This window comes from Cognaticolwellia aestuarii (assembly GCF_002000025.1).
Lineage (GTDB): Bacteria > Pseudomonadota > Gammaproteobacteria > Enterobacterales > Alteromonadaceae > Cognaticolwellia > Cognaticolwellia aestuarii.
This window is the reverse complement of record NZ_MUZV01000001.1, coordinates 605,879-663,549: the sequence shown is the minus strand read 5'-3', so window position 1 is coordinate 663,549 and position 57,671 is coordinate 605,879. Positions and strand designations below refer to the sequence as shown.

The following is a 57,671-nucleotide window of genomic DNA, read 5'->3' as shown; positions in this document are numbered from 1 at the left end:
TTTTAAATCGAAACTTTTTAAGAGTAAAACGAAAGCAATGTCAAAACGAAATACCCAGCAACGCCGCCATACTATTATTGCAGAATTAAGTAATTTAGGTGAAGTGAGTGTTGATAGACTCGCAAAAATGTTTGATACCTCAGAAGTTACCATTCGAAAGGACTTAGCCGTATTAGAGAATAGTGGTTTACTACTACGACGATATGGTGGTGCGGTACCTTTACCTAATGAAATAATCGAACCTAAAACAGAGAAAGTTTCGAAACGAAAGATAATTATAGCAAAAACTGCAGCATCACTTATCCGAGATCATAATCGTATTATTCTAGATAGTGGTAGTACAACATCAGCTTTAGTTCGTGAGCTCAGTGTTAAGCAAGGCTTGGTTGTGATGACCAATTCGCTTGCCATCGCTTCTGATTTACATGCATTAGAAAATGAACCGACATTATTGATGACCGGTGGTACTTGGGATCCTCATTCAGAATCATTCCAAGGGCAAGTGGCAGAAAGTGTTTTACGCTCATATGATTTTGATCAGCTATTTATTGGTGCCGATGGCATTGATTTAGCTCGTGGTACAACAACATTTAATGAATTATTGGGCTTAAGTCGGGTTATGGCTGAAGTGTCGCGTGAAGTTATTGTCATGCTAGATTCAGAAAAACTTAATAGAAAAATCCCCAATTTAGAGTTGCCTTGGGGTAAAATTCACACGTTGATTACAGATGCTGATATGCCTGAAAACGTGCGAAATGAAATAATTAAACAGGGCGTTAACCTCGTTATTGCCAGTTAAAAAAGGATAGATAAATATGTGTGGAATTGTTGGTGCTGTCGCACAACGTGATGTAGCAGACATTTTAGTAGAAGGCTTAAAACGATTAGAATATCGTGGTTATGACTCTGCAGGTGTCGCGATTGTTGATAATAACAATCAACTTAATCGTGCTCGTCGTTTAGGTAAAGTACAAGAACTTGCTGATGCCTTACAAGCTAACCCAATATCTGGTGGTACAGGCATTGCCCATACTCGTTGGGCAACACATGGCGCGCCAAGCGAAATTAATGCTCACCCACATATTTCATCAGAAACTATTGCTGTAGTACACAATGGTATTATCGAAAATCATGATGAATTACGTACACGTTTGCAAGCCTTAGGCTATGTATTCACTTCAGAAACAGATACAGAAGTTATCGCACATTTAGTTCATCATGAGCTTAAAACGGCTGATAGTTTATTAAATGCTGTACAAATTACAGCTAAGCAATTAGAAGGTGCTTACGGTACTGTTGTTGTTGATACACGCGATAAAGACCGAGTGATTGTAGCCCGTTCAGGTAGCCCATTAGTTATTGGTTATGGCGTAGGTGAAAACTTTATCGCCTCTGATATGTTGGCACTATTACCGGTAACGCGTAAGTTTTCATTTTTAGAAGAAGGTGACGTAGCAGAGGTTACCCGCTTTGAAGTGAATATTTTTGATGCAGACGGCCATTCGGTTGAGCGTGAGGCGAAAGAGTCAGAAGTTAGTCATGATAGCGGTGACAAAGGTGAATACCGTCATTACATGTTAAAAGAAACTTACGAACAGCCAACCGCTATTCGTAATGCCTTAGAAGGTCGTTTAGTGGGTAATGTACTCGATATTCAAACCTTTGGTGATGGTGCTGACGCTATCTTTCAAGAAATTGAACATGTACAAATTATTGCCTGTGGTACCAGTTACCATTCAGGTATGGTGGCACGTTACTGGTTAGAAGCCCTAGCAGGTGTTTCATGTAATATTGAAATTGCCAGCGAGTTTAGATATCGCCAATCACATGTACCTAAAAATGCATTGTTAGTCACTATTTCACAATCGGGTGAAACTGCTGATACCCTCGCAGCTTTGCGTTTAGCTAAAGAGATAGGCTACCGCGCTAGCTTAACTATTTGTAATGTGGCGGGCTCTTCATTGGTGCGCGAATCGGATCTTGCTTTTATGACTAAAGCAGGTGCCGAAATTGGTGTAGCGTCAACCAAAGCCTTTACAACTCAACTTGTTGGTTTATTGATGATGACCTTAGCTATTGGTCAGCATCACGGTATGGCACAAGAAAAACAAGATGAAATTGCAAAATCTTTAATGGCTTTACCAAATAAGCTTGAAGAAGTATTAGCACTTGCGGGCTCTATTGAAGACCTAGCTGAAGATTTTGCTGATAAGCATCACGCATTGTTTTTAGGTCGCGGTGATCAATACCCTATCGCAATGGAAGGTGCATTGAAGTTGAAAGAAATTTCATATATTCATGCAGAAGCCTATGCTGCAGGCGAGCTTAAGCACGGTCCATTAGCGCTAATTGATGCTGAAATGCCGGTTATTGTAGTAGCGCCAAAAAATGATTTAATTGAAAAATTAAAATCCAATGTCGAAGAAGTACGTGCCCGTGGTGGATTGATGTATGTATTTGCTGATGCCAGTGCCAACTTTAGCAGCGATGACACCATGAAGGTTATCAATGTGCCGCATTGTGACGATATTATTGCACCCATCGTATATACCTTACCGTTACAACTATTGTCGTACTATGTAGCAATAATCAAAGGGACTGATGTTGACCAGCCTCGTAACTTAGCTAAATCAGTGACTGTCGAATAAGTTGATGATAAAACTGAATTTTTTGTGATTTTACAAAAATCTTCATACTCTTCAGGTTTGAGTTATTCTGAATTCATCAGAGTAACTCAAACCTATTAATGAAAATTTTCTTGTTCCTGCCCTCCAAAACAATCGTCGAGCTTATTAAACCGGTCATCATTTAGTTGAAATTAAACAGTAATGAATTTTAGTCCGACCTTTTGTCAATCATTGTTCATACTTTTTTGCCAATGATAAAAGTCTGTTTCAAAATTACTATACTCTTCCTGAAATATTTTATAAGACTCACCAGCAGAGAATGCTGAACAGGGATTTATTTGTTCATTTTTCATAAAAGAGACTAATGATTCTAATCTTTTATTATCACCATACATAAAAGCAATCCATGCCCAGCTACTGTAGTAAAGGTGCTGCACATTTAAACTAGACCATTGTTGAGAGTCGAAAAATTGCATTATAGGGTACGGCTCTTTTTTTAATTGTTTTTTATAAAAAACAATTTCAACTTTTCCTTCTTTTACGATCATATCCTCATAAAACTCTGCCATTCCCTCACTAAACATACGTGGTGTTCTACCTATTATATGAGCACTAAGGGCATGTGATGTTTCGTGAATAGCCGTTTTTAATGCCTTATCATCTGATTGTTGATAATCAACAAAAGCCAAGTTCAATCCGCCGAAATACACACCAATTGTTGTATCTAAATTGCTAGAAAAAAAGGCGGTGTCATTCAAGTAATCAGATCTCTCTAGCGATATTATTAAGTTTACGTTTATTTCGCGTTTAGCCGATTTTCCTAATAGTCCGATATATTCTTGATGTAAAAATTTAATTCTTTCGATTAATTCTTTTTCAAAATATGTTGTCATCTGAACCGCGTAGACATTCAATTCAAGGTAATCACTAACCTTGTAGTAGAAGTGCTGATATTGCTGATTTAAGCTATTGATTGTTTCTTTAAGTAGAGGCTTATAACTAGCGCGTTTCTCATCAGTGTTACATGTATTATCATCAAAATAATCTTGCCCAGGATAAACATGTTCAACCGCGTATGTTTCATATTTTACGTTATTTATTTGGCTTTTAGCTTTTTTTGATGGCTTGGGTATGATGTTTTTTGGGGTGGGTGGTTTAACCTTAGTTGGCTCTTTTACAGCTTTTTGTAATGATTGTATTTCGTTATCGGGAACCGACTTCATTATTAAGAATGTCACAACAGCAAGGAGGAAGTAATTTATCCAGTTTTTATTTTTTTTATTTGCCATAACTTATTACAATTTAATTCCTGAATTCAAGAGTTAGTGATTAACCAAAAAATTACAATCATACTGTCCCTGACAGCTTTATAACTTATCATTATTCAGCTGAAATTAAGTAAATATATTTATACTTTCAGCTATACCTAAAGCGGTTTTTTTATCACTTCAGTGAAGCAAAATAATTAATGTTAATTAGAGCAATAACAAACTGTCCGTTACTTAGTTGAACTACTAAGGTTTTCGTATTATAGTGCGCAGCAAATGGACTTCTATATTCATAGTTGAATATTTTTAAACGACTTTTCTCGATTATTGCCGTGTCTATTTATTTCTTCTTATTGATTACAATTTTAAATATATAAAGGATATATATAATGAAAAAAAGTACATTACTGCTTGGTTTATCTTTACTTTCTTCTTCTGTTCTAGCTAACACTTATAATAACCAAGTAGACTTTAACTACCTAAATGTAGATGATTTTAATGTCATCAATCTGGAAGGTACGCACTATTTTGATAGCGTTACTACCAATAATACAGCATGGGCTGAAGCGGCCTTTATGGGTAGAAATAACAGTGTAACTGCTGGTTATACTAATTTTGATAGCGATGCTTACTCACTAGCATTAGGCGGTGACTACTATCATGAAAACATTTTTGTCGGGGTCGACTTTTCTTTCGTTGATGTTGATAACAGTGCTAACGAAAAAAACCTTGTGGTAGAGCTAGGTTATTTCTTTGCTGAAAACTGGTTGGTATCTGTGTCTGGTTCTGATGCTGGCTTATCAAACTCTTTAGCATTGAACACTAAATATATTGCAACATTATCTGACGGTGCATTCTTAAACTTTGAAGCATCATACCTTAATGACCATGACGACTTTACTGCTACTGCTGACTATTACTGGACAGCTAGATCAAGTGTAGGTCTTAACCTTTCAACTGAAGATGGTTATGATTTTGGAGTTCGTGCTCAGCACTTTTTCTCTCCAACTATTTCGGCACGAGTTGAATATATCGCCTTATCTAATGACGATGCCGTATCTGTTGGCATAACAGGTCGCTTTTAATTTTTAGCAATTAATGGTTCTGCCAATAAGGAGGAATTATTCCTCCTTATTTTTGCTAAAATAGCTTGATTATCAGAAGATTAATACTAGGTTAACCTGAACTCTGGATAACGAGTGTTTGATATTCAAGTGAATTAAAAGCTTAGGTTAAGTTAGTCTGTCTAGTGCTTTAATCTCAATAGTTTTCACCACCTCTATACCTTATCGGCATCATTCTATCTCCAGCTTCTGGTACTTTTTCTACCTGTTAACGAGGTAATTTAGCGTTTTTAGCATGACTAAATTATACGGAAAGTACTACACACCTAGTCTGTAAATATTTCACTTAACGGCTCGCTTGTGAATATTAAAAAATATAAAAAATAAATTAATATTTAATTATCAATCGTTTATGTTTTATTTTCTCATTGGCATGAATAACGCATTAAGTGAACTGTAGTTTAAAACTTAATGAACAAAGGGGAATATTATGTTGAATTGGGCACTCACTTTTTTAGTTGTCGCTATTATTGCCGCAATATTCGGCTTTAGTGGCATTGCAGGCGCAGCAGCGGGTATTGCTAAAATTATCTTTTTTATCTTTGTTGTATTACTCGTTATTTCATTAATTGCTAATGCCATTCGTGGTAAATCACCAAAAATTTAAGGAAAAATATTATGACTTTTATTAAAAAACTATCAATCACAATGATTACTTTTGTTGCAATCCTTGGCTTAACAGCCTGTAGCGACGATAAAGCAGAAAATGCCGGTGAGAAAGTAGATGAAATGGTACATGACGCTGGCAATGCACTTGAAGATGCTGGTGATAAAGTCGGTGATATGGCTGATGATGCTGGCAACGCAGTAGAAGATGCCTGTGAGAAGGTTAAAGAAGGGGTAAATGCTGAAGACAGCGATTGTTAGTCTATAGCTCATAAGCCGATACAAAGCCTACATAGGTTTTAGTAAATATTGCATTCTCCCTTAATTAATTGGCTATAAATTAAGGGGGAATATTTACGTTAATACTAAATCGTTGTCACTTGAACTTTATGTTATTCATCGTATTAAACAATGAAATCAGTACAAGCTCATCGTTAAATAAACAGAATTTTATAATGTGTTAAGGTAGGTGGGTACTTACTTTTTAGTTGTTGAACTACGACTTCCATATTAAAACGCTGTTTTCATATGGAAGATTTGGCGTAGTAGCGAGTATTGTGAAAATTAGCTTATTTACTTTGTTGTATTGTTGGGTGTTTTATTAACGTCAATACAGCTTGTGATAAATCACCAAAATTTAGGGAAAAACAGATGACTTTAATTAAAAAATTATCAACTAGCGCTATTACACTTGTGGCCGTACTTGGGTTAACAGCTTGTAGCGAAGAAAAAGCAGAAACTGCCGGTGAAAAAGTAGATGAAATGGTTCACGAGGCAGGTAAAGCGGCGGAAAAAACGGGAGATAAAGTCGATGATATGGTCGACAGTGCCGGAAATAAGCTTAGTGAAATTAAAGATGACGCAAGCGAAAAATTAGGCAAAATGAAAGAAGATGCTGGCAATAAGCTAGATGAGATTAAAGACAGCGCCACTAGCAAGTTTAAAGATATGAAAAAAGACGCGGGTAACGCGGTTGAAGACGCTTGTGAAAAGGTAAAAGAAGGCGTTGAAGCTAAAGACGACGATTGTTAATTATTATTGACCATTACTAAATGATAAAAGGCCTACTAAGGCCTTTTTTTATCACTTATTTTAATTTTATGGGAAATTGTTTAGCTACTGCTAGTAATACCAAGGCTAATAAGTTTTTTAGCTCTTAGCACTTACCTGCGGTTTGAGAACACAAACCCTTTTTATGAATATAGCTATTTTTTATAAATGAAATTTATTAGCACTGGCATAAGTAGGTACAAGTTATGAATAATAAATTAGCTCCTCTTATCGAAAAAACTCAGTCCAGCTTTTGGTTTGTACCTAGCTTAATGATTATATTGTCTTTTTTATTAGCAGCTATCACTCTCTACATTGATATTACCCATACCCAAGAAAATAAAGGCGCTATTGGCTTTTTGTATGCAACAAACGTTGATGCTGTACGTTCACTATTAGGTACGATAGCGGGTGCAATGATCACAGTCACCAGTATTGCCTTTTCAATTACCATTGTCGTTTTAACGCTGGCTTCCTCACAGTTTGGCCCACGTTTAATGCGAAATTTTATGATGGATAAAGGGACTCAAATAGTCTTAGGTACGTTTATTGCGACATTTTTGTTCTGCATCGTAATATTTTGTGCACTTAGCTTTAAGGCTCCGTATGATTTTAAGCCAGGTATAACCATAACGGTTGCTATTGTGATGACCTGTTTTAGCGTTTGTACTCTAGTTTACTTTATTCATCATGTTGCGATGTCAATTCAAGCTGATGTGGTGATTGATGATGTTTATTGCGAGTTACAGCACAATATCGCAAAACTATTTCCTAGCGCGAAAAATAAAAATACAACTGAGGCGAACACTTCACCAGTGAAAAAAAATAGTCACCTGGTTGAGTTTGATGTCATGGCGCCGTTTAGTGGTTATTTGCAACTTATTGATAAAGAAAGTTTACTGAAATTAGCAGCACAGTCGCATTGCGTTATACAGCTACACTTTTCAGCCGGTGACTTTATTGTTGAAAAAACTAAAATAGCTACTGTTTATGCTAGTAGCCTCGCAGAACAAGATATTAGTAATGATATTGAGCAACATCTTATTTATGGCTCATGTCGAACGCCAGTTCAAGATCCTGAATTTGCTGTACATCAATTAGTTGAAATAGCATTAAGAGCGTTATCGCCAGGCATAAATGATCCCTACACGGCTATTACCTGCATAGATAAGTTGTCTGCAGTACTCTGTGGTTTAACTGATAAAACCTTTCCCCAGAAAAAAATGTTGTCTGGTGGCGTACTCTGTTTAATCTGTAAAGAGTTAACTTTTACTGATATTGCTAAAGCGGCTTTTGATCAAATCAGGCAGCAATGTCAAAACAACCTTGCGGTTACTATCAAAATGCTTGATGCCTTGCATGTGTTGTTGGGGCAAACAACAACGGATGAGCAACATAACTTTGTGTTAACGCAAACTGAGATGATTTCACAGCAACAAGCCAAGGAATGCATGAGTGATCATGACAGGGGCGAATTAATACAAAGAATCGAAAAAATAACATGTAAAAATAATTAATCCTGAGCGACTTTTTTTATCCGCAGCTTTAGTATTCATTAACATGAAAATTAATGCTACTAGAGAACTTTTACTTGAGTTTGTCAATATTAGAAAAATCATAGGCTTAAAGTAAAAATAACGGCACTAAAATTAATTAATTTCCCCACCTAGCCTTAAAGCACTTTATTGATCTAACTCATATTTATTTACAATGATGGTGGTATTGTATCAAGAGGAACATTACTTTTTTAACCTTTGGAGCTACACCTCATGACGATAAAATCAACGCTAACATCACTCAGTAAAATAGTTGCCTTGATCGTAGTAGCTGGAGGTGGTTGGTATTTTTGGCAAAACCAGCAAGCAGAAAAACTCGCTAATCAGCTGCCCGACAGTGTTGTTTATGGTAATGGTCGTATTGAAGCGACAGAATATGATATAGCGACAAAACTACCCGGTCGGTTAGTGAAAGTTTTAGCGCAGGAAGGCGATATGGTCGAAATGGACCAAGCTTTGGCGGTGATTGATACCGATGATTTAAATGCGCAATTGCGTGAGGCAAATGCGGGATTACGTGAAGTCATTGAGTCGCGCAAATATGCATTGGCTATTGTCGACCAACACAAAAGTGAATTGGCGCTAGCAGAAGCAGAATTACGCCGCACTTTAGAGTTGGCAAAACAAGGGCATGTTTCTAAAGAAAATGTAGATAAGCAGCGCACGGTATCTACCTCAGCGCAAGCAGCCTTAAGAGCAGCTAATGTGAAAGTTGTGCAGTCTGACGCGGGTATTGAAGCCGCTCATGCACGTATTGAGCGTTTGCAAAGCAATATTGCTGACAGCACACTCCAAGCCCCGATTAATGGCAGAATATTATATCGTTTAGCTGAGCCTGGTGAAGTCTTAGGCAGTGGTGGCAAAGTTTTCTCATTACTGGACCTGACCGATGTTTACATGAGTATTTACTTACCCACCTCTGAAGCCGGTAAAGTTACCATTGGCTCAGAAGCTCGTATTGTTTTAGATGCTATTCCGCAATATATATTACCCGCGAAAGTCTCCTTTGTGTCTGCGCAAGCACAGTTCACCCCTAAATCAGTAGAAACCCGAGACGAGCGCGATAAATTAATGTTTCGTGTCAAAGTTAAACTTGACCCTCAGTTGCTTAAAGAACATATCGCACAAGTTAAAACCGGCGTACCTGGGCTGGCTTATGTTTTATTAGCACCAGAAAAAACATGGCCAGAAAAGTTACAGGTCAGAGTGCCTGAATAATGTCTGATATGTCCGATCACAGTAAAGTGAGTGAGCTTACCCAGGCTGCTAGTGTCGTCAACATCAGCAAAGTAACGCATCGCTACGGTGATAATTTTGCCCTTGATGATATTAATTTAGCTTTACCTGCGAGCAGTATGGTGGGGTTGATTGGCCCTGATGGTGTTGGTAAATCTAGCCTGTTAGCCCTTATTGCAGGCGCTCGCGCGGTTCAACAAGGTGAAATAGAGGTTTTAGCGGGCAATATGCGCGATAGCCGTTTTCGAACTGCGGTTTCACCACGGATTGCTTATATGCCACAAGGGTTAGGTAAGAACCTGTATCCAACCTTGTCTGTTTTTGAAAATATCGACTTTTTTGGTCGGCTGTTTGGCCAAGAAAAGAAAGAACGTCAACACCGTATTAAAGACTTACTCAAAAGCACTGGACTAGAAGCCTTCGCTGATCGTCCGGCAGAGAAGCTTTCCGGCGGCATGAAACAAAAACTCGGTTTGTGCTGTGCATTGATTCATGATCCTGAGTTATTAATTCTAGATGAACCTACCACTGGTGTAGACCCACTCTCTCGTCGTCAATTTTGGCAATTAATTGATCGTATTCGTCGCCGTCAAAAAAATATGAGCGTATTGGTTGCCACCGCTTATATGGAAGAAGCGGACGATTTTGATTGGCTGGTTGCAATGGATGACGGCAAGGTGATCGGCACGGGTAGTCCAAGTGAAATAAAGCTTAAAACTGGACAAAAAACACTTGATGAAGCTTTTATTTCTTTGTTGCCGGAAGAAAAACGCCATGATCACCAGGTGCTTGTTGTGCCTCCTCGCCAGCAAAATTCAGCCACTGCTGAAGCTGCGATCACTGCAACTGAACTGACCAAAAGCTTTGGTGATTTTACCGCGGTTAATAACGTCAGTTTAAGTATTGAACGTGGGGAAATTTTTGGCTTTTTAGGCTCAAATGGTTGCGGAAAAACCACTACCATGAAAATGCTCACTGGCTTACAACCCGCCAGCAGCGGAGAAGCTAAATTATTTGGTGAAAAAGTTGATGCTAATAATATTGAAACCCGCAAGCGTGTTGGCTTTATGTCGCAAGCCTTTTCGCTTTATAACGAACTTACCGTGCAACAGAACATGGTTTTGCATGCACGGTTATTTCATTTACCGCATGAGCAAACAGCAGCCCGTGTTAAAGTATTAATTAGCCGTTTTAATCTTGATAAATACCGTGACGACTTCCCTGAAGATTTACCGCTAGGTATTCGTCAACGGTTATCGCTTGCAGTAGCGGTAGTACATAACCCTGAAATGCTTATTCTTGATGAGCCAACCTCGGGGGTTGATCCCGTCGCACGTGATGACTTTTGGCAGCTGCTCATTGAGTTATCTCGCGAACAAGGCGTGACCATTTTTATCTCGACCCATTTTATGGATGAAGCTGCACGCTGTGACCGTATTTCATTAATGCACGCAGGGAAAATACTCTCTAGCGATACGCCCACGGCACTGTGTGAAAAACGTGGTGTTGAGACCTTAGAAGACGCTTTTATCGCTTATTTAGAAGAAGCAGTAGCCGAATCGTCTTCATCAACTTCAAGCTCAGTATCAGCAGAAGCGCTAGTCTCGGATGGTGAACAAGATACGCAACTTATAAGCTCAAAGACGGATAAAAAAACCGCCAATAGCACTTTTAGTTTACTGCGATTATTTGGTTATGCTTATCGTGAAACTTTGGAATTATGGCGCGATCCCATTCGACTAACGTTCGCCTTGCTCGGCTCAATTATCCTGATGTTCATTTTAGGTTATGGTATTACTTTCGATGTTGAAGACCTAAGTTTTGCGGTGATGGATCAAGACCAAACTCCTGAGAGCCGTGACTATATTCAAAATATGGCCGGCTCGCGTTACTTTATTCAAAAAGACGATATTAAAAGCCCTGCTGAACTCGACCGCCGTATGCGCAGCGGCGAAATAAGTGTTGCGGTTGAAATACCACCAAACTTTGGTCAGCAATTAAAACGTAACAGAAAACCAGAAATAGTGGTTTGGATTGATGGTGCCATGCCATTTCGGGCCGAAACCATCAAAGGTTATGTCACAGGCACCTATTACGCTTATCTAACCGATTTATCCCTTCGTACTTATGGCGTAGTGCCAAACTTAGTACCTGCCGATATCGCATCACGTTATCGCTATAACCAAGACTTTAAAAGTATCGAGGCTATGGTGCCGGCGGTGATACCGTTATTGTTGGTTTTTATACCGGCGATATTAATGGCGCTCGGTGTTGTACGGGAAAAAGAATTAGGTTCAATCACTAATTTGTATGTAACGCCCGTTACCCGACTAGAGTTTGTTATCGGTAAACAGCTGCCTTATATTTTAGTTAGTATGATCAGTTTTTTCGGTTTGGTCGGCTTAGCAATAACGGTGTTTGGTGTGCCGCTTAAAGGCAGCTTATGGGCCTTGAGTGTTGCGGCGTTGTTGTACGTAACCACCACTACCGGTGTCGGACTGTTAATTTCTGCTTTCACAAAAACTCAAATATCAGCCTTGGCTGCAACGACAGTAGTCGTTTTGATGATAGCGGTTAATTTCTGTGGCCTCATTGATCCGGTTTCTTCTTTAGAAGGCTTTGGCGCGATTATTGGTAAATTGTTTCCAACCACTTATTTTCTTGAAGCGTGCCGCGGTGTTTTCAACAAAGCACTTAACTTTTCTGACTTATCACCGCAGCTATTGCCCCTGTTAGCTTTTATTCCTGTGCTGACATTAGCCAGTGTTTTTTTACTTCCAAAGCAGGATAAATAGCCATGCAAGGTCGCGGAAATATTCTTCACTTAGGTTTCAAAGAATTGCGCAGTTTATGGCGCGATAAAGTGCTGCTACTGTTCGTGTTTTTTGCCTTTACCGGTTTAATTTATGTGGTGTCTTCTGCAACGTCGATAGAGCTAAATAACGCCCCTATCGCGGTTGTTGATGAAGACCAGTCACACTTGTCGAATCGTATCATCAGTGCCTTTTTCGCACCGTATTTTAAGACCCCAGATATTATTGCCTTAAGTGAAGTTGACCCAGCACTTGATAGTGGCCGTTATACCTTTGTGTTAAATATTCCAGCCAATTTTGAACGTGATGTTGTGGCAGGTAATCAACCGACCCTACAAGTAAATATTGACGCGACACGCATGTCACAAGCGTTTATTGGTGACAACTATATTCAGACCATAATCAGTGCAGAAATTAACGAATTTGTGCAGGGCTATCGATCTACATACACGTTGCCTATTCAGCAAACAGCGCACATTATGTTCAATCCGAACATGACCAGCGTTTGGTTTGGTAGTGTGATGGAATTGATGAATGTGATCACCATGATCTCGATTATTCTGACCGGAGCCGCGGTTATCCGTGAGCGTGAACATGGCACATTAGAGCACTTACTGGTGATGCCATTAACACCGTTTGAAATTGTTATCGCCAAAATATGGGCTAATGGTTTAGTAATATTAATGCTGGCTGCATTTTCACTGTTCGTGGTGATTGAAGGCTTTTTGCAGGTACCTATTCATGGTTCTGCCGCATTGTTTTTATTCGGTGCGGCGATACATTTATTTGCTACCACATCGCTAGGTATTTTATTGGGCACTCAGGCACGTACTATGCCGCAACTAGGCTTATTAATGATTTTAATATTGCTGCATTTACAAATGCTGTCTGGTGGGGTTACCCCTCGCGAAAGTATGCCCGACATTGTACAAAATATTATGCTATTTGCCCCAACAACCCACTTTGTAAAATTTGCTCAAGCGATTCTTTATCGTGGTGCCGGCTGGGACGTGGTTTGGCCATATTTCTTGGCACTATTAGCTATAGGTACCGTATTTTTCCTCTTTGCCTTGTCGCGTTTTCGTAAATCGGTCGCCTCAAATTAGTGGCTCAACTTAGAGACTTGATTTAGTCGTTTAACTTAGTTTGATCTCATCTTGAGATAACTATTATTTTTTAGTCGACGCATTCATTTACTCAATTAAACTGCAATAAACTAAATCGTTTTTAAGTGATCGTGAGTCGAACGAGTTAAAGCATTGAACTCAAATAATATCGCTATGTTATGCTCGAAAAACGTACATTATTCATGTCTGTAAATTTTACATACTCGCTTGTAATTATCTCTAAGTTAAACAATTAATAAGTCATTGATTGTTTTTTATTTTCTTATTAATCAATAAGATAATAGTTGGCACTGTTATCGCATTACCGTATGTGACTTAAATACAAGGAGATTAATATGAAACATTCAATTTGTTCTTTAATGGTAGTAGCAGCATTAGGTAGTGTATCGACATCAGCGTTAGCTGATAACACTTGGCAAGATAGTGCTAAAGACGCATGGATTGATGGCAAAGCCGAAACCACGCTGTTACTTAACGGTAACCTTGATTCGTTTGATATCAATACCGATGTTAGCAATGGCAAAGTGACACTTACTGGTAAAGTTGAAAGTGAGGTTGATAAAGCGCTTGCGGCAGAATTAATTGCTAATTTAGACGGTGTAGAAAGCGTTGAAAATGAACTTACGGTATTAAATAACGACACTATTTCAGACAGTGACATTATGCAGACCCTGAAAGACACTAAAGTTGAAACTGTAGTGAAAACACGCCTACTTTTAGAGTCAGAAGTACGTGGTACTGACATTGAAGTAGAAGTTGATGAAGGTAAAGTAACTCTTACAGGTGAAGTTAAAACACAAGCTGCTAAAGACTTGGCTGGCGCTATCGCTAAAGGCGCAACAGATGTTACTAAAGTGGTTAATGAGCTGAAAATTTTACAAAGCTAATAACATTAACTCCAGCGCTATTTAAAAGCCCAAAGAATATATTTTTTGAGTCATATCAGCACTGACCTAGCTAACAATAGCCTGTTATTAAGCTCCTCTTTTAGAGGAGCTTTTTTATACAGCAAAAATAATGCTCATATCCTCACTTTACCTTAGCTAAAATTTATATTGCCAGATTTTGAGAGGCTCTGTTTAAATCCCAAGCACTTTTAGATGACGCAGCTATGGCCGCTTGTATGGCGTATGTTGATTTGAATCCCATTCGTGCCAATATCGCCAAACTCCGGAGACGTCAAGCCACACCAGCGTTAAACTACGCTGCGAGCAAGCGAAAAAAGGCAAACAACCTAATACGCTTATGCCCTTTGTCGGTAACTCTAGAGAAAATATGCCCAAAGGCCTCCCTTTTGACTTAATAGATTACCTGCAACTCATTGATATAACAGGGCGTAGCATTCGGGAAGATAAATATGGCTTTATCGAACAAAGCCAACCGAAGATACTGAAACGTTTAAACATATCGGCAGAGCACTGGTTAATTATCACCACTGAGTTTAGAACACAATTTCATGGTGCGGTTGGTCGAGAAGAAGCCTTAAGTGACTACTGTGAACATCAACACTTTAAACGACGACACTTAAGTCATTGCAATAAGTTGTTTGCGTAAACGCGATTAGTTCAAAAACTTAATATAGCATGCTATTTTTAACCGCGGCGTTTTTAAACTTACGCTAAAGATGAGTCTGTCTAAAAAATACGTTTTTGGGCCAATTGAACAAAAGAGTAGGTTAATACTGTCAGCGTGGTTAAATTATCAGGCTCTCATTACTCGAGATTAAAATTTTTGTGTTAATCTTTAGAGCAATTAAAGCTAAAGGATTAATACTCGATGTTACTTAATTAGGTAAAATATACTAAAATATCAATTCACAGATAGTTTTGTTGAACATTTGAAGAGCGTGATATAAGCCGTTAAAGCCGGACTAATTCTCCTTTTTTGCTAATTTTATTAAACAATTTTTTGCCTCTTAACTAAGCGTTGGTATTCTTATGGAGGATTATTTTGCAATCTAAAAAAGAAATTATTTTTATATCTTTGGTCATTATATTAGTAGTAACAGCTTTTGCTCTGTACTTCTCCACCTTTAATGGAAAACTGTCTCATAATCCATCAGACTGGGGAAGTTTCGGGAGTTACTTGGCTGGAGCTTTAACTTTTCCTTTAAGTATATTGAGTTTGTATTTCATATATAAAACCTACAAGAAAACTGAAGAAACATATCAGCTCGAAATTTTTAAAAAAGACTTAGATTTAGCTCATGAAGCAATCAAAGAAGCGTCAAATTTCATCGAGAGCTCATTAGATAACACTGTTAATATTAATACTGAAAGTATAGGAAATGAGAAAATATCATTTCGTGATATTAACTTTAATCCTGATTATGCAAAAGCTCTTTTGCAGCAAGTGAAATCAGATGATATTTTGAATGGTGCTTATAGAACGTCCGTAGGTAAGCCCTTTCTGTGCCTCTATGACTTTCTTTTATCTGCTGAAGTTAAATTTGGTGAAACTGAAACAATAAGGTTTTATAAGATTAGATATCAATGGATTATAAATCTGCATAACCAATTTAAATTGGACATAATAAAAGGGCCAAAAAATAAGCAGTCATCATTAGAAATTGAAAAGTATTTTTACAAAGAAAATTCAGAGAATAAATAAATCCAGGCGAAGCAGACAATGGCGCACCTGAATTAGGGTTTTGGGACTTTAAACGGATTTATCAATGTGTATCACAACTTCTCTTTTTTTAATTGTAACCTCCTCACACATTGAGGAGGTTACAATACCCAAAACGACATAACCAACCGAATAATGCTTAGCTCAGTCACAGATAGTAACTTCAACGTCGATATGAGCCTTGAATTACCGCTTGCGAGATTAAATCCCTTATTTTTCTATACTACCTTCATCACTAGCAGTATCTGAGTCAGGGCTGGTTTGGTTTTCACTTCCCTCCTCCTTTTCTCCTGCAATATTAGCTTTTTTCTGCCACATGGTATTAAGTTTCTCACCACCTTTGGCGCCAAAATCGAGAGTTCTAATTGGGAATGGTATTAATATATCAGCCTGCTCTAACGCGGTTTTTATTGTTGCCAAGCCAGTGTGCCTTGCTTGCATAAACCCAGTTTCACCAGGATAGTTTATCCAGAACCATACCAATAAGTTAACACTACTATCGCCAAAACTTTCGGCATATACGGCGGTTTCTTCTTTTTTGATTACAAAGTCACAGTTATTTAATGCCTCAACAATGACTTTGGCTGCGACTTCGGGGTCATCAGCGTAAGAAATGCCGACGGGAATTTCAATACACCTAATGCCATTTGTGCTGTAGTTAGTTAGGATATTTCGAAATAATATTTTATTGGGAATTATTTCTAATTGGCCAAAAAAAGTTTCAACGAGAGTATTACGTAAATTGATGGTTTTTACCGTACCAAAAACCTTATCGGCTTCAATAATATCGCCAATTTGAAAGGGTTTTCTGATGCCCATGGCAATACCCGCTATTAGGTTTTCAGTCATGTCTTGGAAGGCAAAGCCAATGGCTAAGCCTATAATACCCGCACCAGCAAGCAGTGAAGTTACGGTACCTTTTAGGCCAACAAAGTCTAATGCGACAAACATACCTGCTAACAAGACGCACACTTTAATTATTGATGAGAGTAAGTCAGCAATTTGTCGTGAATCTAAGGTTCTTCGTAAAATATTTTGAGTTACTTTGCCAACCACCCTTGCGATAATAGCGAATACGATTGCTATTAAAAGCGCGACAACGATATTAGGCACATGTTTAATGCCTGTTTCTAACCAAGTTTGAAGTTTTTCGTTAATGAGTTGCCAAAATTTTTCTAATTCGATCAGTTCCATTTTTATCCTTACGTGCTAGTTATTCGCTGTCGAGCAATTTAACTTGTCTTAATGATAAGTCTTGATTTACCAAGTTATTGATAACAATGTTGTTAAGTGGCTCACCACTGTGGTTAATTAGTGAGAATATTTAATGATTTAGGCATGATCTCAATATGTATATCGTTGGCATGGAATACTTCACCGTCAATAACATATTCAAGTTCATGTTCGGCTGTTATGACCACTTTCTTTGCACTTATATGCTCACTCTGCAAAGGATTAACTTGCTCAGATAAGCCCGAAAGCGCTAATTCAGCTAAGCTTAATACGTTATTTGTTATGTCTTGCTGGCGAGGTATCCAGGTAATATCGAGCAGACCGTCATTAATATCAGGTTCACCACCACCCTGCGCTAATATGGTGGTAAATGGCGCGGCATTGGCGATAACTAGGCTTGCTGTTTCAATGGTTTTTTCGGGTAAATCATCAATGCTAACTTGTAATGTTGATACTTTATTACCGCTAACGGCTTGCCATAAAGCTTGTAAGTAGGCAAATTGCCCACCAACATCTTTTTCTTCCCGATTCGCACTAGCGATCATCTTATGTTCGAATCCCAACCCAACTAATAACAACATCAGTGCATTGTTGCATTTTGCACTATCAATTTTTTTTACTTGGCCGGTAATAATGACATCGCAGGCAACACCAACAGGTATTAGTTTTGTGCTAAAACCTAACAATACATGCGCAAGCGCATTGGCTGTGCCCATCGGCAATATGCCCATAGAGATGTCAGTGTTAACTAACTCACCAGCGACTTCGGTTAACGTGCCGTCACCACCACAGGCGATAATGGTTTTTGCACCGTCGCTAATAGCTTGTTGTGTTAATGTGGCTGCTGAAGTCTGTTCAGTAGTTTCTAGAATATGTAGCAAAAAGTAAGGCGATAAACGCTCAATAACTTCCGCTTTATTTGCTGGCCATTTACCGCCACCAGACACTGGATTAGCAATTATCCATAATGGTGTTTGCAGTTTAAATAGCCCTTCTTGATGGAATCGTTTTAAGGCTTTTAATTGCACTTTGTTTAAGTTTGCTGTGGCCCGTATACCTTGAATTTTCGCTAACGCTTGCTTTACTGACCAAGATGGGTTTTTACTTAATAAATAAGCTGCCATCACTAATACCGATCTGCCACGGCCTAATGCACAATGAATAACCACGCCATGAGTATGAGTAATATGATTTTCAAGCCAATATATGGCTTTAAGTAGCTCTTCATACTTAGGACTTTTATGATCTAATACCGGTAAGTTGAAGTAATCTAATTGTTCATTTTCTGCTGTCCAATCAAGGCCATCAAATTCAGCGGTAACATCTAATATTGCGCTAACCCCTGATTTTTGCAACGTTGGAATGTCTGAAGGAAACAATCGACATGCGAGAAATAACTGCGGATCAATTTTCTGTATAGCAGGTACTTTGTCATATTTTCTGGCATAAAAATTATATAGTTGCGAGCCCAGTAAAAACGGAACAAAAAGCCAACGAATATAAAATGGGATACTGCCATTGGTTTTTTTTCTAAAAATCCACGGTAAATCGAAAATATAAGCTAGGCTGACAAGCGTTAGTGATAGCCCAACCCATGCCGAAAAAATGCCAATATATAGGTTTGTGCTAAACAATAGTGAGATAAAAGCAAGGATCGCACCGGCAATGTAATATTTTACAATGAACATAAAGCTGCTCCAATTTGTTATCGTTGAATGCGTTACTAGATAAATTTAAGCTGAATACCAACACCTATGCGCTCTTGGTGGCGGTTATAGTCCACCAGCGAATCGCCGTAACCATTAAAATATTGCAATAAAAAGTCGTATCTTGTGCTGATAGGATAAGACAAGTTAAGCTCGAAACTACCTTTGTTATCACTGGTTTTAAGGTTATTTCTTACTAACGCCATAATGTTGAATTTACCTAACTTAGTGCCATAACCAAATTCGGTATGGCCCATAAATGTAGTGATGTCAGGGTTATCATCACCACTGGAGTCAAAGGGGTCTTCTTTTCTATCTTCCTTGATACGGTACCAAGCTTTAATGTGATAAAAAGAGTCATCGTCGCTAAACATGGCTGAAGCAAATAGTCGATTCCAGCTGCGAGACCGTAAACCGCTTTGGCCATTTGATTGATGGCTTAACCCCAAGCGAATTTGGTTAAACTTAAATCCGGCAAAAGTGAGTTGATTTCTCCAAGCGTAAAACAACTCAGGTTCATAGTTTGTTTCTCGAAACGGTTTCGAGGCTTCACTGTTATAAACTTGCCAATAAGACACCGCGGTAAAGCCCATGTAAAGCCCCGAGCTACTAGCGCTTTCCTGATAAATAGGTAGTTTTACGCTGATTTGATATTTGGCTTCCATATGATCAACATTCTCAGTATTTAAACCGCTAGCACTTAGTGTGTTGGGATCACTGACATAGGTAAATGGCAATATATAGTTTAGTCGATGCTGCGATAAAGCAAAGGGGTTGGCTACTGCCTCATTAACGGACTCTGCACGATCATCAAATATTGATACTGTATTGCTGGCAATATCTTTTTGTTGTGCATTTATATTGAAGCTAACAAGAAAAATAGCGATTGTGGTCAGCAATGCTTTTTGGCATGTTAAGCTTCTGATAAGAGATGATTTATTGTAAAAGAATACTACTGGCTTGATCATAATTTTCTCATTAGTAAGTCGCTGCTAAATGGCAGCGACTAGCGCAAGTGTGAGGTGTGGTTTAATGGCTCATTTCAGCTTGATACTTCACCGCAAGTTTAGTTTTTTCTGTTGTGCTAAGCTGTTTACCTGCTTGTTGAAAAAACTCTCTTTCTTCTTCAGCTAAGTGATGAAGTACTTTATGTTGTAAGGCCTTCATAATTTTTAGCCAAGCAGAAGAGTCCATATCAGTTTGCTCTAATTGTGCTAGAAACTCGTCTATTTCGTGATGCTCAGCAATAGCGTGCCGAGCTAATTCAATGGTGTTATCACGTTTCATCAAAGGTGCGTAAAAGTGGCGCTCTTCGGCAAGAGAGTGTTGGGATAACTGTCGTTTTAGGTCGATGAAAAAGTCTCGACGACTAGCAGAATCCCCTGTGGTTTCTACGAGCATCTTCATCAATAAGCGTTGTTTTTCATGATCGCTGCGCAAAGCGGCAAAAATATCCATGTTGGTACCTCTATTATTGATTAACTGTTTATAGCTAAGCGATATATGTACCAATTAGTTGTTGATTTTGTATCTTTCTGTTTTTATTGGTTTATTTGTTTTTTTTGTAATTTTTTATACGTTAAAAACAAATTAAAATTTGATGAGTTGGCAAAAATTACACGGTGTAGAGTAATTTTTTTATGGTGCACCAAGCACCATAAAATGGTTTGTGGCGAGTTAAAGTTTAGTGAGTAGGTTTTGTAGAATGTCACGATTTACTGGCTTTAATATCGCTTGAGTGATGCCTGCTTGTTCTAAGCTTTGTTCAGCCACGGTTGCACCACTGACAAGTATCAGTTCTACTTCAGGGTACGCGTGCTGAATAGTGCGAGCTAATGCCAGCCCGTCGGCATCAGGCAGATGTAAATCAAGTAATATTTTGCTCCAATTTTTTTCTGTGCTAAGCAACGCTTGGCATTGTTTAGCGCTGTTGGCTTTTACCGCTTTAGCGCCCAGTGACTCAAGTAAGAGTACGGTAATATCAGCAGCATCGTTATCGTCTTCAACCACCATAATACGTTGTTGTGGTTCGGCAGAGTTATTATCTTTTATCGCATCAACGTGGCTGCAAGTGCTTTGCTCTTTAAGGTTAAGATAACTTGCTAAGCCTCGATAGAGTTCAGCTTTGTCAATCGGTTTAGGTACAATTAGGTTAAAGCCTATGGCCATTAACTCTTGTTTTACACCTTTCATTGTCGCGGCAGTAATTGCGATGATCGGCTTATTAAAAGCTAATTTTCTTAGCGCCTTTATCGCCCGTTTACCGTCTAATTCAGGCATATGAATATCCATTAGAATCAGGTCGAATGATGCGTCTTGGCTGTCTGCTAATTTACACTGTTCAAGTGCTTGTAAGCCATTTGAAGCATAGCTAACCGTTAAGCCAAACGATTGGCAGTTATGACCGATCAGTAGGCGAATATCATCCATATCATCAACCACTAAAACTCGTCCCTGTAATTGAGGAAGAGCCAGTTTGGCGTTTGATGAGTGCTGTTGGTCAAAGGTAATTATGGTGCGTGGTTGCGTGGTAATATCGCCAGGGTCAATGCTGAAGGTAAATTGACTACCGCTGTTAAGTTCTGATGTGACTTCAATGGTGCCTCCCATGTGCTTAACTAGCTCTGAGCAAATTGATAACCCTAAACCGGCTCCTTGCTCTTTTCTCGAAATTATATCTTCAACTTGTTCAAATGGTTTAAAGATTGTTGCTAGCATACTTTTTGGGATGCCTTGGCCAGTGTCAGAAACGGTAAAACTGAGCATTTCTTTATTATTAACGATGACTATGCTGATCATGAGTATAACTTGACCCTGCTCGGTAAATTTAATGCCGTTATGAATTAAATTTATGAGTACTTGCCGTAATCGCACTGCGTCAGTTTGAATAGATAATGGTAGTGGTGTATTTGCGTGTAAAACCAACTCAAGTGCTTTTTCGCAAGCATGTACTTTCATTAAAGAAAAAATATCTGCAATAAAGCTATCGAGTGGTATTGCTTCAATATTATGTTCAAGCTTACCGACGGCAATTTTAGATAGATCTAGCACATTGTTTAGTAAACCGAGTAAGTGCCGACCATTATTTAAAATGATATTGAGTTCTGCTTTTGCGTTTGGTGCTTTATTGTCGTTTAGTAATATTTCGGTATAACCAAGAATTGAGGTTAACGGTGTACGAAGTTCATGGCTTAAATGCGCTAGAAAGCGATCTTTAGATTGATTCCGAGTTTCAGCATTAATGCGCTCAAGGCGTTCATTTTCAATTTCTTGCCGCGCTAAAGCGTACCGTATAGCGCGGGCAAAGCGTGAAGTGGTAATTTCACCTTTAACTAAATAATCAACCGCGCCTGCGGCTAGCGCAGACTGATCTAAAGTGTCATCAGATTGTCCTGTCAGCATAATAATAGGGATAGAACAGCCATTCTTTGAGGCTTTTTCTAGTACTGTCAAGCCATTATAAGCACCCAGTTGATAATCGAGCAGGCAGATATCATGCTTACCTAAACTTAGTTGCTCAAGTGCTTTTGTTGGGGTAGTAACCCAATCAATCTCGAACTGGTGCGAGTCTAACTGCCTAAGGTAGTCACTGGTAAGAATATAATCATCTTCGTCATCTTCAACGAGGAGAACTCGAGCGATTTTATCTGCCATATGCTTGATATCTTAATATTATTTTTGGGAAAATTTATTCATTGGGGAGTTCAACAAACTCTATCCAATATCGACCTAGTACTTTCATTAGTTCTACTAAACCTTCAAAATTTACTGGCTTAGCTATATAAGATGCAGCGCCTAAATTATAGCCTTTAACTTTATCTTCTTCTTGTACTGAGGTAGTGAGAATAACAACGGGGATATTTTTTAGTTCTGGATCGGCTTTAATTTCTTTTAGTGCTTCACGGCCATCCTTTCTAGGCATGTTAAGATCAAGCAATATTAAGCCAGGTCTAGGGGATTTTTTTTCATCACTATACTTACCTTCGCGGCGTAAATATTCAAGCAGCTCTACACCATCTTCGACGCAAAATAGAGAGTTTCTTACTCGGCTCTCTTTTAACGCGTCTTGAGTTAATATGCGGTCATCTTCGTCATCATCAGCCATTAAAATAGTAATGGGCTTGGCGTTACTGTTGTACATTTGCATTCTCTCCAATTATATTTATTAAAGTATTATCAACTGGGATTTCTATCCTGAATAGTGTGCCATTACCTAGTTCACTTAAGGCTGATATTTTACCGCCATGACGTTCTACTATGCGCCGGCAAATGGCTAAACCTATACCGGTACCTTTATACTCAGCCCTGGCATGTAAGCGCTGAAAAGGAACAAAAATTTTGTCAGCAAACTCTTGTTCAAAACCAATGCCGTTATCTTTTATCGTAATAATATGTGAGAGTTCTTGGCCTATTTCTTCTTGATAAGCTTGTATTTCAACCACAGGTTTAATATCAGATTGTCGAAATTTAATTGCGTTAGAAATTAAGTTGATGAAAAGGTGGTGCATTTGGCTAGGGTCTGCATTGATAATAGGTAGAGACCCTAACACTATACTAGCGTCACTTTCTTCGATACTGACTTCAAGGTCATCAATGATACTTTCAATAACCGGTTGTAATGCAACGTCGACAAATGGCTTTCCACGGGTAGAAATACGAGAGAACTCAAGTAAGTCATTAATAAGGTTCGACATGCGCTCTGCTGCATTACCCATCCTGTCGATGTAGTCAGCACCCCTTTCATCGAGTGATTGACTATAACTGCTCCGCAATCGGTCGCCAAAAGCGCGAATTTTTCGTAGCGGTTCTTGCAGGTCATGCGAGGCGACAAAAGCGAAGTCTTCTAATTCTCGGTTACTACGTGATAACTCATCTGAGTAAAGTGTGAGCTCTTTGGTACGCATAGTTACTTTTTCTGCTAAAACTTCATTTTGTTGTTCAAGTTGCAAGCGATGCTTAGCTTCGCTTCTTGCATTTAAGCGGGCAAAAAAAGCTAAACCTAATAGCAATAATGTGCTGGTTATTCCGGAAATTATAAAGGTAACTTTAGCTTCGCGTTCAACGACAGAAAGTACAGTAAATAAAGAATTTCGGTAGTTTATTTCAAGGTTTTTTATCTGTTCAAATTCAGCTCTTAACTCTTTGTAAAGATCTCGGCCCCTGCCGGTCATTACTTGTTTTAATGCGCGCTTTTCTTTGTCAGCTAATGCTAAGTCGACGGTTGTTCTTAACTCTTGTATTTTTTGTTCAACAAGAACTATTAATGAGGCAATGCGCTTTGCTTGTCCGGGTACTTCAGAGCGTAGTTTTTTAGTGTCAGTAAGTTGGACACTTAAGCGGCCTAAAGCATCTTCGTAAGGCGTTAAATACTCTTCTATCTCGGTTAGTAAATAACCTCGCTGGCCGGTTTCAGCCATTAGTACTAAGTTATGTAAATCATCCAACTCAACAATGATATCGCCAGTATTATATAAGCTACTTTGGGTGGAAGATAAATCTTCAATGGTTTTTAACGCTAAAATACCATTAGTAATGATCATCAATATAACAATAGAGGAAATTAAAACCCAGTTGAATACTGCGTTTTCAAAAAGCTTTTTAATCGGCATAGCTACTCACTTTGGTTTAAAAACTGTCGAGTTATCGTTTTAGCGGTTTATTACTTGGCTTGTAAAAACTCAGTAATATCCTGCAAGCTTTTACTACAATCTTGGCAAGCCATAATAATTTTATTAACTGCTACTAAGGCTTTTTCCTTTGGCATATCATTTTCTAAGACCATTTTTATCAGTTCCGCTTGCATGGAAATTCTATTGAGTGGGCCTCGGGTATCATGTATCAGTTGGTTGATATCATTATCTGCTTGATTCACTTTGTTCTTTCCTTTCTGTCTTTAAAAAGCATTGATATAGGAAAAACTTAAACACTAAAGTCACCATAAGCGTGTAACCTGTTGTACAGTGTTTTTGTACTAATACCTAACATTTCAGCTGCTTGTGTTTTGTTACCGTCAACTTTATTCAGTGTTACACGAATGAGTTCTTTTTCAAGGTCTTCAATGGTTTGCCCGGCGGATATTGCTGAAGACGCTTTAGTTTTCGAGGCAAATGGTGAGATAAAACTATCGGGTAATTGTATCGTTTTACTTGCAGGGTCGCTCATGATAAAAGCTCGGTGTATGGCGTGTCTAAGCTCTCGAACATTACCGGGCCAAGCATTATTTTTCAGAATGTTGAGTTGTTCATCAGACCATGAAAAGTCAGTATTATTTTCACTGTTGAGCTGTTGTAGAAAAACCTCTGCTAGCAAAGGAATATCTTCTTTTCGTTCACTCAATGGTGGAATGTTGATCGGAAAAACGGCTAAGCGGTAGTAAATATCTTCTCTAAGAATATTACCCTGTGCCAATTCTGACATTTCTCGATTAGTCGCAGATACCACACGGCAATTGACGGCAATTTCGCGTGTGCCGCCAACGGGAATTACACGTTTATTTTCTAATACTCGTAGTAAGTTCGGCTGCATATCTAACGGCATCTCAGTAACTTCATCGAGAAAAAGTGTGCCATTTCCTGCTCGCACAAAAACGCCATCTTTACGGGCCACTGCTCCGGTAAATGCGCCCTTTTCATGACCAAAAAGCTCGCTGTTAATAAGTTCTTTTGATAAAGCTCCGCAATTGGTTGCTACGATAGGGTCTGTTGCGCCAGTAGAAGTATGAATAGCATTAGCAACGACTTCTTTACCAACGCCACTTTCACCCATTAACATAACATTAGCAGACGTTTTGGCGACACGTTCAATCATGGTGTATAGCGCTTGCATAGGTGCTGACTCACCCACTAGGCAACCAAAATGTAGTGTTGGCATATTGCTTTTTGCTTTCTTTGGCTTATTACTACTTTTATTTAATGTCGCTTCAATATCTTCGCGTTGCAAGGGTTTAACAATATAGCTAACTTTTGGACCACATAAGCCGGTAAGCATGCCCTTAACTGAAGGGTGACCAGTAATTAAGGTAATATAAGGTGTTAGGTCATTTTGATTTATAAAATCAATTAGGTGCAAGCCACTGCCATCTGGCAGCATAAAGTCGAGTAACACATGATCAAACTTTTGCTGTGCTAACCATTCTTTAGCCTCTTTAAGGTTTGCCGCTACACAGACATCGTGACCGATAAACTCTATTATCTGGCATGCAACCTCAGTAAATTCTGAGTCATCATCAACCAAAAGTACTTGTAGCATATTATTTCCCTTTGCAAACGTTTCTCATTAACGCTTTTTATCATACGGTGATAGTAACAAATAATACTAAATGCGACTAATTTACATCTGCGTTAGTCAGCTGATAGGTGATGTTGCTTAGTCTCCTCATGTAATCATTTGGATTTTTAATGGCTATATCAAGGGGAGTTCATAGGCCAAATTTTGTGAAGTAAGTTCTAATTTATCGTTTTTATGTAAAATAATTGTAAATTAATAGGCTGTTAGCTACTAACTTTCTTGCAATGTGAAGTAGAAGTTATGGTATATTACGCGACGGAAAAATAATAATTTATTAGGGAAAATTATGTTTAAAAATCTACTCGTTAGTGCGTTATTTTTATTATTGTTAAGTGGCTGTCAATCAACATTAATGGAGCCATCAGCAGAGCAAGTACAAACCAATGCTGTGGCAGGACAATCACAAGTCGTTTTTATTCGTTCTGCCTTTATCGGCAAAGCTATTCAAGCGTCTGTTTATGATGTTACTTCAGGTACTCCTGAGTTTATCGGTATCGTGTCTAATGATACCAAGGTAAGCTATATGACATCACCAGGCGAGCATATGTTTATGGTTGTTGGGGAAAGTGCTGATTTCTTAAAAGCCCACCTCTTAGAAGGTAAAACCTATTATACTGTTGTTAGCCCAAGAATGGGATTTTGGAAAGCACGCTTCTCGATGCATCCAGTTAGAAATGACGATTCGGGTAAATTTAAGTACGACTCGAAAGATTTTAAAGAAATGCTTGAGGATAGTCAGTTTGTTCAAGGCGGTGCTAAAGCAAAAGCATGGGCGGCTAGCAATGCTAATAGCATTAGCTCAAAAATGAATAAATACTTACCTGAATGGAAATTGAAAGGCGTAGATAAACAACAAGCTGCGACAATTGAAGCTCTGGATCATATGTAATTCAATGCTTTAAAATTGATAAGGAATTTAGAATGAAAAAGTTTTACGTTATTTTACTGAGTTTAGCTTTAGTTGTATTGGTTGGCTGTAAGTCAACAATCCCTGTGCCGCAGTATGTTGACCAACCTGTTGCAAAATCAGGTACTGAAATTAGTACGGTTAAAGATATAGAACGCTCTATTGTTAGGGCTGCAGCATCACTTGGTTGGAAAACGAAAATAAAATCTGAAGGCGAAATTCTAGCGACATTAGATATTCGTAAACACCAGCTAGTTGTTCTGATTAAACATGATGATAAAAATTTAACTGTAACTTATCAAAGTTCAGTTAATTTAAAATATGACGGACAAAAAATTCATCGTCAATATGCGAATTGGGTAACTAACTTATTACGTGCTATTGACGTACAAAACGTTACTAAATAGTCGTTATAATAGAGCATAAGTGATAAATGATAGCTTGTTTATCGCTTATGCTTAATACGAGCAATATGTCATGATCACATGGTTGTTATTAGCCATTTTCAGCTACTCAACATTAATCTATTCATATTCGTCATTTCGACTAAGTTTCCTTTTCCCACACTAATGCTTACCACTTGACTAATTTATTCATGTCAAAGCGAATATCTAGCTCTTGTTGGCGATTATAGTAAATTGGTACTTGGTTGCTTTTATAAGCATTAAGATAAAAGTGTGTTGGCCAAGCATGTGGGGCATAGGGAAGATTTTTGTCTAATCTAAGGTCTGTAACGTCAAAGGTATAAGCATTAATCAGCTTTTCATTACTACCAGGAACGCCGTCTTTTGTATCGATATAGCTATCGCTAAAGTCTGCGCAATCACCAAATTTATCAACACCATAACGCCAAAAAACACCAGAATAAATAGAGACAGGATCTAGGTAGGTTGTTTGAACTTTTATTGCTGGTTTGACCTTTTTTAATTGTTCGCATAGCCCATAAATAACAAATGCTCCACAGCTATGACCTATTAGGTGAATGGCCTGTAACTTGGGGAGCAGTACTATTTTTTGGGCAAGCTCTTTACCTATGTTTTTTCCTGTTACTGAGCACACTAAGGCGTTGTCAGAATATGGCTGCCAACCTAAACTTATTTGCGCTTTTGATAGCTTTGTAAATTGTTGGCTATTTTTAATAATGTCTTGTAGTTCGTTACTCCAACTTGTTGGGTTGTCTTTAACGCCGTGCGCAGAGAGCGATAAATATTGCGTATTTTGATTCAAGTGAATAGCTGTAATATCACTATAATCCCTAGGCCAGTGCGCGTATAACTGAAAACCAACAGAAAACAAAATAAAGGGTATACCAGGTATAATAACAGCAAGCCACCATAACCAACGTAACAGTAGGTGCTCTCGATAAAGCGTTAGTAGTTTATTCAGCATAATGTAGTAGCGCGCTCTCTAAATTTAATAAATAGCCAGATGATGGGAGTACTTTACGGTTTTGCAGTACCGCGTATTGAAAGCCATCATGCAGACCTAATTGATAATGAAAGTTTTTTATAATTTGTATTGTGTTCTGACCGAGTAACTCAAAAATAGACTGTCCTGTAGCTTTTGCCAGTGACTCTTTTAAGGTCCACAATTGGTAGAATCTAGTGTGGTCATTTTTTGTAAGGCTTTTAGTTTCACTAGGGTGAAAATAGCTTTCAGATACGGCGGTAATATCTCTATCGCTATCTTGATATTCAACATCAACGCCGAGTAAAACATTTTCTTCGTTGATGACAAAAAAAACCATACCTTTTGAATGTGCTAAGGAAATGCTGATCGGCAATGGTTGATTGTTCACTATAGCTTGCAGCTTTTTTAGGTTGTGATTGAAACAAAGTCGTATGGTGTGATACGAAATGTTGAAGTGATGGCTAATAATAGTTTTAATTAAAAAGCGACTTGTAATGTATTCTTTTTTTGCTGATAGCTTTTTTCTTGCTTCAAAAGCCTCTAGCTCATTATCAAACAGTAGCTGATTCGCCAGTGTATTCAAATTGCGTTCATTGATGTTATTACAACTACATAAAACAATATAAGGGCTTTTCGCTTTCAATACGCTGTTTAAATCGCCAGCTTTTATTTGCAAAATATTAGGCAATCGAGCACTCCGTAGCATTAAGTAATTTTTATCGTATTAGTATGAGCAGAAGTTTTTAATTTAAACAACTGTTTTAATTGCTTTGTCGGCACCTATTGTATAACATTTCCGACCTTATTTTTAGTTGCTAGTTATCACAGGGAATTGCCATGAATGTCAATATACGTCATTTAAATGATTGGTATGCTCATTGTGATGAATTGACTATAGAACAAGCGATTTTATTGGGTGAAGATGAAATTACTTGGCCGAAATTAGATTTTGTACCAGCGATGCAAAGACGACGCTTAAGCCCGTTTGCGAAAATGGCATTATTGGTTGCCAATAATGCCGTTAGTGAGATTACAAAAGATCTCCCAATTGTGTTCTCTAGTCGTCACGGTGACTTGCCAAAAACGTCGAAACTGTTAGCCGATTTAGCGGATAAAAATGCTTTGTCGCCAACCGCTTTTGGTCTATCTGTACATAACGCAATTCCAAGTTTATTCAGTATATTAACCAATAATAAACAAGCCATTAATGCTATTTCTGCTGGCCAAGATAGTTTTATGATGGGCTTAATTGATGTTTATGCGCGTTTAAAGTCAGGTATCGCAGAAGAAGTACTTTTTATTTATGCCGATCAACAATTGCCAAAAACGTACCTTGGTTTTCAGGATGAACAGCAGTTGTCGCATGCTATCGCTATGGTTGTCTCACTACCATCAGAGCAAAAGTTAGCTGCAGATGAGCAGCAGATTACTTTTAATTTTGAGTACTGCCGACAGTCAGCGACAACTAATAGTATGCCTGCTTCATTACTATTTTCGCAGTGGTATAATAGTCAACAGCAGGAAACAGTGCTGTCGAGCAGCAATTATAAATGGTTTTTGAGTAAGCATGACACAACAGTTTAATTATTTTTGGCGTGTTATTGCTACGGGGATCTGCTTTGCACTATTTGGTGTTGGCGGCTTGTTGCTGTCAGTGATTGTTTTTCCTCTTCAGCGTTTAGTTATAAAAGATACAAAAGCGCAAAAAGCATTAGCAAGAAAAACGGTTCATCATACCTTTAAGTTTTTTATAGCTTTTATGCAGTTTGTCGGGATATTCAAGTTTAACTTGCAGCAAGCACAGCAATTGAGGTTGCTTAATGGTCATTTGGTTATGGCGAATCACCCCTCTTTAATCGATGTAGTTGTACTGATATCTATGATCCCTAATGCGGATTGCGTAGTGAAAACTCATTTGTTTAAAAACATGTTTTTAAAAGGTGTTGTGAGTAACACCGGATATATTAGCAATGCTGACCCTGAAGGACTACTTCAGGACTGCGAAGCGTCTTTGAAAGCGGGTAATAATTTGATCATTTTTCCGCAAGGTACGCGGACAAAACCAGAAGAAAATTTACGGTTTCAACGTGGTGCAGCGAATATTGCTATTCGGTGTCAGGCAAAAGTAACTTCGGTGATGTTAAAAGTCATTCCGTCAACATTAACAAAAAACGTACCTTGGTATAGAATACCGAAAACGAAAGCGCATTTCTCAGCAATGGTTGTCGAACACTCACCTAATTTGCCGAAAAATAATGTTTCACAAACCTCCAAAGATGTTCGGCAATATAATCGAGATTTGGAAGATTTTTTTAGAGAGGAACTCAGCAAATATGGCTGATTTAAAGATAGAACTAAAGCAATTAATTATTGATACCTTAGATTTAGAAGATATTGAAATAAATGACATTCAAGACGATGAAGCTCTATTTATTGATGGTTTAGGCTTGGACAGTATTGACGCGTTAGAATTAGGGTTAGCTATTAAGAAAACGTATAACGTTAAAATTGATGCTAACTCAGAAGAAACTAAACAGCATTTTTCATCAATTAATGCACTTTATGCATTTGTTAAGCAAGCAAAAGCGTAAATAGGTTGTAAAGGACATTATTATGCAATCAAGAGAAGAAGTTTTTTCAACCTTAGTTGAAATTATTAGAGACGATTTTGAAGTTGATGAAGCTGAAATATTATTAGAAGCCAATCTATATGAAGATTTAGATTTAGACAGTATTGATGCAGTTGATCTTGTTGTTAAGCTAAGAGCGATCACCGGAAAGAAAATTGACCCTGAAGCTTTTAAGAAAGTGCGCACGGTTGAAGATGTGGTTGTTGAGGTTGAAAAACTGGTTAACGCTTAGTGAAGTTTTTTATAACGGCGTTAACAACGGGGGTACTATTAATGTACCCCTTTGCTGTTTATATTGGCTTAAATAACCTTCAGCCTGGGTATTTAGCGATTGTTTTAGTTGCTTTTGTTTTGCTACGAATTTTTTTAGTTCGCAGCAATTTGAAAAAACTCCCCTGGCTATTACCGGCTTCAGTGTTGGGTATCGTGGCTATTTTAGTGAGTGCTTTTACTGATAGTATTATTGGTTTTAAGCTGTACCCGTTAGCAATCAATTTCGCTATGTTGATGGTTTTTGCATTCTCGTATTTCAAGCCGCCAACCGTGATTGAAACATTTGCTCGCTTGAGTGAAAAAAACCTGCCACCTTCGGCAATAAAATATACCGCTAAAGTGACTTTAGTGTGGTGTTTGTTTTTTATTATTAATGGCTTGGTATCTTTATATACTGCAGTGTTTATGTCGTTAGATAGCTGGATGATTTATAATGGTTTTATCTCCTATGTTCTGATGGGAATTTTAATGTTAGTTGAATATTTAGTGCGTTTAAAAGTGAAAAAGCAACAGTTAGTAATGAGCGCGGGTATTTCTAAAACTGCTGAGAGCGCTACAAGTGATGAGTGATGTTTGTTTTTATTGTGATGGTCATCACATTACTTTTAAACAATTTTGCCAAGATGTTACACAAGCCCAGGTAGCTGTTAAGCAAACAGACGCTAAACGAGTGTTACTTTTTAATACAGACAGTTATCAATTTTCAGTTTGGCTATTTGCGCTTATTTTTGAAAACAGACATGTGTTACTGCCTCCTAATGCCCAATCAGGTACTCTAGATCAACTAGCTTCACAATGTGATGCAACCGCAGGATCCATCATATTATCAGGCAAACCACAAATAGCTGTATTGATGGCTGAGCAACAGGACGTTAGTCCTCAATGTTTAACACGAGAGCAATTTTTTAAGTTATTTATTGGTAACATTACCTTTTATACTTCTGGTTCAACAGGAGAAGCGAAAGCAATTCATAAGCATTGTCAGCAATTAACTTTAGAAATAGCTGCTTTAAAAAGTGAATTTTCCAAGCTTTATCAAACAAGTAATATCATTGTTAGTACGGTATCTCATCAACATATTTATGGACTGTTATTTAAAGTATTAGTGCCATTATTGTTAGGTAAAACGATAGTTAATCAAACCTTTGAATACCCGGAACATATTGGCCGCATATTTGATGAGTTAGCAGAGAATAACCCCGAAAAAATGGCTAATGGCATACTGGTTTCAAGTCCTGCGCACCTACAAAGGTTGGCACTTGATAATGTTTTAGCACCCTACTCGCAAACATTTAAAGGTATTTTTAGTTCAGGTGGTTTACTGTCTTTAACGACCAGTCAAGCTCTGTTGCAGCAAATGAATATTGCACCGACAGAAGTATATGGTAGTACAGAAACTGGTGGCATTGCATGGCGTTGTGGTCAACGCTCAGTTGACGAGCCGTGGCAGGCGTTTCCTAATATTAAGTTGCAAACATCGGCGGATAGTCAACGTTTAGCAATATTTTCGCCCTATGTTGTAGAGCAACCCTACTTAACAGACGATAAAGTTGAACTGCTAGATGCAAGACATTTTCTTTTAAAAGGCCGTGTTGATAGAACGGTTAAAATTGAAGAAAAAAGAGTGAACCTTAATCAAATAGAACGACAATTAGTTTTACATCGCTGGATCGCAGAAGCTCGAATCCTTGTCATCACTAATCGTTCTGATAGTGCGCGAACAATTTTGGCCGCAGTTTTGGTGTTAACCACTGACGGGCAAGAAAGTTTACTCGAGAATGGTAAATTGGCTTTTAACAATATGTTAAAACAGCATTTGCTGAGTGATATCGAACGTATTTGTTTACCAAAAAAGTGGCGATATTTAACTGAATTCCCGTATAATTCGCAGGGAAAACTGGTATTAAGTGATTTGGAGAAGTTGTTTGACTAATGTTGTGGGCGCGCATAACGAGTTAGTAAAAATTTGGCCTGAAGTCTTAACAGATAATATTGATGAGAGCCAAATTACATTACAGTTATTGATCCCGAAGGATTTAGATTACTTTGCTGGACATTTTCCTAATGCCCCTATTTTGGCTGGCGTTGTACAACTGCATTGGGCTGTTGAGTATGCGAAGCAATATTTTTCGCTTACAGCACTAGATGTTAAAAATATTGAAGTGCTTAAGTTTCAAGTGGTTATTATTCCTGGGCAAGAACTTAATTTAACCTTAACCCAAAAATCCAGTAATAAAGTCTTATTTTCCTATGCTTCTGATAAAGGGCAACATGCTTCAGGCAGAATTGTTTTTGAGGAAATGGAGTGAGCTATTGTATTGTTATTCCTAACTATAATCATACGATTTTGTTAGATGAATTAATAACAACTTTGTGCCAGTTTGAATTACCTATCATTATGGTTAACGATGCTAGTCATGAACAAGCCAAACAGCTTTTTCAAGATTTAGCGGCTAAGTACGATTGCTTAAGTGTGATCGAACATCAAATTAATCAAGGCAAAGGTGGCGCAGTGCAAACCGGCTTATCTGCAGCATATGCACAAGGTTATAGCCATGCCTTACAAGTTGATGCTGATGGGCAGCATGATTTGAATGATGTCGAAAAGCTACTTAGCGAGTCTAAAAAATATCCCCAAGCACTGATCAGTGGCAAACCTATTTATGATGAATCGATCCCTAAACATCGATATTACGCACGTAATATCACCCACTTCTGGGTTTGGATTGAAACCTTATCATTTAAAATTAAAGATACCATGTGTGGCTATCGTGTTTATCCTTTAACGGCTACTGTTGGGTTGATAAAGCAGCAAAAGCTTGGCAAACGGATGGATTTTGATATTGAAGTTATGGTACGGCTCTTTTGGCGTAATATTGAACTTCGATTTATAGATACCGCAGTAGATTATCCAGAGCATGGCGTGTCGCACTTTAGAGCATTAGAAGATAATTTATTAATTTCTTGGATGCATACACGATTATTTTTTGGCATGTTAATACGCATACCTAGTTTACTGTTAAGAAAGTTGAATTAACGCAATGGCAGAAACTAAACATTGGTCTAAAATCCAAGAGCGTGGCACCTATGTCGGCATTCAAATATTGTTATTTGTTTACCGACTATTTGGTCGTAGGATATTGTCGTTTTTTCTCTATCCAGTGGTGGCTTATTTATACTTTACGGGCGGTGCAAGTAAGCAAGCCTCTAAGGAATATTGGCAACGGATATTTGCCGTTAAAAATTCATCTCAAACCTTTACCCACCGCATCGGCATTGCGCATTTTTATAGTTTTGCCCAAAGTGCTTTCGATAAAATAGATGCTTGGATGGGCCGTATTACGCCTGACCGTGTAATTTATAGTGAAGGTCATCCAATTATAGAATTACAAGAAAAGCAACAAGGAGCGGTTTTTATTGGCTCGCACCTGGGTAATTTAGAGGTATGTCGAGCACTTGGTCATGGCCGTTATCAAACTCGTATCAACGTATTAGTATTCACTCATCACGCGGTTGAATTCAACAAAGTGATGAAAAAAATTAATGCAGACTCAAATGTTGATTTAATTCAAGCAACTCATGTTGGTGCAGATTTAGCTATTTTAATTAAAGAACGTATTGATAATGGTGAAATTTTAGTAATTGCCGGCGATCGCACTAGCGTAACTTCGCAAGGACGAGTCATTTATAGTCCATTTTTAGGTGAGCCAGCAGCTTTTTCACAAGGTGCTTTTATTTTGGCATCTATTCTAGACTGTCCAGTGTATTTCTTATTTTGTTTAAAAGAGCAAAACAACTATCGGATTATATTTGAGCATGTTGCTGACAGTTTAAAGTTTTCTCGTAAAGATAGACAAGCATCACTTACTGCGGTGGTTAATAAATATGCCCAACGTTTAGAGCATCATTGTTTAGCATACCCTAATCAGTGGTTTAATTTTTTCGACTTTTGGCAGAATGATCAAAATGTTATACGTGAAGAAAATAGTCCTAACTCAACAAATGAATAATTGGAGTAACATCAGTGCCTAATAGTCAAAGCACCATTAAATTCGGTGAAGCACGAGTTAAAATAGAAAATATTGTCGATATAGCTAAAAAAGATCTTGATGTTGAGTTAAGTCAGTCGGTTGATTTTACAAATAAAATAGATTCTGCAATTAAATTCCTTGATACCTTGTTGCAAGAAGATGGCGTTATTTATGGTGTAACAACCGGTTATGGGGATTCTGTTACGGTTAATGTTCCTTTGAATTTAGTGCCTGAGTTGCCTTTACACCTAACGCGATTTCATGGTTGTGGGCTGGGTGATATGTTTAGCTCTTTTGAGGGGCGTGCGATTTTAGCGACGCGACTAACTTCTTTATCTCAAGGTTATTCAGGCGTTAGTTGGCCGTTATTAGAGCTTTTGAAAGCATTTTTGCAACACGATATTGTGCCAGTTATACCTCAAGAGGGCTCAGTTGGTGCTAGTGGTGATTTAACCCCTTTATCTTATGTCGCCGGCGCGTTAGTTGGTGAACGCGATGTTTATTATCGAGGTGAAATACGTAACAGTCTTGATGTCATGAATAGTTTAGGCTTAAAGCCTATTGTACTTAGACCTAAAGAAGGTTTAGCTATTATGAATGGCACTGCGGTTATGACTGCTATTGCTTGTTTAGCTTTTGACCGCTCGCAATATTTAGCAAAATTATCAGCGCGTATTACTGCGCTAGCAAGCTTAGCTTTGAAGGGGAATAGCCACCATTTTGATGAAATTCTCTTTTCAGTAAAACCGCACATCGGCCAACAACAGATAGCGACTTGGATCCGTAACGATTTGAATCATGTTGACCACCCGCGTAATGCTGATCGCTTGCAAGATAGGTACTCTATTCGTTGTGCGCCTCATGTTATTGGTGTTTTACAAGATTCCTTACCTTGGTTTCGCCAAATGATTGAGAATGAATTGAATTCAGCTAATGATAATCCTATTATTGATGGTCCTGGCGAACATGTTTTACATGGTGGCCACTTTTATGGTGGTCATATTGCTATGGTAATGGATTCTATGAAGCCCGCGGTGGCTAATTTAGCTGATTTAGCCGATCGACAAATAGCATCTTTGGTTGATACTCGTTATAACAATGGCTTACCGTCGAATTTATCGATGAGTGAAGGTGAGCGTCGTTACATCAATCATGGTTTCAAAGCCGTACAAATTGGCGCTTCAGCCTATACTGCTGAAGCCTTGAAACATACCATGCCGGCGAGTGTTTTTTCGCGTTCAACAGAATGTCACAATCAAGATAAAGTGAGTATGGGCACTATAGCTGCTCGTGATGCGATGCGAGTACTACAATTAACCGAACAAGTGCTTGCTAGTGCATTGTTAGCAGCTGTTCAGGGAGTTCGTATTCGTATTGCTAATAATGAACTTGAGCATGACACTTTACCCGCACCTGTTATGGCAATGTACGACGATATTTGCCAGTTTTTCGAACCTTTAGTCGATGATCGACCACTCGATAAACTATTACGCTTTACCGTAGATGCTATTCAAACCCAACGCTGGAGCTTATATGAGTAAATCGGTGTTTTTATCGGCTCAGGTTATCATTGATGTACCCTTTCATGATTGTGATCCAATGCAGGTGGTTTGGCATGGTAATTACGCCCGCTATTTTGAGGTAGCCCGTTGTGAGCTATTGCGTAAAATATCGTATGACTATCTTGATATGCACGCGTCGGGTTATATGTGGCCAATTGTTGATATGCGCACTAAATATATTGGCTCAGCGGTATTTACACAAAAAATTATCGTTAAGGCAGAGCTAGTAGAGTATGAGTCAAGGTTGAAAATAAACTATACGATTTGCTGTGCAGCTACAGGTAAGAAATTGACCAAAGGTTATACAGTGCAAGTGGCAGTTGATCTATCGAACGAAGAAATGCAGTACGTATCGCCAGCTATTTTACTTGATAAAATTAATCAAATAAATGCGAGTGATCATGACACTGTTTGAGCGTAGTAACGTTATCGCAATGCTGTTACTTATGTTAGTAATATGTTTTAGTGCGGGTGCCGAAAACTACCCAGACGAGCCGTTAAATCAACCTACCTTAAGTACTATGCCTATAGCGTCGGGTAGTTTTGTTCAACGTAAATATTTCAAAGTGTTAAAGCACCCTATTAAGTCGCAAGGTGAACTCTACTTTGATGTTAGCATTGGTTTGTTGTGGCAAACTGAGCAACCGATATATTCTGCGTTGCTACTGAAAAAATCGGGTCTGTTCACTGAAAATGGTACCGGCGATAGCCAAGAACTTAAAGGCGCTAGCGCTATCAGCCAGGTGTTATTGAATATTATGTCGGGTGATAGTGAGCAATTAGCTAAAAATTTTACAATTAACGCTAGCACGATTGACCATTGCTTGAGTTTAACGCCTAAATTGACCCAATTAGCGAAAATTATTGATAATGTGCAGTTATGCCATATTAATACGCCAGAAAAAAATCAACAAAACCTGAACGATATTAATCATATTGTTCTGCATGAACATAGTGGTAATCGTACTGAGATCACTTTACAACTAACTCCGATGACGATGTTGCCAGAGGCTGTGCGTGCGCGACTTCAATAAATTGAAAAAGTTATATTGGTTGCAATTACTCGCAGTATTTTTGTTGGGAGGTTACTTACTATTTTTTGGCCAGTGGCGCATTGAAAGCAATTTGCTATCGATATTGCCGCATTCAGCACAACAGCAAGATTTTAGTGCCGCAGAACAGGCGCTATTTAAGAGTAAAAGCCAGCAGTTGCTAGTACTCATTGCTGGAGACAATGCACTTAAGGCTCATGATGCTTTAGCGATGAAAGTGCATGATGTTGCTAACGTTAGTTTAGCGCCGCTTATAGAACCCTCTTTAACTGATATTGCTGAGTTTTATCGTCCTTTTCGACATAATTTTTTAACGTCTTCGTATCTTGAACATCTTGATAATAGCCAAGCTTTAGCACAACTAGCAACAAAGCAAATTATACAAGTTGCAAACCCTTTTGTTAGCGAAACCATAGCAACAGCGCCGAGATTAAATTTAGCTGAGTATTTACAAGTAGCACTATCTAACTTAGCAGACGTTGAGTTTGACCAAGGTGTGGCGTTTGTTAACGTGCAAGGACAACGCTACTTGATAAGTCGATTACAAGTGACACTTGATGGCTTAGATCTTAATACTAGCGTTGATATTTCGGCTAAATTACAACAGTTGTTTAACGATATTCGTAACGTAGAAAAAGTGGAGCTAATATACTCAGGCATACTTTTTCATACTGCAGAATCAACTCGCCAAGCTAAAACAGAAATATCGACTTTTGGTGTTTTATCTCTTGTTGCCGTATTGCTGTTAATTTGGAGCGCTTTTCGTTCTATGCTGCCTTTATGGAGTGCGGTATTAGTATTGTCTATTGCGAGTGCTTATGGCTTTATTGCTATTTTGTTATTTTTTCAAAGTTTACATTTACTTACCTTAGTTTTCGCGATTACCTTAATTGGTGTGGTAATCGACTACTGCTTTCATGCTTTGGTCTATGCGGATAGGCAAAAAAACCTCCAGCAAGACCAGAAAAGTAATCCGCTAACTAAGCCTTTAGTACTTGGTTTTATTACTACCGCTATTGGTTATTTTATTTTAGTTTTTTCCCCGTTAACTTTATTGAGTCAAGTGGCGGTATTTATGATATTCGGGCTGTTTGGGGCACTTATTACAGTGTTAGCTTTATTACCGCAATTAAAAGGCTTTAACAAAATAACCAGCTCAGCCTCTGCTGTAGCTTTTAGTCAGCAAGGGGTTAATGTTTTCAGTAACCTTGTTCGTTATAAAAAAATGATTATTTCGTTACTGGTATTTAGCTTAGTATCACTTGCTGTATTGGCGCCTATTAAGTTTGATGATGATGTACGTTTGCTTAATTCCAGTCCTAAATGGTTAATTGAACAAGAGATTAGTGTCGCCAAAGCGCTTAATTATCACCACTCGCAACGCTTGATTATTAAAGCCAAAACAACACAAGAAATGTTAGAAATACAAGAGCAAGTGATTGATCGAGTGTTAGCTAACCAAGCCAATATTCGGGTGAAAGGCATCAATAAACTTTTACCTTCCATTAAACGTCAGCAACAGCACCATGCTTTATTAGCAAAGGCTGATGAACAAGGCCATTTTCAAGCGGTATTAGCGCTCAGCGGCTTGGATGACCCAGTAAATGCTTTTAAACCGTTAACGTTTCAGGATTTCTTGCAAGGACCATTGGCAGCAATTGGCGAGTCTTATATTGCTTACTATGATACGGGAAATGGTCTGGAATACGCGTCATGGCTAGAGCTTTCTCAGGCGCCATTGTCAGCGGAAAATTTATTGTGGTTAGCTGAAAATCCGCATGTGTCTTTATATGATACCGCGAGTGATGTAAGCGATGCACTTGGGCAATATCGACAAGGTATTTTGTGGCTGTTAGCGAGCGCATTTATGGTTGTAGTGGTTATTTTATTTGCTAAGTATGGTTTAAAAGCAGGAGCATTATCTGCTATCGCAACCATCGGTAGTGCATTACTCGCTTTAACCCTTAGTCAGTTATTTTCTAGTCACTTAAATATATTTAATTTACTTGCTGTGTTGCTTATTATTGCTTTAGCTATTGATTACGTTATTTTTTATCAAGAACATGGCCTACAAGTTAAAACCTTTTTAGCCATCAGTTTATCTGCTTTATCATCAGCAGCAGTATTCGGAATCCTGGTTTTTAGTGCTACTCCGGCAGTGAGTAGTTTTGGTCTAACTGTGATGATAGGCATTGTCAGTATTTTTATTTTAGCGCCTATTGCTACTAAAAACATAAATTTAAATGATATGAGAAGTTCATGAATAGTAAACCTTCAGCACAACAAGTGAATCAAAACTACGATGTGGTTATTATTGGTGCCGGCCCATCAGGCAGTGTTGCGGCATCATTATTAGTTGCTGATGGTTTGTCGGTATTGATACTGGAAAAACAACACTTTCCGCGCTTTTCAATTGGTGAGAGCTTATTGCCGCAATGTATGGAGTTCTTAAAAGAAGCGGGTCTTGAGCAGGCGTTAGATCGCTATGCTGAAGAATATGGCTTTCAATTTAAAAACGGTGCGGCATTTCATAAACAAGGTAAAAATTCAGCATTTGATTTTACTGAAAAGTTTAGTGCAGGCAGAGGTACTACTTATCAAGTAAAAAGAGCGATATTTGATAAACTACTTGCTGATGAAACTGAAAAAAAACAGGTCGAGATTCGTTATGGCCATCAGGTAGACTCAGTGCTGACTTTACAGCCTGAGGTTTGCCTTGAGGTATCTGACGACGATGGCAGCGCTTATAAAGTGCGGGCAAAATTTTTACTTGATGGTAGTGGCTTTGGCCGAGTATTGCCTAAACTGCTTAAACTGGAATTACCGTCTGAATTCCCCGTTAGACATAGCTATTTTAGTCATTTTAAAGATGGTATAGATTGCCCTGAATTTGATCGGGATAAAATTTTGATCACGGTTAACCCAAATTTCAGTGATGTGTGGTATTGGCTGATCCCATTTTCAGATGGTAGTGCCAGTGTTGGTGTTGTCGGTTTACCTGAGCGCTTTGATGCTTCGTTAGCGCCAATTGACACCTTGATGAACTTTATTAATCAAGACCCAAATTTACAACGCTTAATGAAAAATGCAACACCAATTGGAGAAGCGCGAAGTATTAAAGGTTACTCTGCTGATGTGACTAAACTTTGGGGTGATAACTTTGCCTTATTGGGTAATGCAGGTGAATTTTTAGATCCCGTGTTTTCTTCGGGGGTTACCATAGCAATGAAATCAGCTTCTTTGGCTGCACCTCTAGTAAAAAGGCAGCTGCAAGGCAATAGTGTTGATTGGGAAAGTGAGTATGCGAAGCCATTAAAGTTTGGTGTTGATACTTTTAGATGTTTTGTTGAAGCTTGGTATGACGAGAGCTTCCAAAATGTGGTTTACCACGATCAGCATGATGATGCCGTACGTCGTATGATCAGCTCTATTTTAGCGGGTTATGCATGGGATGAAAAAAATCCTTATGTGGAAAAAAGTGTTCGACGTTTAAGTGTTTTGGCTGAAATATGTCAACCAAGTTAAATAGCCGCTATCGCTTGATAAGCAAGCCACTAGTGTTGCTCTTAGTGTTGCTATTAACCGCTTGTGCACTAACGTCGGATAATAAATCAGTGTTTTTAGCTGATGAGTTAAGTTTTATACTAACTGCGCCACCGACAAATAAAATAGCAACGGTTGATAGCCATTTAGTGGTTATTACCTCAAAAGAGCAAACACATCAGTTTATCGCGCAAGTTGAATATCGCCGAGATGAAATTGCTATGGCCGCTGTTTCACCACAAGGTTTGCCATTATTTGACTTCGTTTGGTTTAGTGATAAAGCCACTGAAATGAATCAGTATGTGCCGCTACCAAGTGTCGATATTGCTTTTATTATTGCCGATATACAGTTATGCAATTGGCCATTATCGGTATTAAAAACAGCAATGTTAGGTCATGATATTGATGTGAAGCAAACGCCTGTTTTACATGAAAATAGCATTATTTGGCAGCGAATTATTACGCAGAATAATCGAGATATCATCAAAATAGAAAAACGTGATGATGGCTATGAATTGGAAAACTTCATTCGTGGTTATCGTATTCGCTTAACTAATCTTGAAAGGGAAAATTCGTGAGCACGTGTTTAAAAGAGTTCGGTGTAGTTTGTGCACTAGGAAATAATAAAGCTGACGTTTTAGCGGCGCTAATATCGGGTGAAGAAAGGTTTTTATCGCTGGATAATGATTTGCCTTTAGACACAGCTCAATATGTTGGTCGTGTAACATTACCTGATGATAAAGCGCTTGACGGAATAACCACTAATAACAACAAACTAGCTTATTTAGCTTATCAACAGATAGCCAGTATTGTGCAGCAATTAACTACCAAATACGGTGAACATCGTATTGCTGTTGTTATTGGCACAAGTACAGCCAGCATTTATGAAGGCGAATTAGCACGAAAAACTTTTGAAAATGAAGGTAAATTTCCTGAAGATTTTCGCTATGAAGTACAAGAAATGTCAGCACCGGCTAGCTATATCGCAGCATTAGCTAACGCTAAAGGCCCCGTTTATGGTATTTCAACTGCTTGTTCTTCCAGTGGTAAAGCGTTGATAAGTGCTAGTGCTTTACTTGAAAATGGCTTGGCTGATGTAGTTATAGCCGGCGGTATTGATAGCTTAACCCAGCTTACCGTCAATGGTTTTAAGTCATTAGAGTCGATTAGTAGTAGTACCTGCCGACCTTTTAGTGCTGACAGAGATGGCATAAATATTGGTGAAGCTGCTGCGTTATTTGTTGTTACACGTGATGATGACGGTATTCAATTATTGGGTGCTGGCGAAACGTCTGATGCTTACCATATATCGGCACCTATTCCCGATGGTAGTGGTGCTGCTCAAGCAATGGCTATGGCGATTAATAATGCTAAGATTAGCGCAGAGCAAATTGATTACGTTAATTTGCATGGTACAGGTACGGTTAAAAATGATGAGATGGAAGCTTTAGCTATGGCTAATGTTTGTGGTGATCATGTGTTTTGTGGTTCAACTAAGCATCTCACCGGACATACCTTGGGAGCCGCGGGAGCATTAGAACTAGGTTTGTGTTGGTTGTTATTGAGTGACGATAATAATGCGCATAAATTACCAGCTAATTGTAAAGATGGCGTTTATGATCAGCGCCTACCGCAGATAAAGCTGAGTCAAGGTGAGTGTTTGGATAAAATTCACTATTGCTTAAGCAATTCATTTGCTTTTGGTGGTAATAATTTTAGTGCTGTGATTGGAAAAAAGTATGAATAATTACGATATTAATCAGGTTTTGCCTCATCAATCACCGATGATCTTGATAGACACGCTAGAACATTATGACCTTGATTCTTGCCGATGTTCTGTGGCAATTACTCCGCGAAGTCCATTTTATAACACCGCTAAAAAAGGGGTGCCAAGTTATATCGGCAGTGAATATATGGCGCAGACTATAGCTGCATTTGCTGGTGCTCATGCTTTGGATGATAACGATAGCGTACAAATAGGTTTTCTATTAGGCGCTCGGAAATATAAAACAATGTGCCCGTTCTTTGCTTTAGATGAAAGGCTCACCATAACGATTAAAGAATTATACCGTGAGGACTCCGGATTAAGAGTTTTTGAATGTGAAATAATAAGCCCAGAACAAAGCGTATTGGCGCAAGCCAATATTAATGTTTTTCAGCCGAAAGACCCTGATGCTTTTATTCAAGAAAGTTACGCATAGCCATACCAATAAAAAACAATGATAAGTGAATAATGAAATGACCGATAATATTAAAAGAATTTTAGTAACGGGCTCTAGCCGAGGTTTAGGCAAAGCCATTGCCATTAAGCTTGCTGAAGATGGTTTTGATATTGCCGTGCATTGTCGAAGTGGACTTGACGCCGCACACGACACACAAGAAAAAATAATAGCGCTGGGTCGTAAAGCTACGGTTTTACAGTTTGATGTTTGTGATCAGCAGTCAGCTAAGCAAGCGATTGAAAGTGATATGGCAGAAAATGGAGTTTATTACGGTGTGATTTGTAATGCAGGTATCACCAAAGATATGGCGTTTCCGGCAATGGAAAGTGAAGACTGGAGCAGCGTGATTAATACCGCACTGGATGGTTTTTATAATGTTATTCATCCGGTCGTGATGCCGATGGTAAGAGCCAAGCAAGGTGGCAGAATTGTTACTATGGCCTCAGTATCTGGTATTGCAGGTAATCGCGGGCAAGTTAATTATAGCGCTGCTAAAGGTGGTGTTATTGCGGCTACTAAAGCTTTATCGCTTGAGTTAGCTAAGCGTAAAATTACCGTAAATTGTGTTGCGCCTGGTTTAATTGATACTGATATGACCCAAGACTTGCCGCTAGATGAAGTGAAAAAAATGATCCCATTAAGGCGCGTTGGAAAGCCTGAAGAGGTGGCTGCAACGGTGTCATTTTTAGTTTCTGATGGTGCCGCTTATATCACGCGTCAAGTGATATCAGTTAATGGCGGAATCGTGTAATGAAACGAGTTGTAATTACAGGCATGTCGGCAATAACAGCTTTAGGTGATGACTGGTCTACGTTCAGATCGGCGCTTGAACAAGGTAATAATGCGGTACAAATTATGCCGCAATGGCAGGAGCTAGAGGGGCTGAATACTTGTCTAGGTGCTCCAGTGACACATTTTGAAAAGCCAGCTCATTACAAACGTAAAATGATTCGTTCAATGGGACGAGTGTCATTAATGGCAACACGTGCAACTGAATTAGCGCTTGAGCAAGCTCAGTTGTTAGATGATGCCGCGTTAACAGATGGCCGCACAGGTGTTTCTTATGGCTCTTCTATTGGCTCTACGGCACCGTTAGTTGCTTTTGGCAATATGATGGAAAATAACACCATGAATGGGGTGACTGCTACCAGTTATATCCAAATGATGTCACACACTGCACCGGTAAATATTGGTGTTTTTTTTGGCGCTAAAGGTCGGGTTATAACGACAAGTTCAGCCTGTACATCTGGCTCTCAAGGTATTGGCTATGCTTATGAAGCTATTAAGTTTGGCAAACAAAAAGCTATGATTGCCGGTGGCGCTGAAGAGCTTTGTGTTACTGAAGCTGCGGTGTTTGATACCTTATATGCTACTAGCACTAAAAATGATCAGCCCAAATTAACGCCGAAACCTTTTGATAAAGACCGTGATGGTTTAGTGATTGGTGAAGGAGCCTGTACGTTAATTTTAGAAGAACTTGAACACGCCAAAGCAAGAGGGGCAAAAATACTTGCTGAAATTGTTGGCTTTGGTTCTAATTCTGATGGTAAACATGTCACTCAACCAACCGCTGAAACTATGCAAGTCGCGATTGAGTTATCGCTTGAAGATGCTGGTTTGGAAGCGCAAGCTATAGGTTATGTAAATGCGCACGGAACCGCTACAGAAAAAGGTGATATTGCTGAATCAAATGCAACGGCTAATGTCTTTGGTAAAGTGCCACTTAGCTCACTAAAAAGCTATTTAGGACATACCTTAGGTGCATGTGGCAGTATTGAAGCTTGGGCTTGTATTCACATGATGCAAGATAACTGGTTTGCGCCAACACTGAATTTGGCGCATGTTGATGACCAATGCGGCGATCTTGATTATATTGTTGGTCAAGGACGAGAAATTAAAACGAATTATGTGATGAGTAATAACTTTGCTTTTGGTGGCATTAATACCTCGTTAATCTTTAAACGTTGGCAAGGCTAAAAAAACGAAGTGTCGATTGTTTGATATTGTCATGAGCTGTTAGCAAATTTAAACAACACTGCTGACAACAGACAAATACTCACCCGTTATGGCATAATAGTTAAGTCATTAGCACTTAACTATTATGCCTTCTTGTAAATAATTATACTCTTAATATATACGGTAAGCATTGTACTTTGGATGCACATCTAAATAATCACACCATGTGCTAAAGTTTTTATAGTTAAAACGTTTATCGGTAGCAGTGATCCAATTAGTAGACGATTTAGGCCGCAATTGAAATTTTACTTTATGACCGTCAATGGCGACATAACAAGCTAACATTTCAAAGGTATCATTGTGAACTTGTACCCGAGCAAAACCACTTTCAGATACACTGAAGGTATTATTAACCTTAGGCAAGGCCATACTCATTGGGCTAATAACCGCTAAAGCCAGGAAAAAATAATGGCTGATTTTCATATCTTTTTGAATATATACCTCATCGTCTAATATAGCGCTTTTTTGATGCAATTTAATCGCTATTGGCTGTGTAAATTAAAATTATCTACAGATAATTTTAATTATACCATTGAAAGCGCTGATGGGTGTCTCCATAATTATTAGTAACAACAAAAAAGTGTCAAAAACGACAACGATTAAAGACGCAGTAAAAAGAGAAATTATTAATGGCTAACGTTACCCCGATTAAAAAAGAAACTCACCAGAATATTAAAATTGCCGCTAAGCGCGATTTATCACATGTGGAAAATCAGCATATTGCACCAATCACTGCGCCTGAATATACCCAAGCAGCAACAAGCTACCCAATCGTTATTGTTAAAGATCAAGGTACTGAGCGCTACCGTAGTGTGGTAATGCTAGGCTTAGAAGCTGGCGAAAACCTATATCATAAAAAAGAAGGTTGGAATGCGGTTTATATCCCGCAAAGTATTTCAATTGCACCGTTTTCTTTAGGTTTAGACCCTGAAAAAGAAAAAACATTAACGGCATGTGTTGATTTAGATAACCAATTTGTTGGTGAAGATAAAGAGCACGAGCTATTTGATGCCGAAGGTAAAGACACTGAATTCTTTAAAGGCGTGCAAGATTCACTTGGTCGTTTATATGATAACGAAGTGATGAATGAAAAGTTCATTAAAGAGCTTGCCGACAATGACTTATTGTTAGAGCTTGAAGTTCGCATTAGCTTTGCTTCTGGCGAAACTAAAAAGCTTGTTGGTTTATACAATATTGACGAGAAAAAAGTTCAAGAACTAAGCGACGATAAGGTATTAGACTTCCATAAGCGTGGTTTATTTATTCCTATTCACGCTATGCTTGGCTCTGTAGGTCAAATCAATCGTTTAGCACAGTTACGTAATCAAAGTGATTCTGAAGTTAAAGTTAATGCTATTCGCTTTGTACCTGTAACGCCTGAAACTGAAGCAGAAAAATAAGTTTAAATTATGTAAACCGTCGAGTTTTAAGATTAACTAAGTTAATTTGACTCGGTAGCTAAAAAGGACCTAATGGTCCTTTTTTTGTGAGTTGAATTTAACTTTGTATAGTTTTATCTTTATTAGCCTATACCACGCAGCTTTTTGATTGATAAAAATGGAACCAGTAAAAAACATTGATACCATCTTAGCGAAATTGAAAAGCCAAGGTGCTATGACCTCAGGTACCCTAGCAAAAGCCCTCAACATGACAAGTATGGGGGCAAGGCAACATTTATTACGTTTAGAACGAAAAAAATTAGTGAGCCACTTTCTCGAAAGGGCTAACATTGGCCGCCCTAAGCAAATGTGGCAACTAACCGAGCTAGGCCACCAACGTTTCCCTGATCGACATGCGGACTTAACCTTACAGTTACTTGATTCGGTCAATACCGTATTTGGTGAACAAGGACTAGCGCAACTTATTACAGTAAGAGAGCAACAAATTCTTAAAAGATACCAGGAAGCTCTCAAGCATTGTAAAACACTAGCGAGTAAAGTCTCTACATTAGCGCTCATTCGTAGTGATGAAGGTTATATTGCGCGTGTGGAAAAAGTTTCTGATCAGCATTACGTATTGATCGAAAACCACTGCCCTATTTGTGCTGCAGCAAGCCAATGCCAAAGTTTTTGTCGTTCAGAATTAGCTATTTTTCAGCAATGTTTGGGTGATAACTATAAAGTTCAGCACGGTGAATATTTGCTGGCGGGCGATCGGCGTTGTAGTTATAAAATTACTGTTAATGATTGCATACTCGCTTAAATTTATCGCATTTTAAGCACACAATGATATACCCAAAGCACTTGCACAATTCTGCATCTTCAAGTGGCTTGGGTATATATGCCAATATATCAATAAAGGTCTTAATAGTTGTACTTTCAAAGCGACTGAAACTCGCATCTTTGGGCGGTTTGGGTATATACTAAGGGTCTATTTTTTATCATTAATTATGAGATTTTACGTGGCGATTAACCTACCTTTTAAAAAACTGAGTCAATGGCAACAAGTCGCATTTTGTGCTGCATTACTTGAGCGTATGTTGCCAAATTATCAAATGTTTGCTGAACATGTAGAATTTGGTAATTTTAAGGTGTTAAGAAATCAACTTGATCTTGTTTGGCAATGGCTAGATAAGGCTAACCGCTGCAAAATTAACTATGATGCGCAAATTAATAAACTTGAAGAACAAGTGCCAGATCCTGATGCTTTTGATTTTTTAGGTGTTTTTCCTGCTCTTGATTGCACAATGGCATTGATGTCGTTATTTCAAGCAATGCAAGATCCTGAAAGCGATGGCTTTGTTAATGTCGGTAAATTGTCAGAAAACAGTGTCAGTTATTATGTTGAATTGAGCTTGGCAGAAGAACTTGATGCAACTACACCGAACGAAGATGAAATCGAAATTTCCCCAGAACAAATTACCGAGCATCCATTAATGCAGTGGGAAATTGCCACACAAAATGAGCTTTTTGATTTTTTAAGCACTGCCAGTGAAAACAAAGCCAGTTGTATAAAAGCGAAAGCACTGGTGCTTGAAGAAGGTTTATCAAATTTAGGTATAGAAATTAGCGCTTAATTTCTCGTTGTAGGATTGCTATGCCGGTTATTAACTACCAAAACATGACCATTATTCAGCGGCTGTTTCTGTTACGAACAGCTGCAATTATTATTCAATTCTTAACGGTTTTGATTGTTTATTTTGTCATGTCACTGCAAATAGCCCTGTTACCTTTAATGGTGGTTATCATTGTTGAAAGCTTATTTCATATTCTCAGTATTTTGATTTTTAGGCAGCGTGATGCGGGTAATGTCGCAATTGTTTTACAATTAGTAGCGGATGTGATTTTTTTAACGGTTTTATTATCACTCAGTGGTGGTGCGACTAACGCTTTTGTTTCGCTTTTACTGTTACCTATTGTTATTGCTGCGGTTAGTCTACCCGCCAGTTATTTATTGTTTATTTCATTTTCTGCCATTGCTTCTTATAGTGCTTTGCTGCTGACTATGCCTGAACATACCATGCATCATATGGACATGAGTAACCACTTTATTGGTATGTGGGCGAATTTTTTATTATCCGTGATAGTGGTCACTTTTGTGGTTGGTGCTATGGCTCGCGTGATCACCAACCGAGAGCGAGCTATTGCCTTACAACGTGAAGACCAGCTGAAAAGTGAGCAGTTATTAGCGTTAGGTGTAGCATCGGCACAAGTAACTCATCAAGTTGCCACACCACTGGCTAATATCCAGTTACTTTATGAAGAATTGGCAGAAGATTACCCCGAACATGAGGCGATAGTCGCTATGGCTCAACCTTTGACTGCATGTACTAATCAACTCGGCTATTTTCGCTCATTAGCAACCTCTATTAGAGAAAACAAAAAAACACAATTATCAGTGACCGAGTTGCTGGAGCAACTGGTTGATCAAATGCATTTTCATTTTCCTGAGCAAGCGCTTGATATTATTCAAGCTGACCCTGTGCATGGCAAAATTGTCTCCGATGCCATGTTGTTGCCAGCCCTACTCAATTTAATTCAAAATGCTATTCGTGCCAATGAAGAGAGCCAACAGCAGCACATTACCTTAACGGTTAGTCGAATTAATAACACTTTATCATTGCAATTACGGGATTTTGGCGCAGGTATTGAGGCGAATATGAGCCAAGCGCAACGTGAGGTTTTAGGTGAGCAAATGGTGGTAAGTAAGTCTGGGTTGGGTATGGCTGTTTTTTTGTCTAACTCTACATTTCAACGCTTAGGTGGAAAGTTAAAACTTATTAATCATAGTGAGCAAGGTTGTATTGCGTTAGTTACCCTCCCCTTACTGCTCGATAACAAGGAAGATGAGTGATGAAAAAATTATTGATTATTGAAGATGATGTTTCCTTTGCTGCAACGTTAGCACGCCGTATGTCTAAATATGGCTTTAGTTGCCAACAAGTTCATCAAGCTGATCAGGCTCTGCACGCTTGTTTACAGCAAAAACCCGACTGTATTTTACTGGATATGAAACTAGCAGCTGATAATGGTTTAACGTTAATTAAACCGATCAGGGCAACCTTACCTAAAGTTAAAATAGTTTTGCTTACAGGCTTTGCCAGTGTGGCTACAGCTGTACAAGCTATGCGCTTAGGTGCAGATGACTACTTAGCAAAGCCAGTTAATACACAAATGTTATTAACGGCTTTAGATACCGAACAAGTGCCGAATAATACTATTGATACGGATATTGATAGCGATACTATGTCGACAGAACGTGTTGAATGGGAGCATATTAATCAGGTACTAAACAGTAATGATGGAAATGTGTCGGCCACCGCTCGTCAATTAGGTATGCACCGTCGAACATTACAAAGAAAATTACAAAAAAAACCAGTATCAAAATGATACTGGTTTTATAGCCATACAACTTGGCGGTGTGTGCACTACCAAGTTATATGATTATCCAACAGCAAAATATTGGTCATGGCAGAGTGTAACCATGAAACATAGCTGTTAAAACTGGTAGTCCATGGCAAGGTAAACATTTCTGCCCATCGCACTGACCTTTTCTCCTACAGCAATATCACTACCATTGGCACGATTAACACCGCCTAAATGGTCACTATATTGTTTGTCTAATAAGTTGTTAGCACCTAAACGTACAACTAGCCCGCTACTGACAAAGTAATCTACTTGCCAGTCAACAACTGCATAACCTGCCGAAGCTTGTTCATTATTTAATGCTGAAACATCATCTTGCGAAGCATAAGCATGAATAGCTAAGTTACTTTGCCAATTTTTATAGTGATAAAGTAAGTTGATACGCGTGTTTAGTGGTGAAATACGATATAAATCGTCATTAATATCATCTCGCTCACCTTTAACGTAACTGACAATACCAGATAGCTTAAAGTGTTCATTAAGACGGTAATGCCAATTCATATCTACACCGTAGAGAGTGGCGTCGATATTATCGAAAGTTAATGGGCTATCATCACCCATCATGCTTGCCACCATTTTTACTCGCATATCTGTCGAAGGAGTACCTTGAATATAGTCATCCACTTTTTGATAGAAAAACTGCGGCGCAATGGCAAAATCACCTTGTTGGTATGAAAGTCCGGCATTAATCTGGTAAGCGGTTTCAACATCTAAATTAATGTTACCCACGTAAGTTTTACCGTCAGCTAAACCGCCAGTTGCTTGCATTGGCATCCATAAGTAACGCTCTTGATAGCTCGGTGCTCGTTGTTTAATCGCCACGGCATAGTTTAAGGCTAATGCATCACTCCATTGATATTCACTATTTAGCGCAAGATCAAAGGTGGTATCTGAAACATCACGATCAGCGTCATTAAACTCATCACGCAGGGCTTTAATATTGGGGTTCATCATTGCCATGGAGCTTGATACTTTGCCAGCATCAGCACGATTATCTTTTAAGCGTAACCCTAAAGTATGTGAAAACTTACCGCTACTTGGGGTCCATTCTACAAAGGCACTATTACGCTGATTTTTTACTTGGTTAAAGTTAACGATACTGAACATCGCATTTTCAGGGTTGCTAATGTCAGCGTTATGATCTGAATCGTACCCTTCAAGCCCAAATAGCCAGTCGCCTTGACTGAGTAAGAACTTATAGTTACGAGTTTTAGCATCAGTAGTATTGTAGCGATACATGCTGGTATCCATGCTGACGCGTTGACTGAAGTTATCCATACCATGAATGGCATCTTGATAACCTAGTTGCCAACTTAATTGCCAATCACTGAGTTGTAATTTACCGTCAAGGCTATAACGGTCAGATTCGATGTAATCAATATCCATCGGTAATGCCGGAGTGCCAGATTCATCAGTTTCAGCGTGATGCCAAGTTAGACCAATTTCCCAGTCATCTTGCTGGTGACGTAAGTCAGCGCCATATTGCTGTTTGTTGTATTGGGTTGAAGAAATAGTATTGCCATCACCATCTTGATAGTCATCGCCTTGTTGGTCGGTTAAATACAGTAAAACACCGGTATTTTCATTGCTGATATTAAGATCACCAGCGAAAGTAGAGGCGTCGTTAATATCGTTATAACTTAAGGCTAAATCACCACCTAGTGTTGCGCCAGTATCAACTTCCGCTTGTTTTAAGTTCACTTTTATTGCACCACCCAATGTATCAATACCTGCACTTACTGGCGCAATACCTCGATAAACGGCAACTGATTTTACCATGATCGGGTTGATATAAGTTAAAGGGGCATCCATAGCGTTTGGTCCAGCACTAACAATGTGTTGGCCACCAATGTTTTTCGCTACACGCTCACCAAACATACCGCGGTACTGTGCAATACCAGTAATAGGGCCATTTTTATTGATATTGGCACCAGGTACTGTTTTAAGCCAATCAGCAACGTCAGGCATAACTAAGTTACCCTCTGCTAATGCGGTATCTGACTGAGCTAATTTGGGTGCTTCAATGGTAATAACTTCAATACTACTTTTCGCAATATCTTCAGCGAAAACAGACGTTGCTGTAACCGATAAAATAACAGCAAGTGCTTGGGAAATTTTAGAGATCTGCATTTTTTTTACATCCTGATGAATAAGCGTGAGTGGCTAACAGGACGATTTTTACTGATATATTTGCTAAAAACAAAAGGAGTTAAACGGAGTGCGACATTATGTCGCAGCACCGTTTGATGTAGATCAAACTTGTAGATAAATAGTGAGCTTAACAAAAAATATTTTGAGTTATTTTTAGTGAAATTAATTGGTTAAGATGATTTTTCTATAATCAAAATACAATGGTGACATTTGATATTTTGTTCATTCAGTTGAGCAGTTTTACACGAAAATGAATCCTTCTAGGACTATTTTTTACAACAAAAAAAATTTAGTAAAGTCATAATTACCATTATGCCGCTGTTTTTCTATACCGCTATATTTGTCAAACGTCTCAATCTTTTGGTAATTAATATTATTAAGCACAATAAATATCACTACTATATCAGCATCTAAATAAGGCGATTATGATTCAATGCTATGATAAACATCGCGTAAAGCATTACGTTTGTCTCTTGTGTCTTTGTGAAAGCATGCTGTACCATTGAATTCAAGGGTCGCATTAACCTTATTTAAAGCAATAATTTTATGGCAAAGCACGGCTAGTTTTTTATTGTAAAGTCGTTTTTGTTTTGTAAAATAGCGCGCACTCTTTTGTCCGCTAATTAGTCTTTTTAATTTCGTGATCAGCTTTATTTTTTTCGTTGAGGGTATGTTTTTGTTTTTTGAAGGTTCTGAAAAAAAAGCTGAAATAGTTGTAAATACAACCAAGATTTCACTACTCGATCATATTGAAGATGAATTTTGGGTTGCATTAGTACAATGTTGTAATGCACAAATTCTATCATCGGTTAAAAATGAGCACTGCAAAGCGTTTCTGCTTTCTGAATCCAGCTTATTTGTTTGGCATGACCGGTTCGTTATTTTAACTTGCGGTAATACGCGTTTAGTACATTCAGTTGAATTTTTTATTCAGCAGATTGGTATGGATAAAATTCAGCAAGTCACATATCAACGTAAAAACGAATACTTTGCGCATGCTCAACCTAGCAGCTTTGGTGATGATATTAAGTTATTGGGTCAGTATGTTGCTGGCAAAGCCTATCGATTTGGTGAGTTAGATAGCCATCACAATTATATTTTTCACCAAGACAATAACTTTAGAGTCAATAACCTTGATAAAATCTATGAGTTTTTAGCCTATCAAATCAGCGCTGAGGCTTCTGAAAAATTAACTACGGCTGGTTTGAAATCAGCAGAAATTCGTCAATTTTTGCAGCTAGATCAGTTGATTGGTGACTTTTTGTTAGATGATTTTGTTTTTGATCCCTTTGGTTATTCGGTTAACGCTATTAAAGGCAAGTATTACCTTACGATTCATGTTACGCCACAAGCGAATAGCAGCTATGTCAGTGTTGAATCGAATATGAACTTAAGCGAGCTTAGTGAACGATTTTTAGCCGTACTAGCACCTAAATCATTTGATTTATTAAGCTTTAATGACTTTGATTTCGTTAATCTAATGGCAGGATTTATTCCGACTAGTTATGTTAGCAAATCACGAGTTAGTGAGCGCCTAAGCAATAATAATTTAGTTTGCTTTGCTAACTATATATTACCTCAACAAGATTTCGTAAAAGCGAAAGCTTTTGATATTGCAGGAGAAAACCATGCACTCTGATTTTTCTAGAAGAAAGGCTTTAAGACTTTTTAGGTCTAAAGTTCAAAGCAGAAAAGCGATTTTTTAAGAGCAGTGAACTTTAAGCGGCTAATGTGTTTAAAACGAAAGCTCATAAAAGAGTGTAGAGCTATGATTTAATTATGATGACCGAGCAAGCAAGGTGAGTTCGCTTATCACTAAATGTTTATCCACATACCTTTGTTCACTCTGTACCTAGAGTATTCTAGTCATTGATAGCTAAGATGCTGGTATTGCCAGCGGAGCCTTGCGATATAGTTTAGCTTTAGCGCAGGGCTAAATTATGGTTTTGTTATTTATTACGCTAAGTTAGCTTTAAAAAACAATTGTTATTGGTTTTATTTGAATGCTAGTCAGCGTGCATAATTTCAGTTACGGTATTGGTCATTAATATTGAAGAAACACCTTAACTAATACTAATAAGTATAGGAATATCAATGAAACTATCTTACTCATGGCTATATGCAAGTGTATTGTTTATAACCACACTTGGTGTTGCCCAAGCCGCAGATAAAGCGCCTAGCAGCAAAGTGGCGAAAGTTGAATCGTCAGTACACAAAGCGATGGCAGCATTTCAAGTACCCGGCATAGCGGTTGCTATTATTAAAGATAACGAGGTAGTGCTGAGCAAAGGTTTTGGTGTCTTAAAACATGGCAGTCAGCAAAAAGTGAATGCGGATACGCTATTTGGCGTCGCTTCAAATACCAAGGCCATGACAGCAGCATTGTTGGCAGGTCTGGTTGATGAGGGCAAGCTAAGCTGGAAAACAAAAGTCATTGATATTATTCCTGAATTTCAGTTACCTGATGCTTATGTCACACGTGAATTTACCATCATTGACTTATTGTCACACAACAGTGGCTTAGGCTTAGGTGCTGGCGACTTAATGATTTGGCCAGAAACAACCTTAACTAATCAAGACGTTATTAAGGGCTTAAAGCATTTACCACAAGTATCGAGCTTTCGTAGCGAATTTGCCTATGACAACCTGATGTATGTCATTGCCGGTGAAATTATTGCAAAAATTACTGGCAAGCCTTGGCACGAAGTGATTCAGAGTCGTATTTTTGATAAATTAGGCATGAAGAATACTCGAGCAAAGTTTTCATTAATTCCTGATAACAACAAAAATGTTGCGCGTGCTCATGTACCATTAGAGGGTAAGTTACATGTTGTTGGCGGCAATTTTTTAGAAAAGTTCTCTTCAGCAGGCTCTGTTGCTTCAAGCGTTAATGACATGTCACTTTGGCTTAAAGCCCAGCTAAGCAAGGGCAAATATGGTCAAGATGGCGAACAAGACTTAAGACTTTTCAGTACACAACAAAGCCGAGAAATGTGGCAAGCACGTACCTTATTGCCTGTGCCGGAGCGAGCAACTGTGGAAGATAAAACCCATTTTACTGCTTATGCCTTAGGTTGGTTCGTTAAAGATTATCATGGCGTTAAAGTGGTACAGCATACCGGTGGCATATTAGGCATGGTGTCAAAAGTTGTGATGGTGCCAGAAGAAAACTTAGCCATGGTCATTTTAACGAATCAACAATCGGGCTTTGCTTTCAATGCTCTATCGCAACAAATTCTTACCGAGTATCTTGAGCTACCCGCAAAAGATTGGGTTGCACACTATGCTGCTCAACAACAAACCTATAATGCTGAAAAGCAATCTGATCTTGCTATGCAAGCTTCACAGGCGGACAAAGACTCGACGCCTTCTTTGCCATTGACAAGTTATGCACAAACTTATATCGATAACTGGTACGGTGAAATTGTTATTAGCTTGGAAAATAACAAGTTGATGATGCAGTTTGCTAACACCCCTGCACTGCATGGCAGTTTAGAACATTACCAGCATAATACCTTTATCGTTCGTTGGGATGATCGAACATTAGAGGCTGACGCTTATGTAAACTTTAATCTCAACACTGATGGCAGTATTAACTTTGTCAGCATGGAAGCGGTATCTAATGCCACTGACTTTAGTTTTGATTTTCATGACTTAACGTTAAAGCCTAAAGTGTCGCACTAAAGCTATCAGTACTTAGTGTCATTTGTGACGGATGGAGAAATAGGAAATACCTTTTGAGTTTAATATAAAGGTATTTCCTGGTTAATCGCTATAATTTTTAACTTACGCTATTTTGATAAAGTCGGTAAACCACTTGCCCGGCTACTTTTTCTTTCAAAAGCTGCCAATGACCCGGCATAACTTGTGCGTTAGTGTCCGCTTCCATTTCAACATATATTAAGGCGTCTTCAGCTAATGAGTTAGTTACTAATAGTTCTGCAGCTTGTTGAGCTAGGCCTTTTCTAAAAGGAGGATCAATAAAAACTAATGAGAATTTTTGTTGGTTTGCTTGCAAAAAGTCTAGGGCACTTTTTTGTATTACTTCAATATTATCTATTTTCAGTAGTGCTTTGTTATTCTTTAGTTGCTGGGCTGCTGCTTTATTAAGTTCAACTAAGGTCAGTGATTTTGCACCACGTGACATAGCTTCAAAGCCAAGTCCACCAGAGCCGGCAAAACAATCTAAGCAATTGGCATCTTGTATATAAGGCATCAGCCAATTAAATACGGTTTCTTTGACGCGATCTGTGGTTGGACGCAAGCCGTCAGCAATTAATACCGGTAATTTTCGACCACGATGCTGACCGGCAATAATACGAATATGGCCAGTTTTGGCATTTTTATCTGATTGTTTTTTGAGTTTGCTCATAACTTAAACAGCTTTTGTTTTTTTGTCGGCAGGTTAGGTGGTACTATATCGACAATTTTATCCTTGTTTACTTGTGAATACCAACTGATCTACTGAATTGTTCAAGTTGCAACAAATCATAGATTGATGATTTCAGTGGTAAACGTATACATCAAATACATTTAATTAAGATTGTAAATACATTTATGTCGAAGAAAAAAGGTATGTTTTCCTGGCTAGGTCTAGGCAAAAAAAAGCAAGAAGAAGTTGCTCCGGTAGTTGAAGATGTTAATGACAATATCATTGAAGAGCCTGAGCAAGAACCTGTTGAAGTTGAACAAGTAACAACTGAAGCGGTTACTTCTGAAGACGTCATTGAAAATAATATGCAATCATC

The 57,671-nt window shown here is 38.4% G+C and carries 56 protein-coding genes and 1 pseudogene; 42 read left to right on the top strand and 15 right to left on the bottom strand.

Features of this window, described 5'->3' with window-relative positions:
- Positions 1-37 precede the first annotated feature (37 nt).
- Positions 38-799, top strand: a complete 762-nt coding sequence (locus tag B0169_RS02985) for a DeoR/GlpR family DNA-binding transcription regulator (protein WP_077284440.1) — start codon at positions 38-40, stop codon at positions 797-799.
- A gap of 16 nt (positions 800-815) precedes the next feature.
- On the top strand, positions 816-2,648 hold the full coding sequence (gene glmS, locus B0169_RS02980) for a glutamine--fructose-6-phosphate transaminase (isomerizing) (protein WP_077284439.1): 1,833 nt from the start codon (positions 816-818) through the stop codon (positions 2,646-2,648).
- A gap of 203 nt (positions 2,649-2,851) precedes the next feature.
- On the opposite strand, the gene B0169_RS02975 is transcribed toward glmS, so the two are convergent.
- Entirely contained in the window at positions 2,852-3,916 is a 1,065-nt protein-coding gene (locus tag B0169_RS02975; RefSeq protein ID WP_077284438.1) for a hypothetical protein, read from the bottom strand.
- A gap of 368 nt (positions 3,917-4,284) precedes the next feature.
- On the opposite strand from B0169_RS02975, the gene B0169_RS02970 reads away from it, so the two are divergent.
- The 11 genes from B0169_RS02970 to B0169_RS02920 all read left to right on the top strand — a co-directional run bounded on the left by B0169_RS02970 (position 4,285) and on the right by B0169_RS02920 (position 16,017).
- Positions 4,285-4,980, top strand: coding sequence for a putative porin (locus tag B0169_RS02970; RefSeq protein WP_077284437.1), 696 nt, complete (start codon positions 4,285-4,287; stop codon positions 4,978-4,980).
- Positions 4,981-5,449: 469 nt separating this feature from the next.
- Positions 5,450-5,626, top strand: a complete 177-nt coding sequence (locus B0169_RS02965; protein WP_077284436.1) for a DUF1328 domain-containing protein — start codon at positions 5,450-5,452, stop codon at positions 5,624-5,626.
- Between the two features lie 11 nt (positions 5,627-5,637).
- A complete protein-coding gene (locus B0169_RS02960; RefSeq protein ID WP_077284435.1) occupies positions 5,638-5,886 on the top strand; it encodes a hypothetical protein in 249 nt (82 codons plus the stop codon).
- Positions 5,887-6,276: 390 nt separating this feature from the next.
- A complete protein-coding gene (locus tag B0169_RS19430) occupies positions 6,277-6,657 on the top strand; it encodes a hypothetical protein (RefSeq protein ID WP_143323444.1) in 381 nt (126 codons plus the stop codon).
- Positions 6,658-6,881: 224 nt separating this feature from the next.
- On the top strand, positions 6,882-8,192 hold the full coding sequence (locus B0169_RS02950) for a DUF2254 domain-containing protein (protein WP_077284434.1): 1,311 nt from the start codon (positions 6,882-6,884) through the stop codon (positions 8,190-8,192).
- Positions 8,193-8,444: 252 nt separating this feature from the next.
- Positions 8,445-9,449: an HlyD family secretion protein gene (locus B0169_RS02945; protein WP_077284433.1), complete on the top strand. Its 1,005-nt coding sequence runs from the start codon at positions 8,445-8,447 to the stop codon at positions 9,447-9,449.
- On the top strand, positions 9,449-12,262 hold the full coding sequence (rbbA, locus tag B0169_RS02940; protein WP_143323443.1) for a ribosome-associated ATPase/putative transporter RbbA: 2,814 nt from the start codon (positions 9,449-9,451) through the stop codon (positions 12,260-12,262). The genes B0169_RS02945 and rbbA overlap by 1 nt, the downstream gene beginning before the upstream one ends.
- A 2-nt stretch (positions 12,263-12,264) precedes the next feature.
- On the top strand, positions 12,265-13,386 hold the full coding sequence (locus B0169_RS02935) for an ABC transporter permease (RefSeq protein WP_077284432.1): 1,122 nt from the start codon (positions 12,265-12,267) through the stop codon (positions 13,384-13,386).
- A 356-nt stretch (positions 13,387-13,742) separates the two neighbouring features.
- A complete protein-coding gene (locus tag B0169_RS02930; protein ID WP_077284431.1) occupies positions 13,743-14,294 on the top strand; it encodes a BON domain-containing protein in 552 nt (183 codons plus the stop codon).
- Positions 14,295-14,682: 388 nt separating this feature from the next.
- On the top strand, positions 14,683-14,961 hold the full coding sequence (locus B0169_RS19200) for a hypothetical protein (protein ID WP_158077038.1): 279 nt from the start codon (positions 14,683-14,685) through the stop codon (positions 14,959-14,961).
- A 396-nt stretch (positions 14,962-15,357) separates the two neighbouring features.
- Positions 15,358-16,017: a hypothetical protein gene (locus tag B0169_RS02920; RefSeq protein WP_077284430.1), complete on the top strand. Its 660-nt coding sequence runs from the start codon at positions 15,358-15,360 to the stop codon at positions 16,015-16,017.
- Positions 16,018-16,245: 228 nt separating this feature from the next.
- Here the strand turns inward: B0169_RS02920 and B0169_RS02915 are convergent, their stop codons facing one another.
- The 9 genes from B0169_RS02915 to B0169_RS02870 form a co-directional block, all read right to left on the bottom strand.
- Complete coding sequence (locus B0169_RS02915; protein ID WP_077284429.1) at positions 16,246-17,229, bottom strand: mechanosensitive ion channel family protein; 984 nt, start codon at positions 17,227-17,229, stop codon at positions 16,246-16,248.
- Between the two features lie 113 nt (positions 17,230-17,342).
- Positions 17,343-18,956 (bottom strand): diacylglycerol kinase family protein, encoded by a 1,614-nt coding sequence (locus B0169_RS02910; protein ID WP_077284428.1) that lies wholly within the window; start codon positions 18,954-18,956, stop codon positions 17,343-17,345.
- Positions 18,957-18,991: 35 nt separating this feature from the next.
- On the bottom strand, positions 18,992-19,942 hold the full coding sequence (locus B0169_RS02905; protein WP_077284427.1) for a phospholipase A: 951 nt from the start codon (positions 19,940-19,942) through the stop codon (positions 18,992-18,994).
- Positions 19,943-20,003: 61 nt separating this feature from the next.
- Entirely contained in the window at positions 20,004-20,432 is a 429-nt protein-coding gene (locus B0169_RS02900; protein WP_077284426.1) for a hemerythrin domain-containing protein, read from the bottom strand.
- A gap of 219 nt (positions 20,433-20,651) precedes the next feature.
- Positions 20,652-22,628 carry a hybrid sensor histidine kinase/response regulator gene (locus B0169_RS02890; RefSeq protein ID WP_077284424.1) on the bottom strand — a complete coding sequence of 659 codons (1,977 nt, stop codon included), beginning with the start codon at positions 22,626-22,628 and terminating at the stop codon, positions 20,652-20,654.
- Between the two features lie 34 nt (positions 22,629-22,662).
- Entirely contained in the window at positions 22,663-23,115 is a 453-nt protein-coding gene (locus tag B0169_RS02885) for a response regulator (RefSeq protein WP_077284423.1), read from the bottom strand.
- Positions 23,102-24,583 (bottom strand): sensor histidine kinase, encoded by a 1,482-nt coding sequence (locus B0169_RS02880; protein WP_077284422.1) that lies wholly within the window; start codon positions 24,581-24,583, stop codon positions 23,102-23,104. Before B0169_RS02880 ends, B0169_RS02885 begins: the two co-directional genes overlap by 14 nt.
- Before the next feature lie 50 nt (positions 24,584-24,633).
- Entirely contained in the window at positions 24,634-24,846 is a 213-nt protein-coding gene (locus B0169_RS02875; RefSeq protein ID WP_077284421.1) for a histidine kinase, read from the bottom strand.
- 47 nt (positions 24,847-24,893) lie between these two features.
- Positions 24,894-26,222, bottom strand: coding sequence for a sigma-54-dependent transcriptional regulator (locus B0169_RS02870; RefSeq protein WP_077284420.1), 1,329 nt, complete (start codon positions 26,220-26,222; stop codon positions 24,894-24,896).
- Between the two features lie 325 nt (positions 26,223-26,547).
- Here B0169_RS02870 and B0169_RS02865 point away from each other — a divergent pair, with 325 nt between their 5' ends.
- Both B0169_RS02865 and B0169_RS02860 read left to right on the top strand, forming a co-directional pair.
- Positions 26,548-27,150 carry a hypothetical protein gene (locus B0169_RS02865; protein ID WP_077284419.1) on the top strand — a complete coding sequence of 201 codons (603 nt, stop codon included), beginning with the start codon at positions 26,548-26,550 and terminating at the stop codon, positions 27,148-27,150.
- A gap of 32 nt (positions 27,151-27,182) precedes the next feature.
- On the top strand, positions 27,183-27,575 hold the full coding sequence (locus B0169_RS02860; protein ID WP_077284418.1) for a hypothetical protein: 393 nt from the start codon (positions 27,183-27,185) through the stop codon (positions 27,573-27,575).
- 166 nt (positions 27,576-27,741) lie between these two features.
- Here B0169_RS02860 and B0169_RS02855 read toward each other — a convergent pair whose 3' ends face one another.
- Both B0169_RS02855 and B0169_RS02850 read right to left on the bottom strand, forming a co-directional pair.
- Complete coding sequence (locus tag B0169_RS02855) at positions 27,742-28,557, bottom strand: hypothetical protein (protein WP_235838447.1); 816 nt, start codon at positions 28,555-28,557, stop codon at positions 27,742-27,744.
- Complete coding sequence (locus B0169_RS02850) at positions 28,547-29,266, bottom strand: 4'-phosphopantetheinyl transferase family protein (protein ID WP_158077037.1); 720 nt, start codon at positions 29,264-29,266, stop codon at positions 28,547-28,549. The genes B0169_RS02855 and B0169_RS02850 overlap by 11 nt, the downstream gene beginning before the upstream one ends.
- 149 nt (positions 29,267-29,415) lie before the next feature.
- Between B0169_RS02850 and B0169_RS02845 the strand changes: the two genes are divergently transcribed.
- Genes B0169_RS02845 through B0169_RS02755 form a run of 19 tightly spaced genes read left to right on the top strand, consistent with a single transcriptional unit; the run spans position 29,416 to position 45,868 of the window.
- Positions 29,416-30,162: a beta-ketoacyl synthase chain length factor gene (locus tag B0169_RS02845; protein ID WP_077284416.1), complete on the top strand. Its 747-nt coding sequence runs from the start codon at positions 29,416-29,418 to the stop codon at positions 30,160-30,162.
- Complete coding sequence (locus tag B0169_RS02840) at positions 30,146-30,919, top strand: lysophospholipid acyltransferase family protein (protein ID WP_077284415.1); 774 nt, start codon at positions 30,146-30,148, stop codon at positions 30,917-30,919. The genes B0169_RS02845 and B0169_RS02840 overlap by 17 nt, the downstream gene beginning before the upstream one ends.
- On the top strand, positions 30,912-31,169 hold the full coding sequence (locus B0169_RS02835) for a phosphopantetheine-binding protein (protein ID WP_077284414.1): 258 nt from the start codon (positions 30,912-30,914) through the stop codon (positions 31,167-31,169). Before B0169_RS02840 ends, B0169_RS02835 begins: the two co-directional genes overlap by 8 nt.
- A 22-nt stretch (positions 31,170-31,191) precedes the next feature.
- On the top strand, positions 31,192-31,440 hold the full coding sequence (locus B0169_RS02830) for an acyl carrier protein (protein WP_077284413.1): 249 nt from the start codon (positions 31,192-31,194) through the stop codon (positions 31,438-31,440).
- Positions 31,440-32,051, top strand: a complete 612-nt coding sequence (locus B0169_RS02825) for a COG4648 family protein (protein WP_235838446.1) — start codon at positions 31,440-31,442, stop codon at positions 32,049-32,051. Before B0169_RS02830 ends, B0169_RS02825 begins: the two co-directional genes overlap by 1 nt.
- On the top strand, positions 32,044-33,414 hold the full coding sequence (locus B0169_RS02820) for an AMP-binding protein (protein ID WP_077284412.1): 1,371 nt from the start codon (positions 32,044-32,046) through the stop codon (positions 33,412-33,414). Before B0169_RS02825 ends, B0169_RS02820 begins: the two co-directional genes overlap by 8 nt.
- The gene (locus tag B0169_RS02815) at positions 33,407-33,790 is read left to right on the top strand and encodes an ApeI family dehydratase (protein WP_235838445.1); all 384 of its coding nucleotides are present in this window, start codon (positions 33,407-33,409) and stop codon (positions 33,788-33,790) included. The genes B0169_RS02820 and B0169_RS02815 overlap by 8 nt, the downstream gene beginning before the upstream one ends.
- Entirely contained in the window at positions 33,787-34,518 is a 732-nt protein-coding gene (locus B0169_RS02810) for a glycosyltransferase family 2 protein (protein WP_077284411.1), read from the top strand. Before B0169_RS02815 ends, B0169_RS02810 begins: the two co-directional genes overlap by 4 nt.
- Before the next feature lie 4 nt (positions 34,519-34,522).
- The gene (locus tag B0169_RS02805; protein WP_077284410.1) at positions 34,523-35,491 is read left to right on the top strand and encodes an LpxL/LpxP family acyltransferase; all 969 of its coding nucleotides are present in this window, start codon (positions 34,523-34,525) and stop codon (positions 35,489-35,491) included.
- A 14-nt stretch (positions 35,492-35,505) separates the two neighbouring features.
- A complete protein-coding gene (locus B0169_RS02800) occupies positions 35,506-37,053 on the top strand; it encodes an HAL/PAL/TAL family ammonia-lyase (protein WP_077284409.1) in 1,548 nt (515 codons plus the stop codon).
- Complete coding sequence (locus tag B0169_RS02795; protein ID WP_077284408.1) at positions 37,046-37,489, top strand: acyl-CoA thioesterase; 444 nt, start codon at positions 37,046-37,048, stop codon at positions 37,487-37,489. Before B0169_RS02800 ends, B0169_RS02795 begins: the two co-directional genes overlap by 8 nt.
- Positions 37,476-38,108 carry an outer membrane lipoprotein carrier protein LolA gene (locus tag B0169_RS02790; protein ID WP_077284407.1) on the top strand — a complete coding sequence of 211 codons (633 nt, stop codon included), beginning with the start codon at positions 37,476-37,478 and terminating at the stop codon, positions 38,106-38,108. Before B0169_RS02795 ends, B0169_RS02790 begins: the two co-directional genes overlap by 14 nt.
- Positions 38,092-40,389, top strand: coding sequence for an MMPL family transporter (locus B0169_RS02785; RefSeq protein WP_077284406.1), 2,298 nt, complete (start codon positions 38,092-38,094; stop codon positions 40,387-40,389). The genes B0169_RS02790 and B0169_RS02785 overlap by 17 nt, the downstream gene beginning before the upstream one ends.
- Positions 40,386-41,651, top strand: coding sequence for an NAD(P)/FAD-dependent oxidoreductase (locus B0169_RS02780; protein WP_179143618.1), 1,266 nt, complete (start codon positions 40,386-40,388; stop codon positions 41,649-41,651). The genes B0169_RS02785 and B0169_RS02780 overlap by 4 nt, the downstream gene beginning before the upstream one ends.
- Entirely contained in the window at positions 41,636-42,247 is a 612-nt protein-coding gene (locus B0169_RS02775) for a DUF3261 domain-containing protein (RefSeq protein ID WP_077284405.1), read from the top strand. Before B0169_RS02780 ends, B0169_RS02775 begins: the two co-directional genes overlap by 16 nt.
- Entirely contained in the window at positions 42,244-43,416 is a 1,173-nt protein-coding gene (locus B0169_RS02770) for a beta-ketoacyl-ACP synthase (protein WP_077284404.1), read from the top strand. Before B0169_RS02775 ends, B0169_RS02770 begins: the two co-directional genes overlap by 4 nt.
- Complete coding sequence (locus B0169_RS02765) at positions 43,409-43,870, top strand: hotdog family protein (protein WP_077284403.1); 462 nt, start codon at positions 43,409-43,411, stop codon at positions 43,868-43,870. Before B0169_RS02770 ends, B0169_RS02765 begins: the two co-directional genes overlap by 8 nt.
- Before the next feature lie 37 nt (positions 43,871-43,907).
- Complete coding sequence (gene fabG / locus B0169_RS02760; RefSeq protein ID WP_077284544.1) at positions 43,908-44,642, top strand: 3-oxoacyl-ACP reductase FabG; 735 nt, start codon at positions 43,908-43,910, stop codon at positions 44,640-44,642.
- Positions 44,642-45,868: a beta-ketoacyl-ACP synthase gene (locus B0169_RS02755; protein ID WP_077284402.1), complete on the top strand. Its 1,227-nt coding sequence runs from the start codon at positions 44,642-44,644 to the stop codon at positions 45,866-45,868. The genes fabG and B0169_RS02755 overlap by 1 nt, the downstream gene beginning before the upstream one ends.
- Positions 45,869-46,018: 150 nt before the next feature.
- Here B0169_RS02755 and B0169_RS02750 read toward each other — a convergent pair whose 3' ends face one another.
- Positions 46,019-46,381 carry a hypothetical protein gene (locus B0169_RS02750; protein WP_077284401.1) on the bottom strand — a complete coding sequence of 121 codons (363 nt, stop codon included), beginning with the start codon at positions 46,379-46,381 and terminating at the stop codon, positions 46,019-46,021.
- Positions 46,382-46,536: 155 nt separating this feature from the next.
- On the opposite strand from B0169_RS02750, the gene B0169_RS02745 reads away from it, so the two are divergent.
- The 5 genes from B0169_RS02745 (at position 46,537) to B0169_RS02725 (ending at position 50,736) form a co-directional block, all read left to right on the top strand.
- Positions 46,537-47,307 carry a SapC family protein gene (locus B0169_RS02745; protein ID WP_077284400.1) on the top strand — a complete coding sequence of 257 codons (771 nt, stop codon included), beginning with the start codon at positions 46,537-46,539 and terminating at the stop codon, positions 47,305-47,307.
- Between the two features lie 157 nt (positions 47,308-47,464).
- On the top strand, positions 47,465-48,109 hold the full coding sequence (locus B0169_RS02740) for a helix-turn-helix transcriptional regulator (RefSeq protein WP_077284399.1): 645 nt from the start codon (positions 47,465-47,467) through the stop codon (positions 48,107-48,109).
- A gap of 199 nt (positions 48,110-48,308) precedes the next feature.
- Positions 48,309-48,923, top strand: coding sequence for a YjaG family protein (locus tag B0169_RS02735; protein ID WP_077284398.1), 615 nt, complete (start codon positions 48,309-48,311; stop codon positions 48,921-48,923).
- A 20-nt stretch (positions 48,924-48,943) separates the two neighbouring features.
- A complete protein-coding gene (locus B0169_RS02730) occupies positions 48,944-50,200 on the top strand; it encodes a sensor histidine kinase (protein ID WP_235838444.1) in 1,257 nt (418 codons plus the stop codon).
- Positions 50,200-50,736, top strand: a complete 537-nt coding sequence (locus tag B0169_RS02725; protein WP_077284397.1) for a response regulator transcription factor — start codon at positions 50,200-50,202, stop codon at positions 50,734-50,736. Before B0169_RS02730 ends, B0169_RS02725 begins: the two co-directional genes overlap by 1 nt.
- A 108-nt stretch (positions 50,737-50,844) precedes the next feature.
- On the opposite strand, the gene B0169_RS02720 is transcribed toward B0169_RS02725, so the two are convergent.
- The gene (locus tag B0169_RS02720) at positions 50,845-52,902 is read right to left on the bottom strand and encodes a TonB-dependent receptor plug domain-containing protein (RefSeq protein WP_077284396.1); all 2,058 of its coding nucleotides are present in this window, start codon (positions 52,900-52,902) and stop codon (positions 50,845-50,847) included.
- Between the two features lie 697 nt (positions 52,903-53,599).
- Between B0169_RS02720 and B0169_RS02715 the strand changes: the two genes are divergently transcribed.
- Together B0169_RS02715 and B0169_RS02710 are read left to right on the top strand one after the other, a co-directional pair.
- Positions 53,600-54,562, top strand: coding sequence for a hypothetical protein (locus tag B0169_RS02715; protein WP_077284395.1), 963 nt, complete (start codon positions 53,600-53,602; stop codon positions 54,560-54,562).
- A 455-nt stretch (positions 54,563-55,017) separates the two neighbouring features.
- Positions 55,018-56,607: a serine hydrolase gene (locus B0169_RS02710; RefSeq protein ID WP_077284394.1), complete on the top strand. Its 1,590-nt coding sequence runs from the start codon at positions 55,018-55,020 to the stop codon at positions 56,605-56,607.
- 97 nt (positions 56,608-56,704) lie between these two features.
- Here the strand turns inward: B0169_RS02710 and rsmD are convergent, their stop codons facing one another.
- Positions 56,705-57,295, bottom strand: coding sequence for a 16S rRNA (guanine(966)-N(2))-methyltransferase RsmD (rsmD, locus tag B0169_RS02705; RefSeq protein ID WP_077284393.1), 591 nt, complete (start codon positions 57,293-57,295; stop codon positions 56,705-56,707).
- Positions 57,296-57,480: 185 nt separating this feature from the next.
- Here rsmD and B0169_RS19425 point away from each other — a divergent pair.
- A pseudogene (locus B0169_RS19425) lies at positions 57,481-57,671 on the top strand (hypothetical protein); the annotation flags it as partial.

Coding starts and splice junctions, on each gene's coding strand:
- B0169_RS02985 (WP_077284440.1), top strand. CDS start 38: ATGTCAAAACGAAATACCCAGCAACGCCGCCATACTATTATTGCAGAA.
- glmS (WP_077284439.1), top strand. CDS start 816: ATGTGTGGAATTGTTGGTGCTGTCGCACAACGTGATGTAGCAGACATT.
- B0169_RS02975 (WP_077284438.1), bottom strand. CDS start 3,916: ATGGCAAATAAAAAAAATAAAAACTGGATAAATTACTTCCTCCTTGCT.
- B0169_RS02970 (WP_077284437.1), top strand. CDS start 4,285: ATGAAAAAAAGTACATTACTGCTTGGTTTATCTTTACTTTCTTCTTCT.
- B0169_RS02965 (WP_077284436.1), top strand. CDS start 5,450: ATGTTGAATTGGGCACTCACTTTTTTAGTTGTCGCTATTATTGCCGCA.
- B0169_RS02960 (WP_077284435.1), top strand. CDS start 5,638: ATGACTTTTATTAAAAAACTATCAATCACAATGATTACTTTTGTTGCA.
- B0169_RS19430 (WP_143323444.1), top strand. CDS start 6,277: ATGACTTTAATTAAAAAATTATCAACTAGCGCTATTACACTTGTGGCC.
- B0169_RS02950 (WP_077284434.1), top strand. CDS start 6,882: ATGAATAATAAATTAGCTCCTCTTATCGAAAAAACTCAGTCCAGCTTT.
- B0169_RS02945 (WP_077284433.1), top strand. CDS start 8,445: ATGACGATAAAATCAACGCTAACATCACTCAGTAAAATAGTTGCCTTG.
- rbbA (WP_143323443.1), top strand. CDS start 9,449: ATGTCTGATATGTCCGATCACAGTAAAGTGAGTGAGCTTACCCAGGCT.
- B0169_RS02935 (WP_077284432.1), top strand. CDS start 12,265: ATGCAAGGTCGCGGAAATATTCTTCACTTAGGTTTCAAAGAATTGCGC.
- B0169_RS02930 (WP_077284431.1), top strand. CDS start 13,743: ATGAAACATTCAATTTGTTCTTTAATGGTAGTAGCAGCATTAGGTAGT.
- B0169_RS19200 (WP_158077038.1), top strand. CDS start 14,683: ATGCCCAAAGGCCTCCCTTTTGACTTAATAGATTACCTGCAACTCATT.
- B0169_RS02915 (WP_077284429.1), bottom strand. CDS start 17,229: ATGGAACTGATCGAATTAGAAAAATTTTGGCAACTCATTAACGAAAAA.
- B0169_RS02910 (WP_077284428.1), bottom strand. CDS start 18,956: ATGTTCATTGTAAAATATTACATTGCCGGTGCGATCCTTGCTTTTATC.
- B0169_RS02905 (WP_077284427.1), bottom strand. CDS start 19,942: ATGATCAAGCCAGTAGTATTCTTTTACAATAAATCATCTCTTATCAGA.
- B0169_RS02900 (WP_077284426.1), bottom strand. CDS start 20,432: ATGGATATTTTTGCCGCTTTGCGCAGCGATCATGAAAAACAACGCTTA.
- B0169_RS02890 (WP_077284424.1), bottom strand. CDS start 22,628: ATGGCAGATAAAATCGCTCGAGTTCTCCTCGTTGAAGATGACGAAGAT.
- B0169_RS02885 (WP_077284423.1), bottom strand. CDS start 23,115: ATGTACAACAGTAACGCCAAGCCCATTACTATTTTAATGGCTGATGAT.
- B0169_RS02880 (WP_077284422.1), bottom strand. CDS start 24,583: ATGCCGATTAAAAAGCTTTTTGAAAACGCAGTATTCAACTGGGTTTTA.
- B0169_RS02870 (WP_077284420.1), bottom strand. CDS start 26,222: ATGCTACAAGTACTTTTGGTTGATGATGACTCAGAATTTACTGAGGTT.
- B0169_RS02865 (WP_077284419.1), top strand. CDS start 26,548: ATGTTTAAAAATCTACTCGTTAGTGCGTTATTTTTATTATTGTTAAGT.
- B0169_RS02860 (WP_077284418.1), top strand. CDS start 27,183: ATGAAAAAGTTTTACGTTATTTTACTGAGTTTAGCTTTAGTTGTATTG.
- B0169_RS02855 (WP_235838447.1), bottom strand. CDS start 28,557: ATGCTGAATAAACTACTAACGCTTTATCGAGAGCACCTACTGTTACGT.
- B0169_RS02845 (WP_077284416.1), top strand. CDS start 29,416: ATGAATGTCAATATACGTCATTTAAATGATTGGTATGCTCATTGTGAT.
- B0169_RS02840 (WP_077284415.1), top strand. CDS start 30,146: ATGACACAACAGTTTAATTATTTTTGGCGTGTTATTGCTACGGGGATC.
- B0169_RS02835 (WP_077284414.1), top strand. CDS start 30,912: ATGGCTGATTTAAAGATAGAACTAAAGCAATTAATTATTGATACCTTA.
- B0169_RS02830 (WP_077284413.1), top strand. CDS start 31,192: ATGCAATCAAGAGAAGAAGTTTTTTCAACCTTAGTTGAAATTATTAGA.
- B0169_RS02820 (WP_077284412.1), top strand. CDS start 32,044: ATGAGTGATGTTTGTTTTTATTGTGATGGTCATCACATTACTTTTAAA.
- B0169_RS02805 (WP_077284410.1), top strand. CDS start 34,523: ATGGCAGAAACTAAACATTGGTCTAAAATCCAAGAGCGTGGCACCTAT.
- B0169_RS02795 (WP_077284408.1), top strand. CDS start 37,046: ATGAGTAAATCGGTGTTTTTATCGGCTCAGGTTATCATTGATGTACCC.
- B0169_RS02790 (WP_077284407.1), top strand. CDS start 37,476: ATGACACTGTTTGAGCGTAGTAACGTTATCGCAATGCTGTTACTTATG.
- B0169_RS02780 (WP_179143618.1), top strand. CDS start 40,386: ATGAATAGTAAACCTTCAGCACAACAAGTGAATCAAAACTACGATGTG.
- B0169_RS02775 (WP_077284405.1), top strand. CDS start 41,636: ATGTCAACCAAGTTAAATAGCCGCTATCGCTTGATAAGCAAGCCACTA.
- B0169_RS02765 (WP_077284403.1), top strand. CDS start 43,409: ATGAATAATTACGATATTAATCAGGTTTTGCCTCATCAATCACCGATG.
- fabG (WP_077284544.1), top strand. CDS start 43,908: ATGACCGATAATATTAAAAGAATTTTAGTAACGGGCTCTAGCCGAGGT.
- B0169_RS02755 (WP_077284402.1), top strand. CDS start 44,642: ATGAAACGAGTTGTAATTACAGGCATGTCGGCAATAACAGCTTTAGGT.
- B0169_RS02745 (WP_077284400.1), top strand. CDS start 46,537: ATGGCTAACGTTACCCCGATTAAAAAAGAAACTCACCAGAATATTAAA.
- B0169_RS02740 (WP_077284399.1), top strand. CDS start 47,465: ATGGAACCAGTAAAAAACATTGATACCATCTTAGCGAAATTGAAAAGC.
- B0169_RS02730 (WP_235838444.1), top strand. CDS start 48,944: ATGCCGGTTATTAACTACCAAAACATGACCATTATTCAGCGGCTGTTT.
- B0169_RS02725 (WP_077284397.1), top strand. CDS start 50,200: ATGAAAAAATTATTGATTATTGAAGATGATGTTTCCTTTGCTGCAACG.
- B0169_RS02720 (WP_077284396.1), bottom strand. CDS start 52,902: ATGCAGATCTCTAAAATTTCCCAAGCACTTGCTGTTATTTTATCGGTT.
- B0169_RS02710 (WP_077284394.1), top strand. CDS start 55,018: ATGAAACTATCTTACTCATGGCTATATGCAAGTGTATTGTTTATAACC.
- rsmD (WP_077284393.1), bottom strand. CDS start 57,295: ATGAGCAAACTCAAAAAACAATCAGATAAAAATGCCAAAACTGGCCAT.